Source organism: Thalassospira profundimaris, from assembly GCF_003326795.1.
In the GTDB taxonomy this organism is placed as follows: domain Bacteria; phylum Pseudomonadota; class Alphaproteobacteria; order Rhodospirillales; family Thalassospiraceae; genus Thalassospira; species Thalassospira profundimaris_C.
In genome coordinates, this window is sequence record NZ_JPWI01000005.1 from 173015 (window position 1) to 229363 (window position 56349).

The following is a 56349-nucleotide window of genomic DNA, read 5'->3' on the forward strand; positions in this document are numbered from 1 at the left end:
TCCCGGTGAACCTGCCTTATTCCGAGGTTTACACGTCCCTTGATAAAGGTGTGATTGATGCCGCCGATTCCACGGTGTTCTCAACCAACCACCAGCAGGGCCTGCACAAGGTCGCAGTTCACCCCGTCTATCCGGGTTTCCATTCCATGCCGCTGGTCGAAGTGGCCATGAACCTCGAAAAATGGAACTCGATGCCCGAAGACCTGCAAGAAATCATGACCGTTTCGGTACGTGACTTTGCCCAGGATGCGGTGGCCAGACTGTCAATGAATGACCTGAAAGCGGTGGCAGAAGCCAACGCAGATCCTTCGATCACCGTGCATAACTGGCCGGCAGAAGAACGCGCAAAATTCCGCGCTATTGCCATGGGCCAGTGGTCAAAAGTCGCTGCAAGCTCCGAGAATGCGCAAAAGGTCTATGACTTGCTGACCGAATATCTGAAATCCCAAGGTCTCTTGAACTGACAGGATGCTTCCGGGCGCAGGTGATGCGCCCGGACCTCTCCCCGATCATCACTCCGCTTGAAACGATTGGTCCGCCATGTCAGTGCTTCCCGATCATACCCCTGCCACGCCCGATTTCCCCCAATCGGATAAACCCCAATTGGAATATCTGCCACAGGCCGGTTGGCTTGGACGCGCCATCACCGTTGCCGCACGTGCTTTTGCGATTTGTATCATCGCAGCCATGGCGATCCTCGTCATGGAGGTTTTCCTGCGCTACGTGTTCAACCGACCGACCGTGTGGGCACATGAGACAACCATATTTCTAAGTGCCGTCACCTTTATCTTTGGCGGACTTTACTGTGTTGCACGGAACACGCATATCCGCGTTGTCCTGATCTATGATGTCGTCAGGTCGTCTGCGCGCCGTGCGCTTGACGTCGTTATTTCAATCGCCTGCCTGGGTGTCAGTCTGTTTTTCGCATGGGCATCTTGGCTGATGGCGAAAAAGGCGATGTTCCGTCCGGATGGCAGTTTCTCTCTGGAAACCACCGGCAGCGCCTGGAACTCACCTGCGCCCGCAGTTTTGAAAATATTCCTGCTCTGTGTGCTCGTTGTCATGAGCGTCCAGTTTCTCATCCTCACTTTCAATTACGCACGTGGCCCCAAAGCGCCACAAGGGTATGACGATGTTTGACCTTCTTGATCTTGGACTGAACCTCAAGGCGCTGGGAATCGGCTGGGGAACATTGCTGATGTTCGCCCTTCTGGTCGGATTTCTCCTGACCGGTGCGCCGTTGGCAATGGTGACGCTGTTTGTCGCGCTGATCTTTGCGGTGGGCTGGTTTGGGCCAGGCTCGGTGCCTTTGATCACCAGTCGCGTTTACAGTTTCGTCTCATCCTTTGTGTTTGTCTCGGTGCCGATGTTTGTGCTGATGGCAGCGATACTTGATCGTTCCGGGATTGCGCGTGACCTGTTTGACGCGATGAAACTCATTGGTGGCCGCCTTCGTGGCGGGGTCGCTGTTCAGACGATTTTCGTTGCCGTCATCCTTGCGGCAATGAGTGGCATCATTGGCGGTGAAATTGTGCTGCTTGGCCTCGTCGCCCTGCCACAGATGCTGCGCCTGGGCTATAACCGGCGTTTGGCAATCGGCGTTGTGTGTGCTGGCGGATCGCTGGGCACAATGGTGCCGCCCTCCATCGTTTTGATCATTTACGGTTTGACCGCGAATGTCTCGGTTGGAGATCTTTTTACAGCAGCCTTCCTGCCGGGTTTCATGCTGGCGGGGCTCTATATTGCCTACATTTTGCTGCGTTCCTATCTTGATCCGAACGCCGCCCCGCCCACACCGGTAGAACGTGTTTCGCTTCGCGATAACTTGCCGCTGCTGCGTGGTCTTGTTCTGCCGTTTCTGGTCGTTTTTTCCGTACTGGGATCAATTTATGGCGGCATCGCCTCGGTCACCGAGGCTTCTGCCATCGGCGTTGCCGGTGTCATCCTGTCCACGATTTTGCGCCGGGAATTCTCGTTTGGCATGTTGCTTGATGCGGCCCTGCATACGCTGGCAACAGTCGGCATGATCATGTGGATCGGCATTGGTGCAAGCGCACTGGTCGGTGTCTATAACCTGATGGGCGGCATCCGCTTCATATCACAGATGATCACCGGTATTTCGGACGAGCCGATGGTGATTATCCTGTTCATGATGCTGATCCTTTTCATTCTCGGCATGTTTCTGGACTGGGTTGGCATCGCACTTTTGACCATGCCCATTTTCGTGCCGATCATTCTTCATCTTGGTTATGACCCGGTCTGGTTTGGCGTGCTGTTTGCCATGAACATGCAGGTCTCTTTCCTGACACCGCCTTTCGGGCCCGCCGCGTTTTATCTGAAAAGCGTAACCCCGCCCGATATCACTCTTGGCGAGATATTCAGATCCCTTGCGCCGTTCATTTGCCTTCAGGTGCTGGCCGTTGGTCTTCTGGTCCTTTTCCCGGCAATCGCAATTTACTAGCACACTATTTCCAGGTACCGACATGACACGCAATTTAGACGGCGAGTACGATTACATCATCATTGGCGCCGGGACGGCCGGATGTGTGCTTGCAAATCGGCTCAGCGATAATCCTGCCAACCGTGTTCTTCTGATTGAGGCGGGCGGAAAAGATACCTATCCGTGGATACATATTCCGGTTGGCTATCTTTACTGTATGGGTAATCCGCGCACCGACTGGATGATGAAAACCACCAGCGAAGCGGGCCTGAACGGGCGCCAGCTGGCCTATCCGCGCGGCAAGGTTCTGGGCGGATGCAGCTCGATCAACGGCATGATCTATATGCGCGGTCAGGCTGCGGACTATGACGGCTGGGCGCAGATGGGCAATACCGGCTGGGGCTGGGATGATGTGCTTCCCTATTTCATCCGCTCGCAGGACCGCCCGGGTGGTGACGGTCAAATCCACGGGCAGGGCGGCGAATGGAAAGTTGCCCGCCAGCGCCTCAAATGGGATCTGCTCGATGACTTTCAGCGTGCTGCCCAGGAAATGGGGATACCGCCGACCGATGATTTCAACAGCGGCGACAATGAAGGGGCCGGTTATTTCGAGGTCAACCAGAATGGCGGCCGCCGCTGGAGTGCCGCGCGTGCCTTCCTTAAACCGGCTCTCAAACGCCCCAATCTGCGCCTGTTAACCCATGCCCATGTTCAAAAGATCACGTTTGAGGATGGCCGTGCGACGGCTGTGAAAATCTTGCGGGGCGGTGTGGTTCATACTGCCTCGGCCAAGGCAGAGATCCTTCTTGCCGCCGGGGCGATCCATTCGCCCTTGCTGCTTGAAGCGTCGGGCATCGGGCAGGGTGACCGTCTCAAAAATGCGGGCATTGATGTGTATCGCGATATGCAGGATGTCGGCGAAAATCTTCAGGATCATCTTCAGCTGCGGATGGTTTTCCGCGTTGAAAATGCCCGCACACTTAACCAGATCGCCAATTCCTGGTCGGGGAAGATCGGCATGGCGGCAAGCTATTTGTGGAACCGCTCCGGCCCCTTGTCCATGGCCCCGAGCCAGTTCGGGATTTTCACCAAAAGTCGTCCCGAAATGGCAACGCCGGACCTTGAATATCACATTCAACCACTATCAACCGACAAGCTGGGCGAACCGCTCCATCCCTATCCGGCTGTGACGGTATCGGTGTGCAACCTGCGCCCGGACAGTCGGGGTTCTACCCACATCTCGAACGCGGGCCCGTCTGCGCATCCCGACATTTCACCACGCTATCTAACTACAGACAGTGACGTCGATATTGCTGTGCGCGCACTGCGCCAGGCGCGGCACTTGATGACCATGCCAGCTTTGGAAAAATATGCGCCGACCGAAAATTTGCCCGGTGCGGACATAACAGATGATGCCAGTCTGGCCCGTGCCGCTGGTGACATTGGTACAACCATTTTCCATCCCGTCGGAACTTGCCGTATGGGCGTTGATGATGACGCGGTGGTTGACCCGCAATTGCGGGTGCGGGGTGTGGAAGGTTTGCGGGTCGTTGATGCGTCCATCATGCCGCGCATTGTATCGGGAAATACCGCGACACCGGTTGTGATGATTGCGGAAAAAGCCGCTGACATGATCTTGCGCTCTGCCTGACAGCGCATTTGAAAGACCATTTTTTCGAAAAGGATTGAATTATGAAGTTTCTCCGCTACGGACCGATTGGGGGCGAAAAGCCCGGATGCCTCGATCAGGAAGGAAACATCCGCGACCTTGGCGCTCTGATTGCCGACTTTACGCCTGAAACCGTGACCTGCGAACAACTGGCAGCCTTGGCTGACCATGATCTGTCAGATTTGCCGATTGTTGATCCCGGCACACGCATCGGACCGTGCGTGGGGGCAGCGCGTAACTTTTATGCAGTCGGCTTGAACTATGCACGTCATGCTCGCGAAACCAACAATCCCGAACCCAGAGAACCGGTGCTGTTTTCAAAATCCACATCATGCATTTGTGGGCCAAACGATCCCATTATCTTGCCGCGGGGCTCTGTCAAAACAGACTGGGAAGTCGAACTTGGCATCATTATCGGCCGCCCGTGCAGCTATGTCAGCAAGGACGAGGCACTCGATTATGTTGCAGGTTTTTGTACGATCAACGATGTCAGCGAACGCGCCTATCAGATCGAGCGCGGTGGACAATGGATCAAGGGAAAATCAGCGCCGAATTTCGGTCCGATCGGTCCGTGGCTGGTAACAACTGACGAGGCAGGCGACCCTCAAAACCTGACCTTGAAGCTTTCTGTCAACGGCGAGACTGTGCAAAACAGCTCGACCGCCGACATGATTTTCCCGGTGGCAGAAATCATATCCTATATGTCTGGCTTCATGCGCCTTATGCCGGGCGATATTATCGCAACCGGCACGCCGGAAGGTGTGGGAATGGGCCTGACGCCACAGCGTTTCCTGCGGGCTGGTGATGTCGTTGAACTCTCGGTCGAAGGACTCGGATCCCAGCGCCAGACCGTTATCAGCTAGGCTGTGCGCAGAAAGCCCAAGTCGGGCCTTCCAAGCATTGGCAATCTTGTTTCGCTGGACTGACTTGTTCAGTCCAGCGGGATTTCTTGAAGTGGTGCCAGCCGATCCCGTCTAAATCCGGCATCTCTGACAATCGCCTGTTCAGCCGAATGCTTGTAGGACACAGCATCATGGTGCAAAGTCGCGCAATATGTCAGCGCAGTATTGTAATTCGCGCTTTGGAGTTGTGTGGCGATGGCCGAACTGGACCAGATTGATCTGAAAATCCTGCGCCAGTTGCAGGAAAATGCAGATATCCCCAACACGGAACTGGCCGAAAAGATCGGCCTTTCCCCCTCGGCTGCTTTGCGCCGCGTCGCCAAGCTGCGCGAAAACGGGGTGATCCGTAAAACCGTGGCTGTGGTCGATCCGGCCCATATCGGGCGTCCCCTGACCGCGGTGATCAATCTTGAATTTCACCGGCACGGGAACCACTACCGCAAGGACTTCATCACCAAGGTCAAAAGCCTTGCCGCTGTCCAGCAATGCTATCTGGTCACCGGCGAAGTCACGGGCGTTCTGGTTTTGCATATGCGCGACATGGCCGAATATACAGCACTCTGTGAAACGCTTTTTGACTCTGATGACAATATCGTCTGGTATCGCACCTATATCGTCACCGAAACGCTCAAGGATGATGTTACCATCGCGCCTTGATCAAAATCATGGACGTGCGGCGATCAAGTGGCTACTGCTTGGGGATCATGAAAAACCTTTTGCGCATCATCATAACCTTATCCCTGCTGGTTTTCACCAGCAGTGCGGTTTTGCGCGTTGGGGATATGGCGGTGGCAATGACCGGGAATATGACCGGGGCTGCGGCTTCCTTTGATATCGCCTTTGTGGCCCCGGACACTCTTGATCCGCGACATGACACCCGGAATGAAAAAGGGATGCGCGCCGCAAATGAGTGCACCGATTGTAGCAACATGTCAGGGGCGATTGCATCCTGCCAGTTTCTGTGCGCGATTGTTGTGATGCCTCATACGGTCGGGGTGGACGCGATTGTGCTGCCTGCGAGCACACGGGTGATTTTGCCTGCCCTTGATAGCGCGACCGGCCTGTCGCATGTGCCCGACCCGTCGCCTCCCAGATATCTTTCCTGATTTTACCTGCCTGCCCTGACGGGCAGCAGGCGTAATTTGGTGCCGTATACTGCCCCGGAACATGGGCGGATCGGCAGTCAATAAATCTGATTTTGGAAAGATTGTCTGATGACTTTCAAATCTTCCTTCTCTGCCACCCGGCGGGATTTCCTGTTGGGCGGGGCGGCGACCCTTGGGGTTGTTGCGGCCGGTGGTCTGTCCATGGCATCCGTGATTGGCCGTGCGGGCGCATCTGAAAATGCGGGTGGGGCGGTCAATATGCTGCTGCGTCCCGGTGCCGCACAGGCAAGCCTTGTGCCCGACCCGGCCTACCAGACCGCTGTCTGGGCCTATAACGGCATCGTGCCCGGTCCGGAAATCCGTGTGCGTCAGGGGCAGCGCCTTCATGCCCGGCTGGAAAATGCCCTTGCGCAAGAAACCACCATTCACTGGCACGGGATCAGGGTTCCCAACGCCATGGATGGTGTGCCCGGCCTGACACAAGCCGCCGTCAAACCCGGCGACAGCTTTGACTATGTTTTCGATCTGCCTGATGCGGGCACCTATTGGTATCACCCGCATGCCAACACGACCGAACAGCTTGGCCGTGGTCTTTACGGTGCCCTGATCGTCGAGGAGGCCGACCCGCTGCCCGTGGATCGGGAACTTGTCTGGATGCTGGATGACTGGCGACTGACCGAAAGCGCTGCAATCGATGACGGTTTTAATGCCATGCATGATGTCGGTCATGCCGGGCGGATCGGCAATGTGGTGACCGTCAATGGTGTGGCGCCAATGGGCACGTTCGGAGATGTGCCGGTACGACCGGGAGAACGCATCCGTCTGCGTCTGTTGAATGCGGCAAATGGCCGTATCTTTGCGCTGGATTTTGATGAACTGGCCCCGATGGTGATTGCCATGGATGGCCATCCAGTGACCCCGCATCGCAACGAGACGCCGTTGCTGTTGCTGGGACCGGGCATGCGGTTTGATCTGGTGATCGATATTCCGGTTTCGGGCAAGCCATCCTTTGCGGTCACGGACCGTTTTTATGAAGGGATGGAAAACGCGATCGCCCGTCTTGTGCCTTCCGGTACGCCACTGCGCGATCACGCCCCGGACGGGGATCTGGCGCTTAAGCCCAATTCCTTGCCCGAATCCGATCTTGGTCAGGCCGTCAAACATGACCTGATCTATAGTGGCGGCATGATGGGCGATATGATCCTGAGCCAAATGATCAGATCCGGTCACATCACCCCGGAAAAACTCAGTGCGATGGGCATGGAGTCTGCTGCCGGGTCCGGCATGGGCGGCATGGCCAACATGATGCGTTCGATGTTCGGGGCGGGCAATATCTGGGCGGTGAACGGGCGCGATCCCGACCGCGATGGCAACGGACCGCTTGTGACGCTCACGCGCGGTCAGACCTGCCATCTTACCCTGATGAATGCAACTGCATGGCTTCATCCGATCCACTTGCATGGTCATGCCTTCCGGCTGCTTGCGCGCAATGACGCGCCGGTACGCCATCAGCCATGGCTTGATACCGTGCTGATCGAACCGGGCGACCGGGTCGAGATTGCCTTTGTCGCCGATAATCCCGGTGACTGGCTGATCCATTGTCACATTCTCGAACACAAGGTCGGTGGCATGTCCGGTGTCATCCGCGTTCTTTGATCATCTCCGAGGAGAGATAAAATGCAGAAATCTATGAAAAATCACATGGTCCGCACGCTTGGTGCATTCGCCGTAGCACTCGCAAGTGCGGTGGCCCTGCCATCCTTTTCCGCCCATGCAGAAGGCATCGAGGCCAGAATTATCAAGAACCCCAATTGCGGCTGTTGCACCATGCATGGCGAATATCTTCGCGAACATGGCTTTGATGTCACGATCACCAACGATGAAAATGTCTATGACATGGCGACCATGATCGGCATCCCCGAAGACATGCAGGGCTGTCATCTGACCATGATTGATGGCTATGCCGTAAGCGGCCATGTTCCGGTGGAATCCATTTTGCGGATGCTCGAAGAACGCCCGGCGATTACCGCACTTACCCTGCCGGGCATGCCGATGGGATCGCCTGGCATGGGCGGTGCCAAAGAAGCCCCGTTTGAAATTTACAGTCTGAAGAACGGCAAGGCCGAAATCTATGAGCTAAGATAACGTCCTGAACGATGCAGGGCCGGGAAAGCATAGCGAACCCGGCCTTGCCAAATTGTGACAAATACCCGCCACCCCCTTGCGAATTTCGGGTATTAGGCACACACTCTTAATCACAGGTTATGCAAAGGGCATGGGCTATGTCATCTTTGGGTGGCGGTCGGTGATGACTGTCCGAAAGTGGTAAGCATCAAAGCTTGGAAAATTGTTGCAGTGCGATAGTATCCTTCCAAGGACCATGTCTGGGCACAGCAAAAAGATCGTTGCCCGGTCCGGGGAAACGTAATCAGGAATAATCGGAGGGTTTCATGACCGACGTCGTAATTGTGGGTGCAGCACGTACACCAATCGGCGCATTCAGTGGCACGCTGGCGGGGACGCCGGCGCATGATCTGGGTGCTGTTGCCATTAAGGCTGCACTGGAACGCGCAGGCGTTGAAGGGGACGCGGTTGACGAAGTCATCCTGGGTCAGGTTCTTACAGGTGGTCAGGGGCAGAACCCCGCCCGTCAGGCAGCCATCGGTGCCGGAATTTCCGACCGCGCCACGGCTTTCCTGATCAATCAGGTTTGCGGATCGGGCCTGCGCACGGTCGCACTTGCCGCCCAGCAGATCATGACAGGGGATGCCAATATCGTTGTCGCCGGTGGTCAGGAAAACATGTCGCTTTCGACCCATGTCGCGCATCTGCGTGCCGGTCACAAAATGGGCGATGTCAAATTCATCGACAGCATGATCAAGGACGGTCTGTGGTGTGCCTTTAACGGCTATCACATGGGCAACACGGCCGAAAATATTGCTGCCAAGTGGGGTATCTCCCGCGAGGAACAGGATGAATTCGCCACTGCTTCCCAGAACAAGGCCGAAGCCGCCCAGAAATCCGGTCGCTTCAACGACGAAATCGCGGCTGTCACCATTGCCAGCCGCAAGGGCGATATCGTCTTTGATGCTGATGAATATCTGCGTCACGGTGCCTCGCTCGAAGGCATGGCAAAACTCCGCCCGGCCTTTGACAAGGAAGGCACGGTAACTGCTGGCAACGCATCGGGCATCAATGACGGGGCTGCTGCCCTTGTCGTCATGTCGGCAGCCGAAGCCGCCAAGCGTGGCCTGACCCCGCTTGCGACGATCAAAAGCTGGGCAACGGTCGGTGTCGATCCGGCAATCATGGGCTCGGGTCCGATTCCGGCGTCGAAAAAGGCGCTTGAGAAAGCTGGCTGGTCGGCAGCCGATCTTGATCTGATCGAAGCCAACGAAGCCTTTGCCGCCCAGGCAATTGCCGTCAACCGCGACATGGGCTGGGATACCAGCAAGGTCAACGTTAATGGCGGCGCGATTGCGCTGGGCCATCCGATCGGTGCATCGGGCGCACGCGTCTTCACCACGCTGCTTTATGAAATGCAGAAACGCGATGCGAAAAAAGGTCTCGCGACGCTCTGCATCGGTGGCGGTATGGGGGTTGCATTGTGCGTCGAGCGCTAATGCAAGCTTCTGACTGAATTTTCTACTGCGCGGGGCATCCACTTGAATGGGGAAGGCCCCGTTTGCATATGCGCAGGTCATTTTGCACTGCGACGAAAGACTAAAACAACTGGCTGATTTAGATCATGGAGAAGTAATAAAATTACATATATAAGGTCATTTATGGATTAAAGTTACGTGCGTCGTAGAAGGGCAAACTACGGACCTCGTTATGAAGACAGGCTTGATGAACGAAGTTTAGGGAGGCGACCATGACAAAAACAGCACTGGTAACCGGTGGAACACGCGGAATTGGCAAGGCAATCAGCCTGTCGCTCAAGGATGCGGGTTATACCGTTGTTGCGAACTATGCTGGCAACGAGGAGGCCGCAAAGGTCTTTACCGAAGAAACCGGTATTGCGGCTTATAAATGGAGTGTCGCGGACCCCGATGGCTGTGCGGCTGGCATCGCCAGGGTCGAAGCCGAAGTCGGCCCGATTGATATCCTGATCAATAATGCCGGCATCACCCGCGACGGTTTCATGCATAAAATGGAAACCGAACAATGGGCGGCGGTGATCGACACCAATCTCAGCTCGCTGTTCTACATGACCAAGCCGGTTCTGGAAGGCATGCGGGCGCGTGGCTTTGGCCGGGTGATCAATATTTCCTCGATCAACGGTCAGGCCGGTCAACTGGGTCAGACCAACTATTCGGCGGCCAAGGCCGGTGTGCACGGCTTTACCAAGGCGCTCGCCCAGGAAGTCGCGCGCAAGGGCATCACGGTCAATACCATCGCGCCGGGCTATATCAATACCGACATGGTCGCAGCGGTGCCCGAAAAGGTTCTTGAAAGCATCATCGCCAAAATCCCGGTCGGACGACTGGGCGAGGCCGATGAAATCGCACAAGCCATTCTGTATCTGTGCGGCCCCAATTCCGGCTTCATTACCGGCTCCTGCCTGTCGATCAATGGCGGACAGCATATGTTCTGAACGGTTTTCCGATCACCGGTCAAAAACGCCCCGCAGCATCTGCGGGGCGTTTTCTTTTAGGCATCAAGGCCGGAAAATTCCGCGACGGGTTTATGCGCCCAGCACATCCTTGGTCGAGACGATCTTGGCAAAGGTATCGGCAAGCATTGTCAGTTCATGACGATGAAGGTCTGCTGCCAGAACGGTCTTGCCGCTGATCGCATCGGGAAGGTCGCGGGTGGCGGTGGCGTCTGATACCACCGTAACCGCATATCCCTTTTCGTCGGCCACCCGGGCCGTGGTCGAGACACAGACATGGGTCATGAAGCCCGTGATCACCACCTGCTTGAAACCGCCATCCTGAAGCAACGCATCAAGTTCGGTGCCGCCAAACGAGCTTGGCACCGATTTGGTCAGGATGGTTTCGCCGTCTTGCGGGGCAACTTCGGGCATGATCGCGGCATAAGGCCCGCTTGGATCAAACAGACCGGTGGCATGATGCTGAACGTGAATGACGGTGCCACCCCGAGCACGCCAATGGGCCAAAATTTCCTGAATATTGGCAAGGGCCCCGGCAAGTCCCGAAAGCTTCAATTTGCCATCGCGATATTCTTCCTGGGCATCAATCACGATCAGGGCGGGATCCTTCGGTGATCCGGTCGGAAGCTGCGCACCGGCAATGTCAAAAATTGATTGGGCTGTCATCGGTCAGATCCTTTGTCAAAAACTGTGATGCCCCATCATGGTCCTGCGAATTTGCATTATCCATCGGCATTAATTCGATTATAATCTGCAAAAATGCAGGTAATGAGTATTGGCGGGGCCATGTGATGTCACTTGACTGGGAAGGATTGCGGACCTTTGCCCATGTCTGTCAGACCGGGAATATGAGTGCCGCTGCCCGCGAACTTGGTGTGAACCAGACAACGGTGGCGCGCCGGATCGCCCGGCTTGAAGAATGGGTGGGTTATGCGGTTCTGCACCGCGATGGCCGTGTGCTTACGCCGACCGCGCGGGCGCAAGGCCTGTTGCAAACCGCCCGGCAGATGCAAGACACCGTCTCGGATTTGCTGAAACGCGAACCCGCCACCGAAAACGACCCGCAATTGATTGCCGGGATTGTTCGGGTGACCGGGGTTGATGCGATCTTGCAAGATTGCGTCGCCCCGCATATCGCCGATTTGCATCACCGTTTTCCGGGTATCGCGCTGGAGCTGATTGGTGCAAACCGTAATCTCAGCCTGCCGCAACGTGAAACCGATATTGCGATCCGTCTGGCGCGCCCCGATAGCGGAGCCTTTCATATCCGCAGGCTCGGCCATCTTGAATATGGCATCTATTGCAATCCGGACGGGTTGCCGTCTGATGGTCTCGATCCGGGTGCATTGCCATGGATTGACCTTGACGAGTTTTTCTCTGACAAGCCCGAACAGAAATGGCTTGCCGATCATTTCCCGAACCGCATCACACTGGGCTTTGCCAATCGCGGATCGATCATGGTGTCAATGATGACCGGTCATGCCTGTTGTGCGTTGCTGCCGAGATGTGTGGGGGACCGGATTGACGGGCTGATCCGTCTTGATGGCTATCACCCGACCGGTCGCGAGGTCTGGCTTCTTACCCATCAGGACAAACGCCATCTGCCTCATGTGCGCACGGTGGCCGACTGGCTGGGTGGTGTCCTGCTTGACGGGCAGTTTATTACCCGTTTGTAAGGGTGATATCGGCTGCTTTGCTTGAGGTGATCACTGTCCGTGCATTGGGAAGATCATTGGTTTCGGCCTTGGTGATGGCCGCATCCATGTCAAAGCCAAATCCCTGCCAGCGCCCAATCAGGCGTTCGCGCAAGGTGCTTTCCGCCACATCAAGATAGATCGACAGATCAAAAAGCGGGCCCAGCTGATCCCATGGTGCCTGATCAAGCAAAAGATAATTGCCCTCAACCAGAATGATGCGGTGGTGTTGTGAAATGACCCGTGCCGACCCGCGCGAGAGTTCCAGTTCCCGATCAAAGACCGGAACATAGATATCTTCATCTTCCTGGTCGCGAAGGGCCAGAAGGACGCGTTTCAATCCCCCGACATCAAAGGTATCGGGGGCACCTTTACGCGCCAGAAGTCCCCGATCTTTCAGGATCGCATCGTCGAAATGAAATCCGTCCATCGGCACGACAACAGCACCGGCTTTATCACCCCCCAGATGGTGATAAAGCCGGTCGGACAAGTGTGACTTGCCCGATGCTGGTGCCCCGATGATGGCAACGAGAATGCGCCGGTCACCGGTTTGCTGAGCGCGGATTTGTGCCGCGAGTGCGTCGATATCGGGTGTCATCCGGGGTTTTGATCTCGGTCTGGTAAACACGTTTGCAGGGAAAAGGCCGCGATATTACGCCGCTGCCTCGGTGTCGACCCCGGGTGGTTCCTTGGCCCCGGTCATGAAGGCCACGGCATCGGACATGCTGTAATCATCAGGTTTGATGGTGCAAAGCCGCTTGCCCAGACGATGAACATGAATGCGGTCCGCCACTTCAAACACATGGGGCATGTTGTGCGAAATCAGGACAATCGGCATGCCGCGTGCCTTCACATCGGCAATCAGATCAAGCACACGGCGGCTTTCCTTGACCCCAAGGGCCGCGGTCGGTTCATCCATGATCACCACACGCGATCCGAACGCCGCCGCACGGGCAACCGCAACCCCCTGACGCTGCCCACCCGAAAGGGTCTCGACCGCCTGATTGATATTCTGAATGGTCATAAGTCCCAGTTCGGAAAGCTTTTCACGTGCCAGTCGCTGCATTTCCTTGTGGTCAAGCGCACCGAAATACTTGCCCATAAAACCCTTTTTGCGAAGCTCGCGGCCCATGAACATATTGTCGGCAATCGACAGGGCAGGGGACAGGGCAAGGTTCTGATACACCGTCTCGATACCAGCCTCGCGGGCCTCCATCGGCGATGTAAAACCAATCGGTTCGCCATCAAGCTCGATGCTGCCCTCGTCAATCGTGATTGCCCCGGACAGTGCCTTGATCAGCGATGATTTCCCGGCCCCGTTATCCCCGATGACCGCAAGGATCTCGCCGGGATAAAGATCGAAATCGGCGTGATCAAGGGCGGTGACCCGGCCATAACGTTTGACGATTCCGCGCGCCTTAAGAACCGGTTTTTGCATGTTGCTCATGACGACACCTTTCTGATCCACTGATCAATTGCCACAGCAATGATCGTAAGCCAGCCAATGGCAAAGACCTGCCACAGAACATCCACACCTGCCAGACGCAGGCCGGAGTTAAAGACACCAACAATCAGCGCCCCGATCAGCGGGCCGATGATCGATCCGCGTCCGCCAAACAGCGAAATGCCGCCGATCACCACGGCGGTAATCGATTGAAGATTGGCTTCCTGGAAACTTTGCGGCGAGACAGAACCAACACGGCCGATCGATGCCCATGCCCCGATCCCGCAAACAAGCCCGGCCAGACCATAAACCATGATCAGGGTACGGTTGGTGCGAATACCCGAAAGCTCGGCGGCTTCCTTGTCATCGCCAATCGCATAGACATGACGTCCCCAGCTGGTGTGATTAAGGATGTACCAAAGCACCCCGAAAATCACCAGCATCAGGATCGATCCATAGGTAATTCGCGCCCCGCCAAGTGCGATGCTTTCACCAAAGAATTTCAACAGTGGTGCGACTTCATCAAGCGTCTGGCTGCGGATTGATTGCGCGCCCGAAAGCCAAAGGTTAAGCGCAAAGAAAATGTTCCAGGTGCCAAGGGTCACGATAAAGGGCGGAAGCTTGATCCGGGTCACAAGGAAACCGTTAAGGCCCCCTGCCAGAATTCCGCCGATGCAGCCCAGAATGATGGCGATTGGTGCAGGGACCCCAAGCGTAATGGCAAGCTGTCCCATAATCACCGACATCAGCACCATGATCGCCCCGACCGAAAGATCGATGCCCGCTGTCAGGATGACAAGGCTCTGGGCGGCGGCAAGAATGCCGATGATCGAGACCTGCTGCATGATCAGCGACAGGTTAAAGGGCGAAAAGAACTTGCTGCCTGCGACAAAGCCGAAAATCACGATCGACGCAATCAGGACGATCACCGGGATCATGGTCGGATTGCCGTGCAGGAAATGCTGCACATTGTCAAACAGGCTGCGGGGTTTATGTTCGAAGTTGGCTACAGAACTGTCACTGGAATCAAGCGTATGCTCGAAATCCTGTTTACTGCGTGACGTTTGAGCTGTGTCGCTCATTGCTTCCTCCCGACTTGGTATGAACAGGTCCGGTGTTCAAATTGAACCTGACGATCTTCAAAGCTCACCCGCCCGGTTCTGGTGACCGGTTGGTCGTGGATGCATACCAAGTGTAATCTAAAGTGGGACAAGGAGGGCGGGTTTCTTGCCGCCCTCCTTCGACATCAAAGGGCCTAGCCCCAGCAGCGATCGGTACCTTCGGCAACACTGATCGACGGAACGCCGTTCGCAGGCTGATCGGTTACAAGGTTCACGCCGGTGTCATAGAAGTTCAGGCCTTCGGTGTTTTTCGGTTTTTCACCGCTGTCAGCCCAGGCCTTGATGGCCTCGATGCCTTTGGACGCCATCAAAAGCGGATATTGCTGCGAAGTCGCGCCAATGACGCCATCCTTGACATTGGCCACACCCGGGCAACCGCCATCGACCGACACGATCAGAACACCTTCTTCCATGCCAAATGCCTTGAGCGCCTCATAGGCACCAGCGGCCGCCGGTTCGTTGATGGTATAGACAACATTGATCTCGGAATCGCGCTGCATCAGGTTTTCCATCGCCTTGCGACCACCTTCCTCGTTGCCGTTGGTGACGTCATGCCCGACAATCCGGTCGTCATCCTCGTCCCCAATCTTGTTGGGGTCCTTGATGTCGATCCCGAAGCCTTTCATGAAGCCCTGATCGCGCAAAACGTCAACCGACGGTGCACTCGGCGTAAGATCAAGAAGGGCGATCTTGGCGTCAGCCGCCTTGTCGCCGAGCTTGGCAGCAGCCCACTGACCAATCAGTTCGCCCGCCTTGAAGTTGTCGGTGGCAAAGGTCGCGTCAGCGGCATCAATCGGCTCAAGCGGGGTATCCAGTGCGATCACGATAAGCCCCGCATCGCGGGCCTTTTTGACAACCGGAACAATTGCCTTGGTATCGGATGCCGTCAGAAGAATGCCCTTGGCGCCCGATGCAATGCAGGACTCGATGGCCTGCACCTGGGTTTCATGGTCGCCGTCAATTTTCCCGGCATAGGTCGAAAGATTGATACCAAGTTCCTTGGCCTTGGCCGATGCCCCTTCTTTCATCTTCACAAAGAACGGGTTGATATCGGTTTTGGTGATCAGGCAGGCGCCGATTTCATCTGCTTTTGCCTCATTCGGTGCTGCCGCAAGGCCAAGTGCAAGCGCACCAAGGGTTGCGCCAAGAAGTGCTTTTTTCATGTGTTTCCTCCCAGGGATTAACCTGACTAATCGGTCATTTTGACCAGCAATATTTGTTTTCCAACAGATCGTGGCGCGCATTCTGGGTCGGGGCCTTCAACCTGTCTGGGGCTAAGCACACACCAAACGCGATGGGCTGTCAATTAATAAATCCGATTGATTTATTAATTATTCCTGTCACTCTTGATTGCAATCGGGCATTAAATGGTCCGAGTGGGAGGAATAAATGACGGACACCATATCGACCAGCCCCGACCAAACAGGGGCGGAAGATCAGGCGGCCCGACCGTTGCATCCGGGCGGCGGGGCCAATCAGTTGCGTGTGCGCGCCTATAACGAACGCCTTGTGCTGTCGCTGGTGCGCCGGAATGCCGGTCTGTCAAAGGCCGATATCGCAAGGCTTTCGGGGCTTTCGGCGCAAACGGTTTCCGTGATCATGCGCGCCCTTGAAAAGGACGGGTTGCTCAAACGCGGCGTCCCGGTGCGTGGAAAGGTCGGTAAACCCAAAGTGCCGATGGCCCTTAATCCCGATGGCGTCTTTTCCTATGGTTTGAAAATCGGGCGACGCAGTGCGGAACTGATCCTGCTTGATTTTGTTGGCACGGTGCGCGCATCGCTCAACGAAGCCTATAAATACCCGACACCCGACGGTATTCGCCAGTTCGTCCGGGACTCGGTCAATCAGATTGCCGCCGGTCTCAGCGCCGATCAGCACAACCGTATTGCCGGAATCGGCATTGCCGCACCCTTTGAGCTGTGGAACTGGGTGGATGAAGTCGGTGCCCCGGTCGAGGACATGAATGCCTGGCGCGAGGTCGATCTGATCGAAACCATCGGTGCCATCCTGCCATTTCCGGTCTTTCAGCAAAATGATGCAACTGCGGCCTGCGGTGCGGAACTGGTCTTTGGCCTTGGCCCGAACTATTCCGATTTCGCCTATTTCTTCATCGGGTCATTCATCGGCGGTGGTGTGGTGCTAAATCAGGCGCTCTATGCCGGGCGGACCGGGAATGCGGGGGCTTTTGGCTCGATGCCGGTCTCATCACGCAGCGGCCATCCAAGCCAGCTGATCGATCAGGCATCGATCTTTGTACTTGAAGAAATGCTGACCCGTGATGGTCGTGACCCGGCCATGCTGTGGCGTGATCCCGACTACTGGAACACGCTTGGCGACACGCTTGATATCTGGATCAATCATACTGCGCGCAGTCTGGCGATTGCCATTACCTCGGTCTGTTCGGTAATTGATTTCGAAGCCGTCATTGTCGATGGCGGTTTCCCCGCCGACGTGTGCGCGCGCATTGTGGCTGCGACGCGGGCTGCAACCAATGACCTTGATCTTCAGGGGATCGAACGCCCCCATATCGAACAGGGCCAGGTCGGCAGTGCCGCCCGCGCCATCGGGGCGGCAAGCCTGCCTTTATTCTCGCGCTATCTGCTTGATCAGAATGTTCTGTTCAAACAGATGCAATAAGGCCTGATCCCTAGAAATTATCCTTGCGCTTGCGAATCTCGGCAAAGATTTCCACCGGGCTCTGGCCGCTCATGCCAAGATTTTCGGCAAGGGTCGGCTCGTCAGCGCGCAGGAACGGGTTGGTCGCAAGTTCGACATCCAGTCGCGACGGAATGGTCGGCAAATTGCGCGCGCGAAGCCCATCAATATCCTGACAGCGTGCAATCAGGATCGGGTTGTCGGGCTCAATCGTTTTGGCAAAGCGCGCATTGGACTGGGTATATTCATGCCCGCAATAGATCTGCGTGCTGGCTGGAAGATTGCGGAACTTGCAAAGCGATTCCCACATCTGCGCAGGCGTTCCTTCAAACAACCGTCCGCATCCAAGTGCAAAAAGACTGTCACCGGAAAAAAGCGCGGTGACCGCCGGGAAATAGAACGCGATATGTCCGCTGGTATGACCCGGTACATCAAAGACCCGACCTTCAAGATCGCCAATCAGGACCTGATCACCTTCGGCACAGGTTTCATCCATATTGGGGATGCGCGCGGTTTCTGCCGCCGGTCCCAAAAGCTTGGCACCATATTTTTCAATCAGTTCGGCATTGCCGCCAATATGGTCGTGGTGGTGATGGGTGTTGATCACCAGATCAAGGTGCCATCCCTTTTCCTCAAGGGCAGCAATCACCGGCGCTGCTTCGCCCGGATCAATCACGGCGGTCACTTCGCTGTAATGACAGCGCACAAGATAGGTGTAATTGTCTGAAAGACACGGAATGACGATCACTTCGCCCGCGGCCATGGCGTACCTCGAAACTGGAATTGCTGTGTTGGATCAAGACTAGCAGCAACCACTGTCCTGAAACAATCATCGAACGATTAGAATCGCGCAATTGCTTACGCTGCGGGGCAAAACATGAACGGCATTGCGATGACGATACTCAATGCGCCAAAGAAGCCGACATCAGAAAGGCAATGGGGAGGTTGGCCGAAGTGACCTCAAATTAACCTGCTCGGCGAGTATATCGCACACGGCACGCACAGACGGTAGTTGGCCCCGACGATGAGGGATCAGTAAGGTTGTAAGTACTTTTCCTGCGTTCCACTCGGGGAGTATCCGTATCAGTTCGCCTCGGTCCAGCTCTTTCTGGCAAACTTTTTGCGGCAAACAGGTGATGCCCAATCCGGCACTGGCGGTTCGCAACAGCACGGTTGATTCATCAGCAGCAAAGTTTCTTATTGGTTGGACTTCGACGACGTCCCCCTTTTCGTTTGCCAGCGTCCATTTTTCGGCCGTACGCGATATCAGCAAACCCTTGTGATCAGAGATGTCTTCTGGATTTGCAGGAACACCATACTCTTCCAGGTAGCTTGGTGCCGCGACCAGATAAACGGGGTCGGACCCAATCGTTCTCTGTACCAAATCAGAGTCTGGTAGCGGTCGGAAGTGATCACGCACCGCGATATCAAACCCTTCCTGTATGATATCGACGAATCGGTCAGTAGTGTGTAATTCCAGTTCAACCTTCGGATAGGTTTGAGCCACCGTCGGAAGAAGGTTCGCCAGCGAAATTTGTGCTGTGGGCACTGAACAAGTAATGCGTACCAAGCCGCTGGGTTCGGCAAGGCGACCCTTGACCAAATTCTCGGCTGCTTCAGCTTCGATAAGCATAGCGGCGGCATGCCGGTAAAAATCTCGCCCGATTTCGGTAGGCACAAAGCTTCTCGAAGTACGGTGAATTAAACGTACACCCAAGGTCTTTTCAAGTTCCGCCACCCGCTTGCTGAGCGTCGACTTGGGTAAGTCAATCTGACGCGCGGCAGCGGCAAACCCTCCATGGTCCACAACATGTACAAAAACATACAGATCATTGAGGTTCAGCATTTCATAGTCTTCATTTGTGGACGATATGTCTACATATCTCAGTCTACCGATCTATCGTCCACAAAAATATACTTCATTTCTCGCAATCGACGTGAATTTTGATAAACACAACCGAGGAATGGATTATGGAACTCGTGCTTTTTTACGGCGTGCCCGCGGGTTGCTCATTTGGATCAATCGTGGCGCTAGAGTGGTTGGGGAAACCCTATCGCCTGTCTCGCGTGGAAATGATGGAGCATCCTTGGAACCCGCTCTATGCCAAAATAAACCCACAATTTCAGACACCTGCGCTGTTGCTCGAATCAGGAGAGACCCTGACCGAGAGTATGGCTATTTTGAAACATCTCGCGGCCCGTAACGCGTCAGCTAACTTGGGGGCAGCGGGCGGCAGTATGCAGGATGATCGCCTGACCGAAATGTTGGCCTATTTGAATACCGACTTTTTCTCGGCATTCAGCCCGTTATGGGTGGCCTACGAAATGGAAGATCTGGATGATGCGCAAAAAGCATTGCTGAGAACCATCGGGCAAAAGGGTGTCGTCAAGGGCTGTACTTATTTGAATGGACTGCTTGCCGACCGGGAATGGTTGTTGGGTGGGGGACAACGCAGTATCGCGGATGCCTATCTCTCTGGTATTGGGCGTTGGATTCAATACCATCAATTGTTTGATCTGGAGCAGGAATATCCGCATCTTGCCTGTTATCTGCAAAAACTGGCCAATGATCCGGCGGTTATTTTCGCAACGGCAATAGAGAAAGGCGAAGAACCGGCGGGCAGTGGTGCCTTCAAGGGGCATATCACCTTGGACGCACTTCGTTCCCGTTTAGCCTGAGGGTGCAAAACGTCCCCTTCGGCGCGCGCCCGGCGATGATAACAAAAAGGTCAATTGACGTCGTACCAATTTCACCTATTTTCGACATCACGCAACGCGCAAACTTTCTGACAGTCTAAGAAGATCTGCGTTTCAAAGCTGTTTCCGTCGGGGGCGATAGGGTGCTAAAGTCCAGTCATGCCTCAGGATGTCGTTGATCTTCACCGCTTTTATGCCAGCAGTACCGGGCAAGCCGCCCGGCGACTGATCCGCAGGCGTTTGCGCGTGATGTGGTCGGATGTGCGCGGCATGCGCGTCCTTGGTTTTGGCTATGCAACACCCTATCTGCGCCCCTTCATTGGCGAGGCCGAACGCGTCATGGCCTTCATGCCCGGCCGTCAGGGCTGCGTGCATTGGCCGGTCGACGAAGAAAACCGGGTCGCACTGACCGAAGAAACCATGTTGCCGCTGCCCGACAGTTCGGTTGATCGCATCCTTCTGGTTCATCTGGTCGAACATTCCGATTCCATGCGCCGCCTGATGCGCGAATGCTGGCGCGTATTGACCCCCAATGGCCGGATTATTGTGGTGACCCCGAACCGAAGCTCGCTCTGGTCCTGGTCGGAAAAGACGCCCTTTGGCTATGGTCATCCCTATAGCGTGTCACAATTACAAAACCTGATGCGCGAGAACATGTTCCTGCCGATCCAGCACAGCCGCGCGCTGTTCCTGCCGCCGACCCAGCGCCGTCTGTTCCTGCGCTGGTCGCAGCTGTTTGAAAATATCGGATCACGCCTGTTCAAGGCCTTTGCCGGGGTCTCGATTGTCGAGGCCGGCAAACAGCTTTACGCCAGCAGCGGCACACCATCGCGCAAACGCCGTCTGGTGCATATCCCCGTGACCGTGCCGCCGCTCCGCCCGGCCGAGGGCAATCATCAGCATCGCACCGATGAAACCGCCAGGCTAAGCTGTGATCCGTCGGGTGCTGCCACCGATGACCGCAGCGATGTCAGGGGCCATGACAGGGGGCATGACAGACGTGATGGCTGGCGTGATGGCAGTGCCGCCGAAAAGGACCGCGCCTAGTCCCGCCGCCTGCGATGTGACTTTCATGGACGCATCGCACAAAAAAACGCGCAAAAAGTGACGGTGAACACAGTAGTTTCATTTGTTCTAATTTATTCCCCCGGAAGGATTTCCAAAAAACGCTGAGAATACCGGAATGGATTTAGGTCGCTTTTGTCATCTTTTGCACATCCGCAAACCGCATCAACGGTTTATCGGCGGGGTCTCATATGCATTGATCCTGTCGTTGACAGTTTTGTCTGTTTCGATTGTTCATGCCCAGGACAAATTGCAGATCACGCTTTATAGCGAAGACAACAATATCCCCTATGCCTTTCTGGACGGTGCCAGACCCGCTGGCATCTATACCCGTATTCTGAGCGAGGCCGTCGCGCGTCTTCCGCAATATGAACTTGAAATCGTCAATGTGCCGTTTCGCCGGGGGATGGACCTGCTTGAAAACGGGGAAATCATGGCGTTCTTCCCGCCCTATCAGCGTCAGGAACGCGACTGGATCGAACGCTATTCGATCCCGATCCTGTCAGAAACCGTGGTGGCACTTTGCAGCAATGATTATGCGCGCAGCCACGAACTGGGCATCTTCCCCGATGATTTCAAAGGCGCAAGCTTTGCCAATAATGCCGGTTATCGACTGGCGGGTGACGACTTCTTTGCCATGGTTGATGCTGGCGACATCACGCTTGAAGAAGCCAACACCACAGCCAGCAATCTGCGCTTTCTGATGGCCGGGCGGGTCGATTGTTATGTCAATGAACGCATGGCCATTCTGGCGGGGATGCGCGAGCTTGATGTGGATCGCGACCTGGCCCGTCTGTTTAACGAAACCGCGATCATCGGTCAGGAATTCGGCTTTGTCGCCTATGGACCGGACCCGCAAAATCGCTGGCCATATCGCGATGCCTTTGCCGATGCCCTTGATACGGTTCTGGCTGAAATGCGCGACAGCGGCGAAATCGACCGGCTGGTCGTCGACTATTTCGCCTATTAGGCCAAAGGCAAGGGGCTGACCAGTGCGAAGCGTGCCCGACCCAATATGTTCGACCCGGTATGTCCGACCTAGCGTGCCGAGGCCGCAAGCCCGATCCCGAAGCTGACAAAGATGCTGCCCGAAATGCGCTGGAACCATTTCTTGCCATTTCCGGTCAGGAATTTGCGCGACCGCGCGGCAAACATCGAATATCCGACAATCGATGAAAACGACATGACGACAAAGGTCGTGTCCATGATCGCAAACTGCGATGCCAATGGTGCATCATGATCGATGAAAAGGGGGAACAGGGCGGTAAAGAACGCAATGGCCTTCGGGTTGCTGGCCGAAACAATGAAGCCCTGTACATAAAGGCGAAGTGCCCCTGGTGTCCGTTTCGGGCTATTGGTGATGGCATTCTCTACGGCGGGCAGGCGGCTTTCACGCCAGAACTTGATGCCAAGCCAGATCAGATAGGCCGCCCCGACATAGTGAATGATCATGAACAGCGTGCCCGACGTCATGATCAGGGCGCCAAGACCAAGGGCCGATAAAAGCCCCATCAGTCCCGTACCTGTCACACAGCCAAATGCCCCGATGACAGATGCGCGCACGCCATGGCGGATGCTGTTGGTGATCCCCAGCATGATCGCAGGGCCAGGCGTCAGGGTGGCAATAAAAACGGCAAGGAAATAAAGGGCAAACTGATCAATGGTCATGGCGGTGCGGGTTCCTGATCAAGCCGGTAACGGGAATGAATATTGCAGCTATTCAATGCGAAGCGTGTGAATGGGTCAATCCTGATGAACGCGTATCAGATGCGCAAAAACAAACAGGCCACCTGAAATCAGGTGGCCTGTTTTTAAGCGTCGCAGTGATGATCGAACTTAATGTTCGATATCGCGCCAGATTTTGCGTTTCAGCGCATAAAGCATCGCCGTCAGAACGATCAGGAACAGGATGACCTGCAGACCAAGTTCCTTGCGTGCTTCAAGTTCCGGCTGTGCCGTCCAGTTCAGGAAGGCAACAACGTCGCGCGAATGCTGTTCCAGGGTCGCCGGTGTTCCATCGCTATATTCGACCGCTTCGTCATAAAGCGGCGGCGCCATGGAAATCTGGTGGCCCGGGAAATAATGGTTGTAAGACTTCCCGTCTGACAGGTCGAAGCCTTCAGGGGCTTCTTCCTCATAGCCGGTCAGCAGGGCGAACACATAATCCGGGCCTGCCACACGGGCTTTGGTCATCAGGGAAAGATCGGGCGGAATTGCCCCGCCGTTCGAAGCAGCAGCAGCCTTTTCGTTCGGGAACGGGGACGGGAAATAGTCGGACGGCTTGCCCGGACGGGTGAACATGTCACCATCATCATTCGGACCGTCTTCAATGTCATATTCCGCTGCGATCGCCTTGATCTGGTCTTCGTTAAATCCAATGCCTTCAAGGTTACGGAAGGCAATGAACCGCAGGCTGTGACAGCCCGCACAAACGTTTTTATAGACCTGGAAACCGCGTTGCAGCTGGGCACGGTCATAGGTGCCAAACAGACCCTGCCAGCTCCAGTCCTGTGCCGCAGGTACCGGGGTATCCCCGGCAGCCCTGGCTGCAGTTCCGGTGAATGCGGTTACCGCGAAGGCGGCAGCAATTGCGGTCAGTGCGAACTTACGCATTTGCACCCTCCTTCAAAACAGACTCACTGATGCTTGCCGGAAGCGGTTTGGTTCGTTCAAGCTTCCCGACCAATGGCATCACCACAAGGAAATGCACGAAGTAGTACAGCGTCGAAAGCTGGCCCATCACGATCACCTTAAGACCCGGAATTCCCATGAAATAGTCATCCGGTGCCTTCGCCCCGCAATAGCCGAGGATGAAGGTATCAATCACAAACAGCCAGAAGAACCATTTGTAAACCGGACGGAATTTCGAGCTGCGAACCTTCGAGGTATCAAGCCACGGAATAACGAACAGGATGACGATTGACGCAAACATCGCAAGAACGCCAAGCAGTTTTGCCGGGATGCCAAGGATGGTGAAGTCAATCGAGCGCAGGATCGCATAGAACGGCAGGAAGTACCATTCCGGCACGATGTGCGGCGGGGTTACCAGCGGGTTGGCCGGGATGTAGTTATCCGGGTGGCCAAGGTAATCCGGTGCAAAGAACACAAACGCACAGAAGAAGATCAGGAACACGCCCAGTCCGAACAGATCCTTGATCGTGTAGTACGGATGGAACGGAATGCTGTCCTGCGGGGTTTTGATTTCAACGCCGGTCGGGTTGTTCGAACGCACGCTATGCAGTGCCCAGACATGCAGGACAACAAGGCCCAGAATGACGAACGGCATCAGATAGTGCAGCGAGAAGAACCGGTTCAGTGTCGGGTTATCAACCGAGAAACCGCCCCAGAGCCAGGTCACCAGCGGATCGCCAATGATCGGGAAGGCAGAGAACAGGTTGGTAATAACCGTCGCACCCCAGAACGACATCTGGCCCCACGGCAGGACATAGCCCATGAAGGCAGTCGCCATCATTGCCAGAAGGATCAGGATGCCGATCCACCACAGCATTTCACGCGGTGCTTTGTATGACCCGTAATACAGGCCACGGAAAATATGGATAAAGACGCAGATGAAGAACATCGATGCGCCATTCATGTGAATATAGCGGATCAGCCAGCCATGGTTCACATCGCGCATGATACGTTCGACAGACTCAAACGCCATGCTGGTATGGGGGGTATAGTTCATCACCAGGAAAATCCCGGTAAGGATCATGGTCACCAGAACAAAGCCTGCCAGTGAACCAAAGTTCCACATATAGGACAGGTTTTTCGGGGTCGGATATTCATAGGCGGAATGGTGCAACATGGAGATTACCGGAAGACGGTCATCAACCCATTTCACCACTTTGTTATTCCATTGAGGTGCGCTCATCATACAGCTCCTTAGCCGATACGGACGGATGTGTCGGTGAGGAAGGTGTAGGTCGGCACCTCGAGATTCTTCGGCGCAGGACCACGGCGGATACGGCCCGACGTATCATAGTGCGAGCCATGGCACGGACAGTACCAACCATCATAATCGCCTCGGGCTTCCCCGGTGGCGGTGCCCATCGGGATGCAGCCCAGATGGGTGCATACGCCGACAACAATCAGCCATTCCTTCTTTTCGACACGTGCATCGTCGGCTTGTGGATCGACGAGCTCGTTCAATGCAACCTCGTTGGCTTCATTGATTTCGCGTTCGGTACGATGGCGGATAAAGACCGGTTTGCCTCGCCACATAACCTTGACTGCCTGACCAACCGCGATGTTGGCCAAATTAACCTCGACCGAGGCAAGTGCGAGAACATCTTTGGACGGGTTCATGCTGTCCACGAACGGCCACAACGCGACGCCGGTGCCAACGACACCGACAGCTGTGGTCGCCAAGGTCAGGAAATCCCTGCGGTTCTCGTCCGGCTGGTGATCGCCGGAAGAATGCACCGTTTGCGACATAATTTATCCCTCTTTCTGCCCCCAAAACAGGCATGTGGATTGCCAAAAGCAAGACTTAGGACATCCCTGCCTGATTTCCCTTGATGAAAATCAAACAATGAAGTCGCTAAAAGCCTCTAGCCCTGTTTCTGGTCCGTCATACTAACAAAAATCGGGTTTGTTAAGGAGAACTTGGAGTTGCAATTTGTTTGCATTCAATAAGATCATATGGTTTTGCAGTGCACAAATCTGTAAAACCTAGCGTAAATGCGGGTATCCTGCCTTTTACGAACCAATGGTTTACTGCTTTGGTTTTTCTTATTCCAAAAAAGTCTAATAGGGCGGTTAAAGGGTAATTATCTGTCCTTCCCGATCTGATTCGTCATCCTGCGACCGCTCGAATCCTCCCGGAACTTTCCGGTCATGCGAATGCGATGTTTTTGTTTCCGGAAATTCAAGGCGACGTGTCGGTCGATGTTGACTGTCAGGATGCTTCACAGGCCTTGATTCCGGCGGATGTCACAATGGTGTAAGTTTTCTTACATATAGCGCAAGCCTGGCCCACCTATGCGCCCTTCCTGTCGCCTCGTAATGTTTCCGCAACAAGCAGGAGCAAAGTGCTCCCTCGAGGAAACTGTCAGGCAAAGGGTAAGAACTTCATGCAAAGCAAGGTCGTAGCAAGCGCGGTGCAACACCAGCCCGTCGAACTGGGTGGTATAGCCGAGAATCTTGCTTTCATTCTCAACCAGATGCAGGTCGAGGCATCAAACGGTAGCGATCTTGTCGTGTTTCCCGAAGCCAACCTGACCAGCTTTTTCAAACATGAAGAAGGCGGTCTGAAACGGCTCTGGAACGAGGGTTCCGTTGATGTTGATGGTCCGGAGCTCAAGGCAGTTGCCGAGGCCGCAAAGACTCTTGGCATCTATACGGTCGTTGGCTTCAATGAACGTTCTTCGATCGTCGGCACCATTTATAACAGTGCCGCCCTGATCGGACCGGAAGGCATCGTCGGTGTCACCCGCAAATGTTTCTTCCCCGGCATTGAAAAGCTGTATTACACCCCGGATTACAACCGCACGACCTTTGACTGTGCGCTGGGCAAGATCGGGATCGTGATCTGCTATGAAACCCTGTTCCCCGAAGTTGCACTGGAACATTTCAGACAGGGTGTAGAAATTCTTGCAGTCACCTCTTCCTTCTGGTCGGGCGGCACCAAAGGCGGCGCAGGGGACCCGGTCACCAAAAAGAAATTCTGGGAAACGGTTCCGACCGTTACCGCCATTCAGAACCAGGCATTTGTTGTTTCGTGCAATGCCTGCGGCTTCCTCGATCTCGGCAAGAAAGTCGGGACCTGGGAACGCCTTGGCCTGAGCCAGATCGTCTCCCCCAACAGTGGCATTCTCGCACAGGCCGGACAGTTCGCCGCCGAAACCATTCGGGCCGAACTGCTTGAGAGCGATCTCATCGAGGCACGCGCCAATTATCCCCTGATGGCAGATCGTCTTCGGGGTCGAAAACTTGTCGAACAACCTGTACCAACCAGATAATTATCAGAACGGAGGCACCAATGAACAGCAAGTTCAAATTTGCGGCATTTGCTGCAATCGCAATGGCCGGTTTCGGTAGCCAGGCCATGGCTCAGGAATTCACCTTTACCTTCGGTCATGTTCTTATGGAAGATACCCCGAACGGTAAGGCAGCACGCGCATTCGAAAATGAAGTCGAAGAAAAATCCAATGGCCGCATCGAGATCAATGTGATCCCGGCTGGTGGCCTCGGTGGCGATGTCGACATCATCGAACAGCTGCAAAATGATCTGGTCCAGATCGCAATTCCGCCGACCGCGACCCTGGGCAACTTCGAACCGAAACTTCAGGTTCTTGACCTGCCTTTCATCCTTCCGAGCGAAGAAATGATGGTCAAGGTTCTTGATGGCGAAGTCGGTCGTTCGATCCTTGATACCCTTGATCAGCACGGCATGCATGGCGTGAACTTCTGGGGTGCCGGTTTCCGTAACATCACCAACAATGTTCGCGAAATCACCGCGGTCGAAGACCTTGCCGGCATCAAGATGCGCACCATGCAGGCACCGGTCATCCTGACCCAGTACAACGAATGGGGTGCAAACCCGACGGCAATGGCCTTTGCCGAAGTTTACGGCGGTCTTCAGGCCGGCGTTGTTGATGGTCAGGAAAACCCGATCGCCAATATCGTTGCGATGAAATTCTATGAAGTTCAGAAATACATGACCCTGTCGTCACATGCCTATCACGGCTATGCCGCAGTCATGAGCGAGAACGCATGGAACTCGCTTCCTGATGATCTGCGTGCCGTCGTTGTGACCGCCTTCGACAATGCCCGCGACCTTGCTCGTCAGCTCACCAACGAGTATGAGGCAGAACAGCTTTCCAAAATCAGCTCGGACATCGCAGTCCATCGCCTGACGGATGCTGAAAAGGATGCCTTCATCAAAGGCAGTTTCGCTGTCCATAAGGCCTTTGCCGATGTAGTTACACCGGAACTGATCAATTCCATTTATGCAGTTACCGGCGCAGGTCCCAAGTAATCTGCACATTTCGAAATGATGGGCCGACTTGCAAGACTGCAATCTTGCAAGTCGGTTTTTGACAATGGGACGGCAAAATGTTCGAAAAATTTGACAAGGCCCTTGCCCGCCTCGAAGACGGATCCATGATCTTTCTGATGGCTGTCGCAATTTGCCTGACATTTCTTCAGGTGGTCATGCGCTATGTCTTCAGTGCCCCGCTTTACTGGGCCGAGGAAGTTGTGCTCTATGCGATCATCGTCATGAGCTTTGTCGGCATCAGCATCGGCATCCGTCTTGGCAGCCATATCTCGGTTGATCTTCTCGATGCCATCGTTCCGGCGCGATATATCCCTGTCCTTCGGATCATCGCCATTGCCTTGGGGATTTTGTTTGCACTCGCTCTGGTCTATTTCGGCGGCAAACTTTTCCTGAACACGCTTGAACGTGGTCAGTTGTCCCCCGCACTGCGCATCCCCGTTTCAGCCGTTTACGCAATCATTCCCGTTTCCGGTTTCCTGTCGCTGTTTCGCTATGGCTATGCGCTTGCACAATTACTGCAAGGCAAACAGATCGCGGCATCCGAAGAAAACCTGCGCGCCATGTAGGTCGCACCCGCAAACAGCTGAATTCCGGTTTCTATCAGGGCAAAAGAATAATGTTATCAGGACTCTTGCTTTCATTCGGGGGCCTTCTGCTATTTGGCCTTCCGATCTTCGCGGCACTGGCCTTTGCCGTTGTTGTCGCCGTCGGTTTCTGGGGGCCATTTGATCCGGTGATTGTTCCGATGCGCATGTTCGCAGGCATGAACAATTTCTCGCTGATGGCCATCCCGTTCTTCATTCTCGCATCCGAACTGATGCGTATTGGTGGCTTGTCCCAGCGTCTGGTCGACCTGGCAACCGTACTGGTTGGCTGGATCCCGGGCGGGATTGCTGCGGCAACTGTCCTGTCATGCCTGTTCTTCGGGGCGATTTCGGGATCAAGCCCGGCAACCGTGATTGCGATTGGCAGCATCATGTTCCCGGCACTGGTTGCCGCGGGCTATGATCGCTTCTTTGCCATCGGTCTGATCACTGTGGCAGGGACGCTGGGCCCGATTGTTCCGCCCAGCATCGGTCTGATCATTTATGGGTCCGTCACCGGCGCGTCGGTCGGCAAGCTGTTTGCCGGTGGTGTCGGCCCGGCTCTGTTGATTGGGGCTCTTCTGATTGCGGCTTGCGTGATTTTTGCCATCCGGCGCGGCTATCCCCGTCAGGATTTCCCGACCCGTGCGGCCTTCCTTCTTGCAGTCAAACGTTCGGCATGGGGCCTTGGCTTGCCCTTCCTGCTTCTGGGCGGCATTTATTCCGGTGTCTTTACCCCGACTGAATCCGCGGCTGTTGCCTGCATGTATGGCTGGTTCGTCGGTGCGGTAATCTATAAGCAGATCGGTCTTGCCGAACTTAAAAGCATCCTGAAATCATCAGGTGCGATTGCCGCCACCCTGCTTCTGATTACGGCGGGTGCATCGGCATTCTCTTGGCTTCTGACGATTACCGGCGCACCGGGCAGCCTGTCCTCACAGGTTCTGAGCAACACAAGTGATCCCTTCACCGTTGCTGCGCTGTTCAATATTGTCATGCTGGTGACCGGCTTCTTCCTTGATAGTGCATCCGCCATCATCGTTCTCGCGCCGCTGCTTCAGCCGATTGCAGCCCAGGTTGGCATTGACCCGGTGCATTTCGGCCTGATCACGGTTGTGAACTTCTCGGTGGGCATGCTCACCCCGCCGGTCGGGTTGAACCTGTTTGTGGCGATGGGTGTTTCAAAGATGTCGTTGCGCGATGTCTTGCGGGGCTGCCTGCCCTTCATCGCAATCATGATCGTTGCCCTGATCCTGATCACCTATGTGCCATGGATCACCTTGTGGCTACCCGATCTGATCTACGCGCAATAGGACTGCCAAGACGTGTTGATGTGAAAAACAGGCGGGGCCGGAGCAATCCGGCCCCGCTAGTTTTCTTCGTAAAACAGCCGCCGGTCTTTCTGGCAGGTCTCAAGCAAAAATTTCCAGACCGACATCAGACCCGGGAAACGGTGCAAGTCGCTTGACGACGAAATCCAGTATTTGCGTGCAAACGCTATTTCCGGGCAGACCCGGATCAGATTGAATTCCGAAATCAGGTAAATCGGGAAAATCCCCAGTCCGAGCCCGGCCGAAGTCGCAAACAGCTGCGACACCATGCTTGTGCCGCGAAACGCATATTTCAGGTTTGGTGAAAGTTCTTCATGGTAATTCAGGGTCTGGGAAAAAATATGGTCGCGGACATAGCCGACCCACATGTGATCAAGCACATCTTGCGATCCCTTAAGTGGCCCGTGTTCGGCGATATAACCTTCACTGGCATAGATCCCCAATGTGTAGGGGGTCAGAACCTTCTTGATCGTATTTTCGCCTTCGGGTTCTTCAAGGGTTACACAGATATCGGCTTCACGGTTGGTGATCCGGGCCTGTTTGGGCAATGAAACCAGTTCGAAATCAATATTCTGGCCACGCAGCCACCAGGAAAGTTTTTCCGCCAGATAGCCGTTCCCAATACCCTCAACCACACCGACACGGATTTTAAGACGCGGCGCAGATGGACTGTTTTGCTTGGCAAAGGCAAGACGCAACTGGCGTTCGCATTCCTCGGCATAGCTGGCCAGATCACGCCCGTCGCGGGTCAGTTTATAGCCCGACTTGTCCTGGGAAAACAGTCGAACACCCATGCTGTTTTCAAGATTTGAAATCCGGGCCTTGACCGTCACACGCGATGTATCAAGAACCCGGGCTGCCGCCGACAAGGTTCCTTCACGCGACAGCACCAGAAGATGCTTCAAATCATCCCAGTTAAGGTCAAAGTGGGGTTCCTGCACAGATATGACATCCTGAATACGGCAAGGCGGGATACTTGAAAAAAAACGGTTCGACCCGTCTTTGAAATTCATCCCCGAAGATACCGAAAATACATCGGGTTTGAAACACCATTGAACCGGATTATAAAGTTTTACCGGCGCGGGGCTGCCCATTCACCCCAATGCTTTCAGCTGCTGCTGGACCAAAGGCTTCCGGAAAGTCGGGCTGCGGGCATGGTTGCGATTAATTGCCGTCAATTTCTGGCGACTTCCTGTCTAATTGGGGTAAAAGGTCGTGATCATTCATACGATAATGGTCCGAACCGGCCGGACCACTTTCCGATAACGACAGGCACCATGAGAATCTGTTTATTTGAACCCGACATACCGCAAAATACTGGCACCATTCTGCGGATGGCAGCCTGTTTCGGGTTGCCCGTCGATATCATTGAGCCTTGCGGGTTCTTGCTGACCTCGGCGGCACTCAAACGCGCCGGGATGGATTATCTCGACAAGGCCGATTATATACGCCATGCCGACTGGCGCAGCTTCGCTGAAGCACGCGACAACGGCACGGTTCCCGGTCGCCTGGTTTTGCTGACCACCAAGGGGGCGGAACCCTATTGCGATTTTGAATTTCGCGCTGACGATATTCTGATGCTGGGTTCCGAAAGCAAGGGGGTGCCTGATCCGGTGCATGATTATGTCGATGCCCGCGTGGTGATCCCGATGAAGCCCGAAATGCGGTCGCTCAATGTGGCGATGGCAACCGCGATGACGCTGGGCGAGGCGCTCCGTCAGACCAACAGTTTTCCAAAGAGGACGCAATGAGCAGCACAGACGCAACCCTGATTGAAACGCGCAAGAAAACCGCACAGGCATGGTTCCGTCAGTTGCGCGATGACATCTGTGCGAGTTTCGAGGCGTTGGAAGACAGCTATACCGGGCCGCTCTCTGATCGACCGGCTGGTCGGTTTGAACGCACGGTCTGGGAACGAGGCACCAATGAGGGCGGCGGCGAAATGTCGGTCATGAAGGGCCGGGTGTTTGAAAAGGTCGGGGTCAATATTTCGACCGTGCATGGTGAGTTTTCCGAAAAATTCCGGGCCGAAATTCCCGGTGCGGCGGAAAACCCCAATTTCTGGGCAGCGGGCATATCACTGGTCGCCCATCCCTGTTCGCCCCATGTCCCGGCGGTTCATATGAATACCCGCCATATCGTCACCACCAAGGCATGGTTTGGCGGTGGGGCTGACCTGACACCGGTCTTCCCGCAAGAAACCGATACCGCCGATTTCCACGGGGCGCTCAAAGCTGCCTGTGATGCCCATGGCGATGACTATTACGATCGTTTCAAAAAGTGGTGCGATGAATATTTCTGGCTGCCGCACCGCAATGAACCGCGCGGTGTGGGCGGGATTTTCTATGATTATCTTGATGCCGACTGGGACGCGGACTTTGCCTTTACCCGGGATGTCGGCAAGGCGTTTCGCGATATCTATCCGAAACTGGTCGCACGCCATTACAACAAATCCTGGACCGACGAGGAACGTCAGGCCCAGCTGGTCAAACGCGGTCGCTATGTCGAGTTCAATCTGCTCCATGATCGCGGCACACGCTTCGGCCTGATGACCGGTGGCAACACCGAAGCCATTCTGATGTCGCTTCCGCCCGAAGCAAAGTGGCCGTAACCGGTTCACCGCTTTCACGCGATAGGATCGGATATGGTGAAGGGGCTTACTGCGTCGAAACGGTCGGGGCCTGTTTTGTGATCGTTTCTGATGCTGTTGCGTTCAGCGTCTGCCAGTAAGCAACTGCCGGATTTATCACGCCGCTATTGACCAGACAGCGCTGGATAAAACCGCTTTCGCGCAGTCTCTTGATGCCCCGGTTCAATGCGTCGACAACCATGCCTGAATCCCTCAGGCTGGCCGAGACCATGAAATGCTGTGTCGCGGGCAGCGATATTTTGACGCCTTGGATCGGGTAAAGCCAGATGCTGTCAACCTGCCGTCCCATGTCTTCCTGTGACGAGAACTCAAGTAACGTAAAATCGGCACGTCCCGCATCAATAAGCGCAAACATCTGTTTGGTGGTTGCCGCAGTGCTCAGGCTTGCCAGCGACAGGCTTTCAAGAACCTGCCAGTCCAGTCGCCAGCTGCGAATGCCCACAGCACGCAAGTTTCGGATGTCCTGAATGTTCAACTGGCGATCCGGGGTAATCAAATTGCGGCGGGCATAAAGGCCCTTTTCAATTTCACCGGACAGAAAAACCGGTTCGGTTTGAAGGGCGCCTTCATCGACCGAGATGTTGAATATCCAGTCGGTCTTGATATCCGCCTGACCCGACAGGATCATTTTGCGGCTGCGCTCTGAATTCGGGGAGTGCACCGGTTGGACCTCTGCCTCGAAGCCGCCTTCTGACAGCGCTTCGCGAAGCAGCGTATAGTTCATAAGTGACAGGTTCGACTGGTTTGGTTGCCGGCATTTGCGGCAATCGTCGGAACGACTGAGGATACAGTCATTCAGTCCATCCAGATCTGCCTGCTGGACTGGAATCCTGATGGTGCGTTTTTGCTCCGATGATCGGGCATCTGCACCGAAACCATCGACGAAAAACAATGCGGCAATGATCCCGAAGAACAGCCTGAACCGCATGGCTCCCTCATATACATTTCTTATTATGTAGTTCAGGGTTTTATCTCAAATAAAGGATGATTACTACAAAAGAGCATCAATCCTTGTAATGAGGACGCGGGCCGGATTTGCTGCGCTTGCGTCATTTCAGGGCAGTTCAAATGCGGATCTTGCGGTTTTTGATCATACGATCCTGTCGCCATTGTGGCCCGCATCTTTATGATCTGGTCTGATCACTTCGATAGCGGGCTATATTGTATGAGGATTTAAAAGGTTTTATTTTGCAGATATTTATCAGCGAAATGCCCTAGTCATGGGTCTGGCCGCTATAGCGGGTTTGAACCATCGAGGGACGGGTGCCGAATTCCTCATACCATTGCGAAAGCTTCGGGCGGCCGGTTTTGAAATCGGCCAACGCGCGAAATTCGATCCATTCCAGCCCGGTGGCCAGCGCAATATGGCCAATCGTGATCGGGTGCTTGGGATCAAGACTGGCTTCAAGATAATTGAATGTTTCGATCAGTTTGGTCTTCTGGCCCTCTGCCAGCGGGGGATAGCGCAAAGGTTCCGGGCGGCGCGCCGTTTCCCAGCGATAGAGCACACCTGCATCGCACATGCCTTGCGCCAAAGCATGCAAACGCAAGGCATGCAGCCGTTTTGGTGCCTTGTGCGGGATCAGTTTTCGGCCCTCATGCAGGCGATCGAGATAGTCGCAAATCACCAGTGAATCATAAAGTGTCATGCCATCGGGCAGCACCAGAACCGGCACCTTGCCCAGCGGATTGGCGGCAAAGATCGCATCATTGCGGTTGGTCGGGCTGGTTTCGTGATGGATGACCTCGATGCGCTGTTGCAGGCCCGCCTCGATGGCAAAGACCAGCACTTTGCGGGCAAAGGGCGAGTGGGTCTGATAGAGCAATTGATGGTCGGGTTTTAAATCATCAGACTTTTGGGGCATGGATTTCGACCTTGGACGGTGCGCAGGGCGGTTGAAAGTGACTTAGCCATGCGGTTTGCACGCAGGCAATAAAAAACCCGGTCCAGTGGACCGGGTTGATTATTTGGCAAAATCTAATAATCGATGTGATTATTAAAAATAAATCACTCAGCAGCAACCGCAGCCTTGTCGCCACGGACCAGCGCCATATAGTCTTCCATCAGGGTCTTGCAGACCGTTGCCGGGGTGAATTTGTACTGGCCGATTTCAGCCACCGGAGTGACTTCGGCAGCCGTGCCGGTCAGGAAGCATTCTTCGAAATCTGCCATTTCTTCAGGCATGATGGCGCGTTCGATGACTTCATATCCGCGTGCTTTCGCAAGGCCGATGACGGTGCGGCGGGTAATGCCATCCAGGAAGCAATCGGGCTTTGGCGTATGGATCTTGCCATCCTTGATAAAGAACACGTTGGCACCGGTCGCTTCTGCCACCTGACCACGATAATCAAGCATCAGGGCATCGGCATAGCCTTTGCGCTCGGCTTCGTGTTTGGACAGGGTGCAGATCATGTAAAGACCGGCTGCCTTGGCGTTGGTCGGTGCGGTGTTCGGTGCCGGACGTGCCCATTTCGACAGATCAAGACGAATACCTTTCAGGCGTTCTTCCGGCTTGAAATAGCTTGGCCATTCCCAGCAGGCAATCGCGACATTGATGCGCGTGGTCTGGGCGGAAACACCCATCATCTCACTGCCGCGCCATGCAATACGACGGATATAGCCTTCGGTAATGTTGTTGGCGGCAAGGGTTTCGATAACCGCGTCATCAAGTTCCTTGGCGCCATAGGGGATTTTCATATCCAGAATTTCGCCGGACTTGATCAGACGTTCGCCATGTTCGGCCAGCTTGAAAACCTTGCCGTTATAGCAACGTTCGCCTTCGAAAACCGCACTACCATAATGGACAGCGTGGCTCAGCACATGCAAAGTGCTTTCACGCCAGGGTTTAAGTTCACCATTATACCAGATAAAACCATCACGGTTATCAAAGGTCGGAGTCGTCATTTGCCAAATTCCAATTCAAAATCGTTCCTGGACGTAACTTTATGTCCTTATTTGTCTGGTCGAAGTAACATTCATAGATTAATATGTCAATATAACTGACATAACGGATAAGCATGGCAGATATCTCTACACGTAAAGTCAATCCGCTTTTTCTGCGGGAAGAAGAGCTTAGGCAGGGCATTGAATTGCTTTTTTATGCCTATCGCGATTTCACCGCGGTCGCGGACCAGATGCTTGAGCAATATAATTTCGGGCGGGCACATCATCGGGTCATCTATTTCGTCAGCCGGAACCCCGGAATTACGGTCAGCGACCTGTTGTCGATTTTGAAAATCACCAAGCAGTCGCTGTCACGTGTGCTCAGCCAGCTGGTGCGCGAAGGGTTCATTGAACAGCGAACCGGTTTGCAGGATCGCCGCCAGCGGCTTTTGACCCTGACCGAAAAGGGTGAGGCGCTTGAACGCGAACTCACCGAAAAGCAGCGCGCCCTGATTGCTGCGGCCTATCGCGAAGCCGGTGCCGAAGCCGTCGAGGGATTCCGCAAGGTAATGCTTGGCATGCTGGGCGAAGAGGATCGCAAGCGCTTCGCTGATGAAGGTCCCACGGGGCTGCGCCAGCGCGCCGGTTAGTTCGCAGCCTGTCTGTGCCTGCTGTCGCCGACGGGGGGCAGGCAATCGCGATATAAGTGATTAAGTGACCAGATCAGATAAAGTGCCTTGCGGTCGAAATGCCGGGCACTTTATTTTTGTCTGCAAGGTACCGATGTCTTGATCCTTACGCTTTTGAAACACTTTATCGCCAAGTTATTCGTCATTTAATCAGAATGGTTTCGGTCTTTGGGGACGTGCAATGACTGGTGTTGATCAGCCGCATATTCTGGTGGTCGATGATGATGATCGCCTGCGGGATCTGTTAAGCCGCTATCTTGGTGAAAACGGGTTCTCGGTGTCGGCTGCGCGCGATGCGGCTCAGGCACGTGCCAGTCTGGCCGGATTGCAATTTGATCTGATTGTTCTTGATGTTCTGATGCCCGGTGAAAAGGGTGTCGATCTGGCGCGCAGCCTGCGTGAGTCCGGGTCCAGGGTTCCCATTCTTTTGCTGACGGCTCTTTCGGAAACCGAAGACCGGATCGCCGGACTTGAAGCCGGGGTGGATGATTACCTTGCCAAACCGTTCGAGCCGCGCGAGCTTGTTCTGCGCATCGAGGCCATCCTGCGTCGGTACGGCGAAATGCCCGAACCAACCGAAGAAGTCACAGAGATTGCGGGCTCAGAGATTGTGTGTTTTGGTCGCTTCAGTTTCGACCCGGCCAAGATGAACCTGCAACGCGACGGGGAGCATGTCTATCTGACATCGGCCGAGCAGGCCTTGCTTGCCGCCCTGATCAAGCGCCGCGGGCAAACGACGTCACGTGAACAGCTTCATGAAATGATCAGCGGCAATGCGATTGATCCTGCTGCCTCGCGCAGTATTGATGTACAAGTCACGCGCTTGCGCCGTAAATTCGAAGAAGACCCGAAACAACCAAGATACTTGCAGACCGTACGCGGTCGGGGCTATGTCCTTTATGCCGATTGATCAGGGCATCTGTCTTGTCAGTAGCGATGAATTGAACAGGGAATTGCACGTTGGGTAGTGAACAAAATAGCCGGATCAAGTCATTGATGCCGACGGGCCTTCTTGGACGGTCGTTGCTGATCCTGATGACGCCGATGCTGCTGCTGCAAATCGTCACTGTTCTGATTTTCTTCGAGCGTCACTGGGACACGGTCGCCCGTCAACTGAGCCGTGGTCTTGCCGGTGACGTTGCCTATGTGATCGATTATCTCGGCGAATATCCCGACAAGGAACATTATGTCTGGCTGCAGCATTCTGCGCGCGCGCATATGCAACTTGATATCGCCTTCGAACCAGATGAAATCCTTGAGGAACAAACAACCGAACCGCCACTTGGTCTGGTGTCAGAAGAATTGTTTGTTGCCCTGACCGAGCGTGTGCAGCGTCCGTTCTATTTCAATCTTGATCTTGATAACCGCAGGCTGGAAATTCGCGTGCAGTTCAAGGAGGGCGTGATTTCAATCGTCGCCCCGCGCAAGCGTCTTTACAGTTCGACGACCTATATCTTCTTTATGTGGATCGCGGGGTCGGCATTGATCCTGTATGGGGTTGCGGTGATCTTCATGCGCAATCAGGTCCGCCCGATCCGGCGTCTGGCAAAGGCAGCCGATCAGTTCGGTCGCGGTGTCAATGTCGGTGACTTCAAGCCCGAAGGTGCTGCTGAAGTCCGCATGGCAGCAAGTTCGTTCATGTCGATGCGTGACCGTATCGTCCGTCACCTGTCGCAAAGAACAGCACTTCTGGCCGGTGTTTCACACGATCTGCGCACACCGCTGACGCGGATGAAACTTGAACTTGCCATGCAGCAATCATCGCCGGGTATCGACGCACTTAAACAGGACGTGATCGATATGGAGCGCATGGTCGATGCCTATTTGGCATTCGCGCGCGGTGAAGAAGGCGAGAAGGCGGAACTGACCGATATCGGTAAACTTCTGACCGATCAGGTCGGCGAGGCATTGCGTGACGGACAACAGATTGATCTTCACATCGAAGACAGTCTGGAAATGGACCTGCGCCCGCAATCATTGCGTCGCTGTGTTTCCAACATCATGTCCAATGCCGGTCGGTATGCGAACAATCTGTCGGTGCGGGCCGGTCGTCGCGGACAGGATTATGAAATCGTGTTTGACGATGATGGCCCCGGTATTCCGGCAGATAAGCGCGAAGAAGTGTTCAAACCGTTTTTCCGTCTTGAGGAATCCCGAAACCAGGCGACCGGCGGTGTTGGTCTTGGCATGACAATCGCACGTGATTCCGCACGCGGTCATGGCGGCGAAGTTCATCTTGAAGATGCGCCGGGTGGCGGTTTGCGGGTGCGGCTGGTCCTGCCAATCGGTCACTAGTCAAACTGGAACTTACAGACAAAAAGCCCCGCAATTTCTGCGGGGCTTTTTGTCTGTAGGGTGGTGCGACGAGGGGTGAAGTCGGGCCGGATTATGATCAGAAGAATGTCGCGATTTCCGAAAGGTCCTTTTTCTCGGTCGCATGGGCCGGGATGGTGGCGTCCGGTGCCGGGTAGCCGGTGACAAGCAGGATATAGGGCTTGTTGTGATCGGGGCGGCCGCAAATCTCGGTCAGGAAGCTCATCGGGTTTGGCGTGTGGGTCAGGGTTGCTAGGCCTGCACGATGCAGGGCTGCGATCAGAAAGCCGGTTGCGATGGAAACCGATTCCGGCACGTAATAGTTCTTGCGCAACTTGCCATCGGCCGAGGTACTTTTGCGTTCACCAAAGATGCAGATCAGCCAAGGGGCGGTTTCCAGAAACGGCTTGCTGTCATCGGTGCCAAGCGGCTTGAGGGCTTCGAGCCATTCTTCACCGGCGCGGCCTTCGTAAAAGGCGCGTTCTTCTTCTTCGGCGGCAGCGCGGATTTTCTTTTTCATTGCCGGATCGCCGATTACCGAGAAGTGCCATGGCTGATGGTTGGCCCCGTTGGGGGCAGTACCCGCCGCACGAATACAGGTTTCGATGATATCGCGCGGCACGGCACGGTCTGAAAATTCGCGCACGGTATGGCGGGTTTTGATCTCATCATAAAAGGCCTGCGCGCGGGCACGCATTTCGGCAAGGTCGTATTCCTGATAATCAGGCAGCGGGATGGGCTGAAATTCGGTGGTGAGGTGTTTGGTGGCAGACATGACGCTTCCTGAAATATTGTTAGTTTAAATTGTCAGACAATATTAAAGATGAAGAAGGCCCGGAGCAAGGTGCAAAATATCATCCGGCGGTCAAACTTGGTGTGTTGCGAGCAGCCCGCGTTAGCCATGAAGCCTGTTACTGATCACGCCAGTGCCGACTTCTGTTCGTGCAAGTCAGATCGCGGGAAGCTGCACCTGCGTGTTGTGCCGGGATGACGGTATTTGACACCGACTATTGGCGATCAGTCGGCTTGCGGGTTGGCAAAGTGATCGTCAGACAGCGCCTGAACCAGTTGCCGTGACTGGTCGACATGGGCAATCATGATGGCTTCGGCGTGTTTGGGATCATTGGCGCGCACCGCTTCAAGCAGGTCGCGATGGGTGGCGTTGGTGGCAAGAACCTTTTCGTCGGCCACCAGAACCCGGAATTGCAGCCAATAGACGTTATTGGCAATCCGGCGCAGCTGTTCGCGCAGCAGTTCATTCTTGCTGACATCGGCAAACAGCATATGGAAGGCAAGGTTATGCTGGGACATGGCATTCAGGTCACGGCTGGCCTCGGCGGCGTCAAGCGCGGTCTGGATGTCTTCAAGCGGGGATATCGCCCCGGCAAGTGCGGGGGTTGCCAGGCGAACAGCCAAACCTTCGAGTGCGCCACGAACTGTGAAAAGATCATCGACTTCGCGCCGTGTCATGTGCCGGACACTGACCCCGCGATAGGGTTGGGAATGCAGTAATCCGTCAGAGGTCAGTTGACGAAAGGCCTCGCGAACCGACGGGCGACTGACATCAAGTTTTTTGGCAAAGTCAATTTCCGTCAGTCTCTGTCCGGGGGCCAGACGTCCTTCGCGGATGGCGTTGGTGATTGCATCTGCAATCTGCTGAACGGTCAGAGCATCAGACATTTCGCCGGTTGATCGAGTCATCTGTCACCGCATTGAGATGTGTCATTGTATCGAGGCAAGCCAGGGTATATCTAACCTGACCAAAAGCTTGTCAATCGGGTCTGTTCTGCCTAATGTGCCTGATTGTCAGACAATATTCTACACTTAATTTTTATTGTTTTATGTAAATTACACAAAATGACAAGAAATATGGATTGTTTTGTTGCGATATACGGTTAGTTGATGTTAAATCGCGCCAACTTGGCATGGAATGCGTGCCGGGATAAAACTCCGTGTTTCCCGCCACGGTTCCACACACAGACAGACGAAACGGATTGATGTAGCGTTATGGCCAGCAATTTTAACGAAGAAACAGTCACTTACGTCCATCACTGGACTGACACTCTGTTCACGTTCAAAACCACCCGCGATCCGGGATTCCGATTCATCAATGGTCAGTTCGCGATGATCGGACTCGAAGTAGAAGGCAAGCCGCTTCTGCGCGCCTATTCGATGGTCAGCGCGAATTATGATGAAGAGCTTGAATTCTTCTCGATCAAGGTGCCGAACGGTCCGCTGACCTCGCGCTTGCAGCATATCAAGGTTGGGGACAAGATCCTTGTCGGGCGGAAGCCGACCGGAACCCTGATCCATGACAACCTACTGCCGGGCAAGAATTTGTGGTTGCTGTCGACCGGTACCGGTCTGGCCCCGTTCATGAGTGTCATCCGCGATTACGAAACCTATGAGCGCTATGAGAAGGTAATTCTTGTGCATGGTTGCCGCGAAGTTCGCGAACTGGCCTATCAGGAATTCATCCATAGCGAACTCCCGAACAACGAGTTCTTCGGCGAAGATGTGCAGAACAAGCTTCTGTATTATCCGACCGTCACGCGTGAAGAGTTCAAGAACCAGGGCCGTATTACCGAACTCATGAAGTCGGGCAAACTTTATGATGATCTTGGTCTGCCCAAGCCGACCCTTGAAAATGATCGCTTCATGCTGTGCGGCAACCCGGAAATGATTGCTGATACCCGCCAGATGCTGGTCGAGTGGGGCGGCAAGGAAGGCAATATGAACGAACCCGGTCACTTCGTGATCGAGAAAGCTTTCGTCGAGAAATAAACTGCCTTTCCCGGGGCAGTTGATGGCGGCATGTCATTTGATATGCCGCCATTTTTTTGTGGTTGGCTCTGTTTTCGCCAATAGGTTGCAATGATCCTCCTCAAATGAGGATAGATGCGTCTAATTCGTTTGTATAGGTTCCGCGTCAACGCATCGGCTTGGCAATCGCTAAGTCGTTTTCCTGATACCAGGCGAGAGGACATCACATGGGATCTTTTGGTTTTTTCCGGCGTGGCGACACTGCGACCGCTGCAAGTACGCTTGATGCACTGGAACAGTCGCTGGCCGTTATCGAATTCGACTTGCAGGGCAAGGTGCTGCGTGCAAACAAGAATTTTTTGACAATTATGGAATATGAGTTGTCAGAGATCGTCGGCAAGCCGCATGCAATCTTTGTCCCCGACGACATCCGCCGAAGCCCGGATTACGAGACCTTTTGGTCCGATCTGCGGGCGGGCTCATTCAAAAGTGCAGCATTCCCGAGGATCACAAAGACAGGTCGCCAAGTATGGATCGAGGCAACCTACAATCCGGTGCGCGACCGCAAGGGCAACGTCGTCAAGATTGTCAAATTTGCTTCCGACATTACCAAGCGTCAGGAGATGCTGGCCAATTTCGAAGGCAAGGTAACCGCCATTAACCGCAGTCAGGCAGTGATTGAGTTTGACCTTGATGGCAAAATCCTTGATGCAAACGACAATTTCTTGTCGGTGATGGGGTACCAGCTTTCGGAGATTGTCGGAAAACATCACAGCATGTTTGTGGATCCAGATTATGCGAAAAGTCTGGATTACACTGAATTTTGGCGCGAACTGCGCAGGGGGAATTTCTCCTCGCAGCAGTTCAAGCGTTTTGCCAAGGGCGGCAAGGAGATCTGGATTGAAGGATCCTATAACCCGATCTTTGATGCCAATGGCGTGCCCTATAAGGTTGTTAAATATGCTGTGGATATTACCGAACAGGTCAAGCTTCTGACGGATCTTAAGAAGATGATCGACAGCAACTTTGGTGAAATTGATCTGAGCTTGAAAGAACTGGATCAGCGTTCCTCGATTGCCTATTCGAGCTGTGAAGAAACGTCGGCGAACGTTCAGGCTGTTGCCGCCGGTGCCGAACAGCTTGCGGCATCAATTGCCGAAATTTCGCGCAGCATGGCCGGGGCAAGAGCATCAACCGATCAGGTGTTTGAAAAGTCGATTGCTGCGGGCACATCGACAGAGAAAATGAATGAAGTCGTGACAGCTATGAGCAGTATCATTGATGTCATTCAGGGAATTGCAGGGCAGATCAATTTGCTGGCGTTGAATGCGACGATTGAATCGGCCCGTGCAGGCGAAGCAGGCAAAGGCTTTGCTGTTGTTGCGACAGAGGTCAAGAACCTTGCCAATCAGGTTGCCAGGGCGACTGAACAGATTACGGGTGAGATCGAAGGTGTTCAGAGCATTGCCGGTGAGGTCAGCGGTGTGCTGGGCTCGATCCGGACGGAAGTAGAAGATGTGCTAAATAACGTGACGACGATTTCTTCTGCGGTGGAGGAACAAAGTTCCGTAACCCAGCAGGTGTCGAGCAACATGCAAAGTATGGCAAGTTCTGTTGAACAGTTCGCAAGTAGCGTGGACTTTATCCGGGATGCTTCTTCGACAGTTCTGGTAAATGTCAGTCGAACCCGTGAGGCTGCATTGGTCCTTGCGCGTTAAGCGAATTCGACGGCGTGGCCGAAAAGAAGATTGTTCCCAGAACGATCGATTAAAAGAGGCATGGCATATAATCGCCATGCCTCTTTGTTTTAGGGCTCCAGGGTTTTGCATCCTATACGAGTGTATTATGTCCTCCCCATATGAGGATAGTGGGGACGCGATCCCGGTGATATATTCACGATAACGAATATGTTTAGCGTTGCGCCAGGCAACAATCCGGGAGAGCCGTCATGAATTCCGTTGCTTCGTCTATCGGGCAAGATCGCAATGATCTGTCATATGACCTGCATGCTGCTGTTGATGTGTCATTCGCCGTGGCTGAATTTGACCTGAATGGCAGGATCATCAGGGTCAATGAGCGATTTCTGGCGATGACCGGATATGACGAAAGCGAAGTTGTCGGGCAACATCATTCCATGTTCCTGCCTGCCGAGGTGGTCAACGGACCGGACTATGATCTGTGCTGGATCGAGTTGCGCGCCGGAAAGAGCAAGCGGGTTGTTCTGCCCTGTGTGACCAAACAGGGTGATCTTATCTGGGTCGAGGAGACCTATGGCCCGATACGTGATTGCAAGGGAGCGGTAAGCGCAATCATGCGGCTTGGTGTTGATGTCACCGAACGTCATGAAAAGCTTATTGACCTGCAGGGCAAGGTCGATGCGATTGAGCATAGCCATGCGGTGGTCGAGTTCGATGTGAAAGGCAATATTCTGACGGCCAATCACCATTTCCTTTCGATCATGGGATATGAACTTGCAGAAATTGTCGGCCTGCATCACAGCATGTTTGTCGAACCCGATTATGCTCAAAGTGCCGACTACCGCGCATTCTGGCGATCTCTTGCCAACGGAAAATACAGCGCCCGGCAATTCAGACGGGTCGGAAAGGACGGTGACGAGGTCTGGTTTGAGGCAACCTATAACCCGGTCTTTGCCCCGGATGGCACGGTTCGTAAAATTGTCAAATTTGCTGTCGATATCACGGGCGAAGTCCATTCGCTGGGTGATTTGAAAACGACCCTTGATTCAAGCTTCATTGATATTGACCGCAGTTTGTGCAAGTTCGATCAGAATTACGAAAGGGTCGCCAAGGCATGTCGTCTGGCACAGGTTCATCTTGAAGCCAGCAGCATGATCGCCGGACGGTTGGTGTCATGCGTTGAGGAAAGCGCCCAACGGATGACGGAATTGCAATCTGTGGCCGATCATGTTTTCGATACGGTGATCGAAGGCGATGTTGCCGCCGTCGCGATGGAAAATGCACTGGATGCGGTGCGTGACGGCGCAAGGGGCACGCCCGAACTCAAGGCACGGATCGACAATCTTGATGAATGCGTCAGCGAGAATGTGCGCATATTGACCGCCCTGCGTCTGGACATGAAAGCGATGCTGGACCGTGTGGCCGTTGTCTCGGTGGCCGTCGAGAAGCAAGGCGATGTCATATCGCAGGTCACCAGCGAGATGCATGGTGTTCAGACGTCGCTTGCGACATCGCAAGGGTTGCTTTCGGGATTGCAGATGGTGTCGGAAGAAATGGTGGTGGCGGTCGGTCGCACGCGCGAGGCATCGGTAGTTTTGGCGCGCTAATCTGTAAAAAGATAGCGCGGCACGAGCGGGGACAGGCATCTTTGGTGCCTGTCCCTCTGTTTTTTGGGGGGAACAGGTTCCGCGATCAGAACAGGCGTGCGCCATTGGGCACATCCTCGTCCGGGCGGATCAGGACGATGCCCTTGTCATCTGCACCATCGGGGAAGCCAAGACACAGGAATTCGGACATGAAGGGACCGACCTGTTTTTTGGGGAAATTGATGACACCGGCAACCTGACGGCCGATCAGTTTTTCAGGGCTGTAATATTTGGTGATCTGGGCGGATGTTTTTCTGGTGCCGATCTCGGGGCCGAAATCCACCCACAGCTTAAGGGCGGGACGGCGGGCTTCGGGGAATTCCTGTGCGTCGATCACTGTGCCGACACGGATATCGACTTTCAGAAAATCATCAAAACTGATTTCGTTCATTGGGCAAGGGCCTCCTTGTTATGAAGACAGCTTACTGTTCGGAAATCAGGCTGATAAGTCCAAAGCATCGCGGGTGGGCAAATTCCGGAGTTTGAGCAAAATCCGCGGGGCAGACAAAAGAAAATGGCAGGACCTTGCAGTCCTGCCATCAAGTAGATTACGGGAAGTTATCAGCGGAAAGCTGTTACTTCGCAGCAGCGGTCTTTTCGATCGCTGCCTTGAATTCATCAAGGGATTCGGTAAAGCGAGCCTGCAGAAGAGCAAGAGCTTCTTCCTGGGACTTGGTTACCAGACCAGACAGTTCCTTGGCGGTCGAAAGTGCGTCTTCGTATGCAGCTTTCGCGGCTTCGGTCTGCTTGGCAGCCGTAGCCATCGGGTCGTCAGCGGTAGTAGCAGCGAAATCTTTGCCCTGGGTTTGAACTTTATCCAGCAGCGCTTTGAAAATTTCGCTCTGACGCTGAGCAACAGCCTGGAAACCGTCGAAGGCTACCTTGTTGGCTTTGGTGAGGGCTTCCACGTTTTTACGCTGGAAAGCCATCATTTCATTCACGTCAACACCCGGAAGTTTGAAGTCCGCAGTGTATTTGGTGAAGTCGAGGTCAAAGAACGGGTTGGTTGCCTTTTTTGCGGCGGTCATGGTTTTGCACTCCATCAACATTTGCAACAGGTGTGGAATGAGGCGCTATTGTGCGCCGCACAAATTCAACTGCAATATGCCGGAATGAGCCGGATGCGTCAAGGATTATTTTGCACTGCACAATAACTTTAGGGTTAATGTTTTGTGTCTGCAAAATCCCTTGGGTTGGGTTTTGGGAATTGCTGCGTCAGATCAGGGGGTTAGATATCAGGCGCGACCTGATTGTCTTTACTGACGCAGATCTGGGGCCGTTGTGTCGGTCGTGCCCGATGATTTTTTCGACGAGAATCGGCGGCAATTTTCAGAAAGCTTGCGACACAGTTTTGCGGCCTTGCCCAAACCTTTTTCAACCTGCCCGTCCCAATCGGCGGCACGCGACAGTTCGCGATCAAGATAGGCCATCGTCGGACCAAAGTCGGTGCTGTCATCATCAAGCCACTGGCGGAAGGTGCGGGCATAGATTGCCGTCAGTCCGGTAACGCGCAGCGATCCGTGAAGGCCGGATGTCCGAAAACCCGAAGCATCCAGCATCCAGCGCATCGAACCAAAATGACTTTTGATTGCCCGGATCGAGTCCGCCGGGCCGAGATCACCGCGTGCTGCAATGATCGAACGCAGGGCAGGGCGATAATCAGCCAGCGCATCAAAGCGCGCCATGATCACGGCAATCAGGCGATCATGGCCGGGTTCGTTGAAATCATCGGCATCAAGATCGGCCAGAACTTCGTGATCAATCTTGCGGATGAAGCGACGAAGGATATCGCCCTTGCCGTTGCAGTGCGCATGGCAGTCGGCCAGACTGAGGCCAGCAGACCGGGCGATATCGATCATGGTGACGTCATGCCAGCTTTTCTCGGCAGCCAGTTTAAGGGCGGCATCGATCAGGATATTTGGGATATCCTTTTTGGCGGGCATGAGCGTCTCCTGTCAGGTCAGATTACGAAATGTCGATCAGCTTGCCAGCTCGACCGAACGTTTGCGGGCGGCTTCGATAGCACGGGTCATCAGTTCCGGCAGACCGTTTTCCTGATCCATCAGAACATTCAATGCCGCGGCCGTGGTGCCGCCGGGGCTTGTGACATTCTGACGCAGGGTGGCTGCGGTTTCTTCGCTGGCATCAAGAAGGAAGCCGGCACCAATCACGGTCTGGCGGGCAAGCAGCATGGCCTGATCGGCTGGAAGGCCCGCAGTTTCGCCAGCCTGTGCCATGGCTTCGACCAGATGGAAGATATAGGCAGGGCCGCTGCCCGAAAGGGCGGTAACCGCATCCATCAGGCTTTCATCCTCGACCCAGGAAACCAGTCCGACCGTGGCCAGCAGGGTTTCACACATGTCGCGCTGGGCGATGCTGACATTTTCGGTCGGGCACATGACGGTCATGCCGCGCGATACAGCCGCCGGGGTGTTGGGCATGGCGCGTACGATGCGGGCCAGTTTGCCGAGATGGCTTGCAAAGAATTCAATGGTCTTGCCCGCCGCAACCGACAGGAAGACGGTTTCTGCACGGACAAGCGGTTTGTAAGCGTCAATCACATCTGGCAGGACCTGCGGCTTGACGGCGAACAGGATGACCTGCGGGATAAAGTCCTGCGGAATGCCGGCAACGTCGGTAACCCCATGAATGCCATAACTTGCTTCAAGCTTTTCGGCGGCTTCGGCCTGTTCAACGATATAGACATTGTCAGCCTTGAGGCCCTGGGCCAGCCAGCCTTCAAGCATGGCACTGCCCATCTTGCCACAGCCGACCAGCAAAAGACGCGTATTCATAAAATCTGCTCCGCTTTATCCATCGGGTTCTGTTGATGATGACGCTATCAACAGTCTTGATGCAATGCCGTAGCGATCTTCTCAAGGTGGGTCAAGTCAGTGCAAAGGACAAGGGCCCATGGCAGGAGAGCTTTGAAAAAGCGTGTTTATCCACATTGAAGGTGGCTTTGCCTGACAAGGCCGGGCTTTGCGGGATTTTGTTTTGTCAGGCCATGCCCAAGATGCGGCTTTGCGCGATTTGTTTTGTTTGGCAAAAAAAGCGGCTGCTTGCAAAAAAAAACTGCATTGCAACGAAAAAGGACGGCATTCATGCCGTCCTGATACGTCAGATCAGTCAAAACACCGGGCACATTGCCGGGATGGTTTGTGATGGTCTGGTGTGGTCCTAGGCCTGACCTGCCGGTTCGAGCATTGCATGGGTCAGGGCATCGTCCGGGGATTGACCCTGGCCGAGAACAAAGTTGAAGGCCGGGAAGAAGCGTTCGCATTCCGAAATCGCGATATCGATCAGTTCCTCGAACTGTTCGACCATCGGGGGAACGTCTCCTCCAAACAACAGCGTGTGGCGGAACAGTGGCATGTTTTCTTCAAGCCACAGCCCGAAATGCCCGATCCAGAGCTGTTCGTTGCATTTGGCAACCAGCTCGTACATGCGCGGACGCAGGGGTTCGGGCACAAACAGGTCAAAGCAACATGCGATATGCAGCGCCTCGGCATCGTCGCGCCAGGTGAAATAGACCAGATAAGTACACCAGTGGGCCGGAATCTCGACCACCACCTCGTCGGTGCTGCGTCGTTCCAGATGCCATTGGTTCGTGCGAGCGATATCTTCGACAAGGAGCAACGGATTTTCGTCGCCCAGATCGCCAATATCGTCGAGTTGGTCGTTCATATATACCCAGCCTGTATAAGCATGTGCGAAAGGGCGCGCACTATATGCCGGTGCCCGCCGTCTTTCAACCGTCCTGCGACGCAGGAGCGCAATGAATTTTGGAACTCGGCTTAAGCCCGGTCCGTTTTATCCGTCCTGATCGACCTTTCAGCGATCCTGATAGACGGCCCACATCCATTTATGTGGGGATTTAAACGGCGATCAGGCGTCTTTTTTTGCAGCCGGTTTCGAGGCCGCACGTTTTGCCGCCGGTTTGGCAGGGGCTTCAGCTGCTTCGAGACGCTTTTCAAGTTCGACGATGCGGGCTTCAAGTGCGTCAATGCGTTCGGCGGCCTTGATCGCGACATCATGGACGACGTCGAATTCTTCGCGGGTGACCATATCCATGCCCATCAGGATTTTTTCGAATTGCTGACGGACAAGGGCATCAACTTCGCCTTTGACGCCCGTCATGGTGCCCAGTGCAGAATTGGTCACGCGGGTAATGTCGTCGAGAATGCGGTTGTTGATCTGCATGATGGTCTCCGGCTTTTGGGATCAATGTGTTGCGCATAATATGGGTGTTCGCTGTCATAGAGCAAGCTGATCGTCAGCAAAGGGCAATCTGGCGAACTTGCTGTGACGATATCGTGATTTTGACTGGCTTTTCTTGCTCCAGATCAGGGGCGGTCCTATAAAGTGACCAGAAAGTTCGATCAATGGGTTTTGCCCGCCAGGAGAATGCAATGCTTATCGTCACCGGTGGTGCCGGCTTTATCGGTTCCAATATTGTTGCTGCCCTTGAAGAACGCGGGGAAACCGACATTGTTGTCGTTGATCGCCTGCGCGACGGCATCAAGTGGAAAAACATTGCCAAGCGCAATCTGCGCGACATTGTCCATCCCGACGAACTGCCTGCTTTTCTTGAACAGCATTCGGGCAATGTCGATGCGATTTTCCATATGGGTGCGATTTCCGCGACCACGGAAACCGATGCCGACAAGATCCTGAACAACAACCTGAAACTGACGACCTGGCTTTGGGACTGGTGTGCGCGCCATTCGGCACGGCTGATCTATGCATCCTCGGCCGCGACCTATGGCGATGGCAAGCAGGGCTTTGATGACAGCTTTGACGAGGCTGATCTTGCCAAGCTTGCACCGCTCAATGCCTATGGCTGGTCCAAGCATGCGACCGACCGTCGTTTTCGCCGCATTCTCGATCAGAACGGCTTCCGCCCGAAACAGTGGGCCGGCCTGAAATTCTTTAACGTCTATGGCCCGAATGAATATCACAAGGGCGGTATGCGTTCGGTGGTTTCGCAGATGTTTGACAAGCTGTCGGCTGGTGAAACCGCAACACTTTTCAAATCCCATCATCCCGATTACGAGGATGGCGGACAGCTGCGTGACTTTGTCTGGGTCGGTGATGTGGTCAGTATCATCATGTGGCTTTATGACAATCCACAGGTCAGCGATCTGTTCAATATCGGGACCGGCAAGGCGCGCAGTTTCAAGGACCTTGCCCTTGCCGTCTTTGATGCCATGGGCAAGGAGCCGGTCATCAATTATGTGCCGACCCCGGAATCCATCCGTGACAAGTACCAGTATTTCACCGAAGCCAATATGAACAAGCTGCGTGCGGCGGGCTATGATCGTGACATGACATCCCTTGAAGAAGGGGTGCGTCTTTATATTCAGGATTATCTCGCGACCGAAGATCCGTTCCGTTAACAGGATGTGGATCCGCAGCATCGGTCTGTTTGCCATGATGCTGCCCATATCCTTTGAGACATCAGGATCATCACCCGAACATGATCGTTCGATTTAACTGCTTCTGCCAACCGGAGTTTCCCCGATGCTGAGCCTTGCCTTTCCGGCGATAGACCCGATTGCGATTTCCATCGGCCCGATTGCCATTCGCTGGTATGCGCTGGCCTATATCGCGGGGCTGCTTCTGGGGTGGAAGTACGTGGTTTATTACTGCACCAAGTCGCCCAACATCATGAGCAAACGCGACGTTGATGATTTGCTGTTCTGGGCCACACTTGGTGTGATCCTTGGCGGGCGGCTGGGATATATCCTGTTTTACAATCTGGAATATTATCTCGAAAATCCGGCCAATATCCTTAAGGTCTGGCAGGGGGGCATGGCATTCCATGGCGGGTTCATGGGGGTCATCGTCGCGATCATCCTGTTTGCGCGCAAACGCGGGATTTCGATCCTTGCCGTACTTGATGCCGCGGCTGTCGCAACCCCGATTGGTCTGTTTTTCGGGCGCATTGCCAACTTCATCAATGGCGAGCTGTTCGGGCGCACCACCGACGTGGCCTGGGGCATTGTGTTTCCCAATGGCGGACCGGAACCGCGCCATCCGAGCCAGCTTTATGAAGCAGCCCTTGAAGGTCTGATCCTGTTTATCGTGTTGTTTGCCTTGTCGCGCAGTGCCTTTGTGCGTCATCGTCCGGGCATTCTTGGCGGAACATTCGTTGCCGGATATGGCATTTCGCGGATCATTGTCGAATTCTTCCGCCAGCCCGATGCACAGCTTGGCTTCCTTGCCGGTGGGGCGACGATGGGGCAGCTTCTGTCGATCCCGATGGTGCTGTTCGGGGTCGGTTGCATTGTCTATGCAATGAAATCCAAGCCGATTGAAACCCGTGCCCATCCCAAAGAGGCAGAAGCCGCGTGAGCCAGCTGCCTGAAACCGATAGCCCGCTTCTGGATCATATCAAGCGCCGGATTGCGCTTTCCGGGCCGATCAGCATTGCCGATTTCATGAATGAGGCGCTGGCCCATCCGGAATATGGCTATTACCGCAAACAGGATCCGTTCGGGCGTGCCGGAGATTTTATTACCGCACCCGAAGTCAGCCAGATGTTCGGGGAACTGATCGGTCTTTGGGCCGCCGTGACCTGGCAGCAACTGGGCTGTCCGCCCAAGATCGATCTGATTGAACTGGGACCGGGACGCGGGACGCTGATGTCCGATGCCTTGCGGGCTGTGCGCAATGTGCCGGGTATTGGTGACGCCTTGACGGTGCGGTTTGTCGAAACCAGTCCGGTTCTGCGCACCCATCAGCAAACTGCCATCATGGCCTATGGCATTCCGGCAACCTGGCACGAAGCGTTTGACGATATCCCGACACGTGCGGGCGTGCCCGCAATTGTGATTGGCAATGAATTCTTTGACGCCCTTCCGATCCGTCAGTTCGAACGGGGCGATCATGGCTGGGCCGAGCGGCTGGTTGGTGTTGATGCCAATAGTGGCGAACTTGGATTTGTCCGTGGACGCGAAACCCCGGTGACCGACGCACTGATCCCGGCCACATTGCGCGGGACAGCCAAAAAGGGTGACATCTTTGAAAGTTGTGCCCCGGCAATCGCCATTGCTGATCAGATTGCGCGGCGCCTCAATGAAACAGAGGGCGCGGCACTGTTTATTGATTACGGGCATCCGAGCAGTGCCTTTGGCGATACGTTGCAGGCACTAAAGGGCCATGAATATCATCCGGTCCTGAGCGATCCGGGCGATGCCGATCTGACCGCACATGTGGATTTTGCAGCCATTGCACGGACGATGAATGAAGCAGGCGGACGCACAGGTGCGGTTTTGACGCAGGGTACGTTCCTTAAAATGCTGGGCATTGAACAGCGTGCCGAGCTTTTGAAAACCAGTGCCGATGAACAACAGGCCGTTGCCATTGATCAGGCATTGGCACGGCTGATTGATGCCGACCAGATGGGAACGCTTTTTAAAGTTCTGATCGGATATGGTCGCAATACAACCCCGCCACCTTGTGTAAGTGGCGTTGCGGGCTAAATACCGATCAACCAGAACGACGGAGCCACCGATCCATGACCCATCCGATTACTGACGGTATCGAACGTTCGTCAAACGGACTGACATGGTTTGAAGCCGAACGCCTGTCGGGCAAGCACGGGCTGCGCCACGGGTTCCTTAGTCGCAAGGGCGGGGTCAGTGACGGTATTCATGGCGGGCTCAATGTCGGTTTCGGGTCCGATGATGACAAGGACCGGGTTGCCGAGAACCGGGCGCGTGCCGCATCGGCCTTTGCGACAATTTCCGAAAATCTGACCACGGTCTATCAGGTGCATGGCACCGATGTTGCCGTTCTTAACAAGCCGCTTTCACGTGACGAGGCACCCAGGGCCGACGCGATGGTTACTGACCGTCCGGGCATCATGCTGGGCATTCTGACGGCCGATTGTACGCCGGTGCTGTTTCATGATCCGGTTGCCGGTGTGATCGGGGCCTGCCATTCCGGCTGGCGCGGATCATATGGAGGCATTTCGGCCAGCACGGTTGCGGCGATGGAAAAGCTTGGTGCGAAGCGCGAAAACATTACTGCCGCAGTCGGGCCATGCATTGCGCGCAAATCCTACGAGGTGGATGGCGCGTTTCGCGACACCATTCTGGGCGGACCCGAAGGCAATGATGATTTGTTTGACCCATCGGTGCGGGACGGGCATTTCATGTTTGATCTGCCGGAATATGTGCGGCGCCGGACCATTGCGACCGGGATTGCATCGGTCGAGCTGGTGGCGCGCGATACCCTGGCCGAAGAACATCTTTTTTACAGTTACCGCCGCACGACGCTTCGCAAGGAGCCCGATTACGGGCGGCAACTTTCCGCAATCATGTTGACAGAGGCGTAGGGCCAAACACGGCTCAGGGGGAGACGTCATGCCGCATATGATTATGCTGTTTTTCTTTATGATCATCGCAACCATGGTTGGTTGCGTTTTGATGTGAATATGTAAGTGGCCTTATGACATCAATCCTCCGTTCCCTTGTTCTGTTTGTTCTGACAATTGCCCCGCTTGCGGCCTGTGGTGATTTGCCGCGCCCGTTCGAGGGGGCCGGACGTGAGGGCGATCCGTCACTTCTGGAATTGCGTGATACCGGAACGGTGCGGGTCGAAGGCGGTGATGACTTGCCCGAAGGTGCGTCGGCACATCTGGCGCGCGCCATGGCACGTGCCTTGCGCAACCATGATATCCCGGCCTATAGCGACAGTTCCGAAGGCGGCAGTTACATCCTGCGCCCGAATGTGGAAACAAGTCTTGTCGAAGACGGTGCCAAGCTTGATCTGACCTGGGTTCTGATGCGTCCGGATGGTCTGGCGATTGATACGGTACGATCGAGTGGTGAACTTTCTGCCGAACAATGGTTTGCCGACAGGCCGGGCGGTCCCGAAGAAAACAGCCTGCTGGTCCCGCAGGATCTGGCTGAAAAGGTCCGGGAACTTGACGGCATCAAGGAAGACCCGATGATCAGGACCTATGACGGTCTGGTGGCGACCCCGGCAGACGAGATTGCCTTTATGATCACCGGTGACCGGTCGGCATTCAAGGCAGCGCCGTTTATGAAGATTGCGCTGATCGATTTTTCCGGCGCACCTGGCGATGGCAATACGGCACTTTCGCGCTCGGCCGGGGCGTTGCTGCAATCCAAGGGCATTCTTGTTGATAACAGGGAAATTGATGAAAACAGCGTGATCCTGTCCGCGACCATTGCCGTGACACCGGTTGAAAACAGCAAGAATCCGCCGGTCGACAGGGTATCCATTGAATGGATCATCATGGAAACCAACGGCAGCGAGCTTGGCCAGATGAACCAGAACAATGTCGTGCCCCATGGCAGTCTTGATAAATACTGGGGGCCGGTGGCATCGCTTGCGGCACAGGCGGCGGTCGAAACACTTGAAGGTGTTTTGGGCCAGATTGCCACGCGCAAAAAGCTTCAGTTGCGGGCAGATAAAAAGACGCTTTCTGCCCGATAGGGTTCCGTTAAGGTGGCGAATGGCCGCCTGATGCATGACAGCCTTGTCGTTATTCGTCATTGGCCCCATTTACAGACTGTTAACGGCTGGTTATAAAGCCGCCGCGAACTGCCATGGTGCAGATTTGCCCATGAATGGTCTTTGAGTGTCGTGAACATGTCGTCAGTTCGGGCGGGGTTTCCCCGGTTTCCGGGCATTTGGGCGACAGGGGCAAGCGGGACCGCTCCTGGCTGATCTGTGTTGGTGGAGTCGCAAAAAGATTTTTCGCTTTCCCGGCACCCATTAACCGAGGCCCCGCTATGAAGATCCTCGCTGGTAACAGTAACCGCCCGTTGGCTGAGGCAATTGCTGACCATCTGAATCTGCCGCTTACCCGCGCAGATGTTAAGCGTTTCTCCGATGAGGAAATCTGGTGTGAAATTCAGGAAAACGTCCGCGGTGAGGACGTTTTTGTCATTCAGAGCACCTCTTTCCCCGCAAACGACAACCTGATGGAACTTCTGGTGATACTCGACGCGCTGCGTCGTGGGTCTGCACGTCGCATCACGGCTGTCATTCCGTATTTCGGCTATGCCCGTCAGGATCGTAAATCCGGTCCCCGTACCCCGATTTCGGCAAAGCTGGTTGCCAACCTGATTACGGTTGCCGGTGCTGACCGCGTTCTGACCATGGATCTCCATGCCGGTCAGATTCAGGGCTTCTTCGACATTCCGCTTGATAACCTGTTTGCATCGCCGGTTCTGACCAGCGACATCCGCAACAAGTTCGAAGGCCAGAAACTGGTCATCGTCAGCCCGGATGTCGGCGGTGTCGCCCGTGCGCGTTCCGTTGCAAAACGTCTGGATGCCGAACTTGCGATCATCGACAAACGTCGTCCGCAGGCCGGTGTTTCCGAAGTCATGCATGTTATCGGTGATGTCAAAGACGCAGCCTGCATTCTGGTCGACGATATCGTTGATTCGGCAGGCACCCTTTGCAATGCAGCCGGTGCGCTTAAAGAACGCGGCGCATCGTCGGTTGCGGCATATGTTTCCCACGGTGTCCTGTCGGGCCCGGCGGTTGAGCGTATCGCCAATTCCCCGATGACCGAAGTTGTCACTACCGATTCCATCCGTGCATCGGATGCGGTTCGTGACTGCACTAAAATCCGACAGCTTCCGATTGCGCCGCTGATGGCTGAAGCCATCCGCCGTATCTCGGAAGAAAAATCTGTTTCCGTTCTTTTCGATTGAGGGTATAAGGCCCTCGTCGCGGTGGCACCCCTGGAGGCCACCGCGCTTGTTTTCGTGGGCTTTCAGCGGTGATTTTCACCAACCTGCGAGAACAATATTTTTATAGTTCAAGGAGATTTTCCGATGGCAAACACTGTTATCACTGCGGAAATCCGTGAACGGGCCGGAAAGGGGGCCGCCCGTGCCGTGCGTCGTGCCGGTATGGTCCCTGGTGTCATTTATGGTGCAAAACAGGAAGCTGTTCTGTTCCAGATCGACCCGCGTCCGCTTTGGAAACTTCTGCATAAGCCGGGCTTCTATTCTCATGTTCTGACCGTTGAAGTCGGAAAAGAGAAATATGAAGTTCTGCCGCGCGACGTTCAGTTCGACAAAGTTACCGATCAGATTCTTCACATCGATCTTCTGCGCTTTGCAAAAGGCCAGACCATCCATGTTGAAGTTCCGGTTCGCTTCGAAAACGAAGAGAAATCGCCGGGCCTGAAAAAAGGCGGCGTTCTTAACGTTGTCCGTCACGATGTCGAAGTTATCTGCGCTCCGAATGCAATTCCGGAAGAGCTGGTCTTTGACCTTTCGGGTGTTGAAGTTGGTGACTCGATCCACATCTCGGCAATCAAACTGCCGAAAGGTGTTGAGCTTGCGATTACCGACCGTGACTTCACCGTTGCGACCGTTGCTGCT

Annotated in this window: 59 protein-coding genes (2 of these 59 only partly in view); 36 read left to right on the plus strand and 23 right to left on the minus strand. The window is 54.7% G+C overall.

What is annotated here, in order from left to right:
- The 11 genes from TH30_RS09995 to phbB form a co-directional block, all read left to right on the plus strand.
- On the plus strand, window positions 1-464 hold the 3' end of the coding sequence (locus tag TH30_RS09995) for a TRAP transporter substrate-binding protein (RefSeq protein ID WP_114097943.1). 553 nt of this gene lie to the left of the window's left edge; 464 of the gene's 1017 nt are visible here — the last part of the coding sequence; its start codon lies off the left edge, out of view; its stop codon occupies window positions 462-464.
- Window positions 465-603: 139 nt separating this feature from the next.
- On the plus strand, window positions 604-1140 hold the full coding sequence (locus tag TH30_RS10000) for a TRAP transporter small permease subunit (protein WP_258548681.1): 537 nt from the start codon (window positions 604-606) through the stop codon (window positions 1138-1140).
- On the plus strand, window positions 1133-2461 hold the full coding sequence (locus TH30_RS10005; protein ID WP_114098053.1) for a TRAP transporter large permease: 1329 nt from the start codon (window positions 1133-1135) through the stop codon (window positions 2459-2461). Before TH30_RS10000 ends, TH30_RS10005 begins: the two co-directional genes overlap by 8 nt.
- A 22-nt stretch (window positions 2462-2483) precedes the next feature.
- Window positions 2484-4091 carry a GMC family oxidoreductase gene (locus TH30_RS10010; RefSeq protein WP_114097945.1) on the plus strand — a complete coding sequence of 536 codons (1608 nt, stop codon included), beginning with the start codon at window positions 2484-2486 and terminating at the stop codon, window positions 4089-4091.
- A gap of 41 nt (window positions 4092-4132) precedes the next feature.
- Complete coding sequence (locus tag TH30_RS10015; RefSeq protein ID WP_181850214.1) at window positions 4133-4972, plus strand: fumarylacetoacetate hydrolase family protein; 840 nt, start codon at window positions 4133-4135, stop codon at window positions 4970-4972.
- Between the two features lie 234 nt (window positions 4973-5206).
- Complete coding sequence (locus tag TH30_RS10020) at window positions 5207-5668, plus strand: Lrp/AsnC family transcriptional regulator (RefSeq protein WP_114097946.1); 462 nt, start codon at window positions 5207-5209, stop codon at window positions 5666-5668.
- Window positions 5669-5715: 47 nt separating this feature from the next.
- Window positions 5716-6117, plus strand: a complete 402-nt coding sequence (locus TH30_RS10025) for a hypothetical protein (RefSeq protein ID WP_114097947.1) — start codon at window positions 5716-5718, stop codon at window positions 6115-6117.
- A 108-nt stretch (window positions 6118-6225) separates the two neighbouring features.
- Window positions 6226-7773: a multicopper oxidase family protein gene (locus tag TH30_RS10030; protein WP_114097948.1), complete on the plus strand. Its 1548-nt coding sequence runs from the start codon at window positions 6226-6228 to the stop codon at window positions 7771-7773.
- 21 nt (window positions 7774-7794) lie between these two features.
- A complete protein-coding gene (locus tag TH30_RS10035) occupies window positions 7795-8262 on the plus strand; it encodes a DUF411 domain-containing protein (RefSeq protein ID WP_114097949.1) in 468 nt (155 codons plus the stop codon).
- A 305-nt stretch (window positions 8263-8567) separates the two neighbouring features.
- Complete coding sequence (locus tag TH30_RS10040; RefSeq protein ID WP_114097950.1) at window positions 8568-9740, plus strand: acetyl-CoA C-acetyltransferase; 1173 nt, start codon at window positions 8568-8570, stop codon at window positions 9738-9740.
- Between the two features lie 251 nt (window positions 9741-9991).
- Window positions 9992-10714 (plus strand): acetoacetyl-CoA reductase, encoded by a 723-nt coding sequence (gene phbB, locus TH30_RS10045; protein WP_114097951.1) that lies wholly within the window; start codon window positions 9992-9994, stop codon window positions 10712-10714.
- A gap of 90 nt (window positions 10715-10804) precedes the next feature.
- On the opposite strand, the gene TH30_RS10050 is transcribed toward phbB, so the two are convergent.
- A complete protein-coding gene (locus tag TH30_RS10050) occupies window positions 10805-11398 on the minus strand; it encodes a cysteine hydrolase family protein (protein ID WP_114097952.1) in 594 nt (197 codons plus the stop codon).
- A gap of 125 nt (window positions 11399-11523) precedes the next feature.
- Between TH30_RS10050 and TH30_RS10055 the strand changes: the two genes are divergently transcribed.
- The gene (locus tag TH30_RS10055) at window positions 11524-12408 is read left to right on the plus strand and encodes a LysR family transcriptional regulator (RefSeq protein WP_114097953.1); all 885 of its coding nucleotides are present in this window, start codon (window positions 11524-11526) and stop codon (window positions 12406-12408) included.
- On the opposite strand, the gene TH30_RS10060 is transcribed toward TH30_RS10055, so the two are convergent.
- The 4 genes from TH30_RS10060 to TH30_RS10075 all read right to left on the minus strand — a co-directional run bounded on the left by TH30_RS10060 (window position 12395) and on the right by TH30_RS10075 (window position 16154).
- Entirely contained in the window at window positions 12395-13024 is a 630-nt protein-coding gene (locus TH30_RS10060) for a nucleoside triphosphate hydrolase (protein ID WP_114097954.1), read from the minus strand. The two genes, TH30_RS10055 and TH30_RS10060, sit on opposite strands and share 14 nt — an antisense overlap.
- A gap of 54 nt (window positions 13025-13078) precedes the next feature.
- Window positions 13079-13873 carry an ATP-binding cassette domain-containing protein gene (locus tag TH30_RS10065; protein WP_181850215.1) on the minus strand — a complete coding sequence of 265 codons (795 nt, stop codon included), beginning with the start codon at window positions 13871-13873 and terminating at the stop codon, window positions 13079-13081.
- Entirely contained in the window at window positions 13870-14952 is a 1083-nt protein-coding gene (locus TH30_RS10070) for an ABC transporter permease (protein ID WP_114097955.1), read from the minus strand. The genes TH30_RS10065 and TH30_RS10070 overlap by 4 nt, the downstream gene beginning before the upstream one ends.
- 173 nt (window positions 14953-15125) lie before the next feature.
- Window positions 15126-16154 carry a sugar ABC transporter substrate-binding protein gene (locus TH30_RS10075; RefSeq protein ID WP_114097956.1) on the minus strand — a complete coding sequence of 343 codons (1029 nt, stop codon included), beginning with the start codon at window positions 16152-16154 and terminating at the stop codon, window positions 15126-15128.
- Window positions 16155-16380: 226 nt separating this feature from the next.
- On the opposite strand from TH30_RS10075, the gene TH30_RS10080 reads away from it, so the two are divergent.
- Window positions 16381-17628: an ROK family transcriptional regulator gene (locus TH30_RS10080; RefSeq protein WP_114097957.1), complete on the plus strand. Its 1248-nt coding sequence runs from the start codon at window positions 16381-16383 to the stop codon at window positions 17626-17628.
- A 10-nt stretch (window positions 17629-17638) separates the two neighbouring features.
- Here the strand turns inward: TH30_RS10080 and gloB are convergent, their stop codons facing one another.
- Both gloB and TH30_RS10090 read right to left on the minus strand, forming a co-directional pair.
- Window positions 17639-18409: a hydroxyacylglutathione hydrolase gene (gene gloB / locus TH30_RS10085; RefSeq protein WP_114097958.1), complete on the minus strand. Its 771-nt coding sequence runs from the start codon at window positions 18407-18409 to the stop codon at window positions 17639-17641.
- Between the two features lie 162 nt (window positions 18410-18571).
- Window positions 18572-19492: a LysR substrate-binding domain-containing protein gene (locus TH30_RS10090; protein WP_114097959.1), complete on the minus strand. Its 921-nt coding sequence runs from the start codon at window positions 19490-19492 to the stop codon at window positions 18572-18574.
- A gap of 125 nt (window positions 19493-19617) precedes the next feature.
- Here TH30_RS10090 and TH30_RS10095 point away from each other — a divergent pair, with 125 nt between their 5' ends.
- The 3 genes from TH30_RS10095 (at window position 19618) to TH30_RS10105 (ending at window position 22378) form a co-directional block, all read left to right on the plus strand.
- Entirely contained in the window at window positions 19618-20325 is a 708-nt protein-coding gene (locus TH30_RS10095) for a glutathione S-transferase N-terminal domain-containing protein (RefSeq protein ID WP_114097960.1), read from the plus strand.
- Window positions 20326-20502: 177 nt separating this feature from the next.
- A complete protein-coding gene (locus TH30_RS10100; protein ID WP_258548682.1) occupies window positions 20503-21390 on the plus strand; it encodes a methyltransferase domain-containing protein in 888 nt (295 codons plus the stop codon).
- 226 nt (window positions 21391-21616) lie between these two features.
- Window positions 21617-22378 (plus strand): substrate-binding periplasmic protein, encoded by a 762-nt coding sequence (locus tag TH30_RS10105; RefSeq protein WP_181850218.1) that lies wholly within the window; start codon window positions 21617-21619, stop codon window positions 22376-22378.
- 68 nt (window positions 22379-22446) lie between these two features.
- Here TH30_RS10105 and TH30_RS10110 read toward each other — a convergent pair whose 3' ends face one another.
- The 4 genes from TH30_RS10110 to petA form a co-directional block, all read right to left on the minus strand.
- Complete coding sequence (locus TH30_RS10110) at window positions 22447-23076, minus strand: LysE family translocator (protein ID WP_114097962.1); 630 nt, start codon at window positions 23074-23076, stop codon at window positions 22447-22449.
- Window positions 23077-23244: 168 nt separating this feature from the next.
- Window positions 23245-24021: a cytochrome c1 gene (locus TH30_RS10115; RefSeq protein ID WP_114097963.1), complete on the minus strand. Its 777-nt coding sequence runs from the start codon at window positions 24019-24021 to the stop codon at window positions 23245-23247.
- On the minus strand, window positions 24014-25285 hold the full coding sequence (locus tag TH30_RS10120) for a cytochrome b (protein ID WP_181850219.1): 1272 nt from the start codon (window positions 25283-25285) through the stop codon (window positions 24014-24016). The genes TH30_RS10115 and TH30_RS10120 overlap by 8 nt, the downstream gene beginning before the upstream one ends.
- Window positions 25286-25293: 8 nt before the next feature.
- Window positions 25294-25845, minus strand: coding sequence for a ubiquinol-cytochrome c reductase iron-sulfur subunit (gene petA, locus TH30_RS10125; protein ID WP_114097965.1), 552 nt, complete (start codon window positions 25843-25845; stop codon window positions 25294-25296).
- A 638-nt stretch (window positions 25846-26483) separates the two neighbouring features.
- Between petA and TH30_RS10130 the strand changes: the two genes are divergently transcribed.
- The 4 genes from TH30_RS10130 to TH30_RS10145 all read left to right on the plus strand — a co-directional run bounded on the left by TH30_RS10130 (window position 26484) and on the right by TH30_RS10145 (window position 30308).
- Window positions 26484-27371: a carbon-nitrogen hydrolase family protein gene (locus TH30_RS10130; protein ID WP_114097966.1), complete on the plus strand. Its 888-nt coding sequence runs from the start codon at window positions 26484-26486 to the stop codon at window positions 27369-27371.
- A 20-nt stretch (window positions 27372-27391) separates the two neighbouring features.
- Entirely contained in the window at window positions 27392-28390 is a 999-nt protein-coding gene (locus TH30_RS10135) for a TRAP transporter substrate-binding protein (RefSeq protein WP_114097967.1), read from the plus strand.
- Between the two features lie 77 nt (window positions 28391-28467).
- The gene (locus TH30_RS10140) at window positions 28468-28977 is read left to right on the plus strand and encodes a TRAP transporter small permease (RefSeq protein ID WP_114097968.1); all 510 of its coding nucleotides are present in this window, start codon (window positions 28468-28470) and stop codon (window positions 28975-28977) included.
- Window positions 28978-29027: 50 nt separating this feature from the next.
- Window positions 29028-30308: a TRAP transporter large permease gene (locus TH30_RS10145; protein ID WP_114097969.1), complete on the plus strand. Its 1281-nt coding sequence runs from the start codon at window positions 29028-29030 to the stop codon at window positions 30306-30308.
- 56 nt (window positions 30309-30364) lie between these two features.
- On the opposite strand, the gene TH30_RS10150 is transcribed toward TH30_RS10145, so the two are convergent.
- On the minus strand, window positions 30365-31267 hold the full coding sequence (locus TH30_RS10150) for a LysR family transcriptional regulator (RefSeq protein ID WP_181850220.1): 903 nt from the start codon (window positions 31265-31267) through the stop codon (window positions 30365-30367).
- 336 nt (window positions 31268-31603) lie between these two features.
- Between TH30_RS10150 and TH30_RS10155 the strand changes: the two genes are divergently transcribed.
- A complete protein-coding gene (locus TH30_RS10155) occupies window positions 31604-32077 on the plus strand; it encodes a tRNA (cytidine(34)-2'-O)-methyltransferase (RefSeq protein ID WP_114097971.1) in 474 nt (157 codons plus the stop codon).
- Window positions 32074-32937: an oxygen-dependent coproporphyrinogen oxidase gene (gene hemF, locus TH30_RS10160; protein WP_114097972.1), complete on the plus strand. Its 864-nt coding sequence runs from the start codon at window positions 32074-32076 to the stop codon at window positions 32935-32937. The genes TH30_RS10155 and hemF overlap by 4 nt, the downstream gene beginning before the upstream one ends.
- A gap of 46 nt (window positions 32938-32983) precedes the next feature.
- Here hemF and TH30_RS10165 read toward each other — a convergent pair whose 3' ends face one another.
- From TH30_RS10165 to TH30_RS10175, 3 genes are all read right to left on the minus strand, one after another.
- Window positions 32984-33904 (minus strand): hypothetical protein, encoded by a 921-nt coding sequence (locus TH30_RS10165; protein ID WP_114097973.1) that lies wholly within the window; start codon window positions 33902-33904, stop codon window positions 32984-32986.
- Between the two features lie 286 nt (window positions 33905-34190).
- Window positions 34191-34841, minus strand: coding sequence for a glutathione S-transferase family protein (locus TH30_RS10170; protein WP_114097974.1), 651 nt, complete (start codon window positions 34839-34841; stop codon window positions 34191-34193).
- A gap of 143 nt (window positions 34842-34984) precedes the next feature.
- Window positions 34985-35881, minus strand: coding sequence for a branched-chain amino acid aminotransferase (locus tag TH30_RS10175; RefSeq protein ID WP_114097975.1), 897 nt, complete (start codon window positions 35879-35881; stop codon window positions 34985-34987).
- A 113-nt stretch (window positions 35882-35994) separates the two neighbouring features.
- Here TH30_RS10175 and TH30_RS10180 point away from each other — a divergent pair, with 113 nt between their 5' ends.
- The 3 genes from TH30_RS10180 (at window position 35995) to TH30_RS10190 (ending at window position 38844) form a co-directional block, all read left to right on the plus strand.
- The gene (locus TH30_RS10180) at window positions 35995-36510 is read left to right on the plus strand and encodes a MarR family winged helix-turn-helix transcriptional regulator (protein ID WP_114097976.1); all 516 of its coding nucleotides are present in this window, start codon (window positions 35995-35997) and stop codon (window positions 36508-36510) included.
- Between the two features lie 220 nt (window positions 36511-36730).
- Window positions 36731-37459 (plus strand): response regulator, encoded by a 729-nt coding sequence (locus tag TH30_RS10185; protein WP_114097977.1) that lies wholly within the window; start codon window positions 36731-36733, stop codon window positions 37457-37459.
- Window positions 37460-37509: 50 nt separating this feature from the next.
- Window positions 37510-38844, plus strand: a complete 1335-nt coding sequence (locus TH30_RS10190; protein WP_258548683.1) for an ATP-binding protein — start codon at window positions 37510-37512, stop codon at window positions 38842-38844.
- Between the two features lie 97 nt (window positions 38845-38941).
- Here the strand turns inward: TH30_RS10190 and TH30_RS10195 are convergent, their stop codons facing one another.
- Window positions 38942-39637 (minus strand): nitroreductase family protein, encoded by a 696-nt coding sequence (locus TH30_RS10195; RefSeq protein WP_114097979.1) that lies wholly within the window; start codon window positions 39635-39637, stop codon window positions 38942-38944.
- A 242-nt stretch (window positions 39638-39879) separates the two neighbouring features.
- On the minus strand, window positions 39880-40563 hold the full coding sequence (locus tag TH30_RS10200; RefSeq protein ID WP_114097980.1) for a GntR family transcriptional regulator: 684 nt from the start codon (window positions 40561-40563) through the stop codon (window positions 39880-39882).
- A 306-nt stretch (window positions 40564-40869) separates the two neighbouring features.
- Between TH30_RS10200 and TH30_RS10205 the strand changes: the two genes are divergently transcribed.
- The 3 genes from TH30_RS10205 to TH30_RS10215 all read left to right on the plus strand — a co-directional run bounded on the left by TH30_RS10205 (window position 40870) and on the right by TH30_RS10215 (window position 44929).
- Window positions 40870-41646 (plus strand): ferredoxin--NADP reductase, encoded by a 777-nt coding sequence (locus TH30_RS10205; RefSeq protein WP_114097981.1) that lies wholly within the window; start codon window positions 40870-40872, stop codon window positions 41644-41646.
- Between the two features lie 206 nt (window positions 41647-41852).
- Window positions 41853-43343, plus strand: a complete 1491-nt coding sequence (locus TH30_RS10210; RefSeq protein WP_114097982.1) for a methyl-accepting chemotaxis protein — start codon at window positions 41853-41855, stop codon at window positions 43341-43343.
- Between the two features lie 230 nt (window positions 43344-43573).
- Window positions 43574-44929: a PAS domain-containing protein gene (locus tag TH30_RS10215; RefSeq protein ID WP_114097983.1), complete on the plus strand. Its 1356-nt coding sequence runs from the start codon at window positions 43574-43576 to the stop codon at window positions 44927-44929.
- Window positions 44930-45014: 85 nt separating this feature from the next.
- Here the strand turns inward: TH30_RS10215 and TH30_RS10220 are convergent, their stop codons facing one another.
- From TH30_RS10220 to proC, 4 genes are all read right to left on the minus strand, one after another.
- Complete coding sequence (locus TH30_RS10220) at window positions 45015-45359, minus strand: tRNA-binding protein (protein WP_114097984.1); 345 nt, start codon at window positions 45357-45359, stop codon at window positions 45015-45017.
- A 184-nt stretch (window positions 45360-45543) separates the two neighbouring features.
- Window positions 45544-45996: a phasin family protein gene (locus tag TH30_RS10225; RefSeq protein ID WP_114098056.1), complete on the minus strand. Its 453-nt coding sequence runs from the start codon at window positions 45994-45996 to the stop codon at window positions 45544-45546.
- Between the two features lie 228 nt (window positions 45997-46224).
- The gene (locus TH30_RS10230) at window positions 46225-46911 is read right to left on the minus strand and encodes a TetR/AcrR family transcriptional regulator (protein WP_114097985.1); all 687 of its coding nucleotides are present in this window, start codon (window positions 46909-46911) and stop codon (window positions 46225-46227) included.
- A gap of 36 nt (window positions 46912-46947) precedes the next feature.
- A complete protein-coding gene (gene proC, locus TH30_RS10235) occupies window positions 46948-47763 on the minus strand; it encodes a pyrroline-5-carboxylate reductase (protein WP_114097986.1) in 816 nt (271 codons plus the stop codon).
- A 35-nt stretch (window positions 47764-47798) separates the two neighbouring features.
- Between proC and TH30_RS10240 the strand changes: the two genes are divergently transcribed.
- Window positions 47799-48152: a hypothetical protein gene (locus tag TH30_RS10240; RefSeq protein ID WP_147251967.1), complete on the plus strand. Its 354-nt coding sequence runs from the start codon at window positions 47799-47801 to the stop codon at window positions 48150-48152.
- On the opposite strand, the gene TH30_RS10245 is transcribed toward TH30_RS10240, so the two are convergent.
- Complete coding sequence (locus TH30_RS10245; protein ID WP_114097988.1) at window positions 48149-48655, minus strand: type III secretion system chaperone family protein; 507 nt, start codon at window positions 48653-48655, stop codon at window positions 48149-48151. The two genes, TH30_RS10240 and TH30_RS10245, sit on opposite strands and share 4 nt — an antisense overlap.
- 201 nt (window positions 48656-48856) lie before the next feature.
- A complete protein-coding gene (locus tag TH30_RS10250) occupies window positions 48857-49171 on the minus strand; it encodes an accessory factor UbiK family protein (RefSeq protein ID WP_114097989.1) in 315 nt (104 codons plus the stop codon).
- Between the two features lie 209 nt (window positions 49172-49380).
- On the opposite strand from TH30_RS10250, the gene rfaD reads away from it, so the two are divergent.
- From rfaD to TH30_RS10285, 7 genes are all read left to right on the plus strand, one after another.
- Entirely contained in the window at window positions 49381-50367 is a 987-nt protein-coding gene (gene rfaD, locus TH30_RS10255) for an ADP-glyceromanno-heptose 6-epimerase (RefSeq protein WP_114098057.1), read from the plus strand.
- A 124-nt stretch (window positions 50368-50491) separates the two neighbouring features.
- Window positions 50492-51325: a prolipoprotein diacylglyceryl transferase gene (gene lgt, locus TH30_RS10260; RefSeq protein ID WP_114097990.1), complete on the plus strand. Its 834-nt coding sequence runs from the start codon at window positions 50492-50494 to the stop codon at window positions 51323-51325.
- The gene (locus TH30_RS10265; protein ID WP_309471217.1) at window positions 51322-52455 is read left to right on the plus strand and encodes a class I SAM-dependent methyltransferase; all 1134 of its coding nucleotides are present in this window, start codon (window positions 51322-51324) and stop codon (window positions 52453-52455) included. Before lgt ends, TH30_RS10265 begins: the two co-directional genes overlap by 4 nt.
- A 35-nt stretch (window positions 52456-52490) precedes the next feature.
- Complete coding sequence (gene pgeF, locus TH30_RS10270) at window positions 52491-53312, plus strand: peptidoglycan editing factor PgeF (RefSeq protein ID WP_114097991.1); 822 nt, start codon at window positions 52491-52493, stop codon at window positions 53310-53312.
- Window positions 53313-53425: 113 nt separating this feature from the next.
- Window positions 53426-54439 (plus strand): hypothetical protein, encoded by a 1014-nt coding sequence (locus tag TH30_RS10275; RefSeq protein WP_114097992.1) that lies wholly within the window; start codon window positions 53426-53428, stop codon window positions 54437-54439.
- Window positions 54440-54738: 299 nt separating this feature from the next.
- Complete coding sequence (locus TH30_RS10280; protein WP_114097993.1) at window positions 54739-55671, plus strand: ribose-phosphate pyrophosphokinase; 933 nt, start codon at window positions 54739-54741, stop codon at window positions 55669-55671.
- Window positions 55672-55794: 123 nt separating this feature from the next.
- On the plus strand, window positions 55795-56349 hold the 5' portion of the coding sequence (locus TH30_RS10285; protein WP_114097994.1) for a 50S ribosomal protein L25/general stress protein Ctc. 66 nt of this gene lie beyond the right edge of the window; the window shows 555 of its 621 coding nt (coding positions 1-555); it begins with the start codon at window positions 55795-55797; the stop codon falls past the right edge of the window.

Coding starts and splice junctions, on each gene's coding strand:
- gloB (WP_114097958.1), bottom strand. CDS start 18,409: ATGGCCGCGGGCGAAGTGATCGTCATTCCGTGTCTTTCAGACAATTAC.
- TH30_RS10280 (WP_114097993.1), top strand. CDS start 54,739: ATGAAGATCCTCGCTGGTAACAGTAACCGCCCGTTGGCTGAGGCAATT.
- TH30_RS10185 (WP_114097977.1), top strand. CDS start 36,731: ATGACTGGTGTTGATCAGCCGCATATTCTGGTGGTCGATGATGATGAT.
- TH30_RS10175 (WP_114097975.1), bottom strand. CDS start 35,881: ATGACGACTCCGACCTTTGATAACCGTGATGGTTTTATCTGGTATAAT.
- TH30_RS10120 (WP_181850219.1), bottom strand. CDS start 25,285: ATGATGAGCGCACCTCAATGGAATAACAAAGTGGTGAAATGGGTTGAT.
- TH30_RS10100 (WP_258548682.1), top strand. CDS start 20,503: ATGCCTCAGGATGTCGTTGATCTTCACCGCTTTTATGCCAGCAGTACC.
- TH30_RS10015 (WP_181850214.1), top strand. CDS start 4,133: ATGAAGTTTCTCCGCTACGGACCGATTGGGGGCGAAAAGCCCGGATGC.
- TH30_RS10060 (WP_114097954.1), bottom strand. CDS start 13,024: ATGACACCCGATATCGACGCACTCGCGGCACAAATCCGCGCTCAGCAA.
- TH30_RS10115 (WP_114097963.1), bottom strand. CDS start 24,021: ATGCGTAAGTTCGCACTGACCGCAATTGCTGCCGCCTTCGCGGTAACC.
- TH30_RS10110 (WP_114097962.1), bottom strand. CDS start 23,076: ATGACCATTGATCAGTTTGCCCTTTATTTCCTTGCCGTTTTTATTGCC.
- TH30_RS10080 (WP_114097957.1), top strand. CDS start 16,381: ATGACGGACACCATATCGACCAGCCCCGACCAAACAGGGGCGGAAGAT.
- TH30_RS10040 (WP_114097950.1), top strand. CDS start 8,568: ATGACCGACGTCGTAATTGTGGGTGCAGCACGTACACCAATCGGCGCA.
- TH30_RS10200 (WP_114097980.1), bottom strand. CDS start 40,563: ATGACTCGATCAACCGGCGAAATGTCTGATGCTCTGACCGTTCAGCAG.
- petA (WP_114097965.1), bottom strand. CDS start 25,845: ATGTCGCAAACGGTGCATTCTTCCGGCGATCACCAGCCGGACGAGAAC.
- TH30_RS10025 (WP_114097947.1), top strand. CDS start 5,716: ATGAAAAACCTTTTGCGCATCATCATAACCTTATCCCTGCTGGTTTTC.
- TH30_RS10005 (WP_114098053.1), top strand. CDS start 1,133: ATGTTTGACCTTCTTGATCTTGGACTGAACCTCAAGGCGCTGGGAATC.
- hemF (WP_114097972.1), top strand. CDS start 32,074: ATGAGCAGCACAGACGCAACCCTGATTGAAACGCGCAAGAAAACCGCA.
- TH30_RS10035 (WP_114097949.1), top strand. CDS start 7,795: ATGCAGAAATCTATGAAAAATCACATGGTCCGCACGCTTGGTGCATTC.
- TH30_RS10230 (WP_114097985.1), bottom strand. CDS start 46,911: ATGCCCGCCAAAAAGGATATCCCAAATATCCTGATCGATGCCGCCCTT.
- TH30_RS10170 (WP_114097974.1), bottom strand. CDS start 34,841: ATGCCCCAAAAGTCTGATGATTTAAAACCCGACCATCAATTGCTCTAT.
- TH30_RS10155 (WP_114097971.1), top strand. CDS start 31,604: ATGAGAATCTGTTTATTTGAACCCGACATACCGCAAAATACTGGCACC.
- TH30_RS10065 (WP_181850215.1), bottom strand. CDS start 13,873: ATGAGCAACATGCAAAAACCGGTTCTTAAGGCGCGCGGAATCGTCAAA.
- TH30_RS10135 (WP_114097967.1), top strand. CDS start 27,392: ATGAACAGCAAGTTCAAATTTGCGGCATTTGCTGCAATCGCAATGGCC.
- proC (WP_114097986.1), bottom strand. CDS start 47,763: ATGAATACGCGTCTTTTGCTGGTCGGCTGTGGCAAGATGGGCAGTGCC.
- rfaD (WP_114098057.1), top strand. CDS start 49,381: ATGCTTATCGTCACCGGTGGTGCCGGCTTTATCGGTTCCAATATTGTT.
- TH30_RS10205 (WP_114097981.1), top strand. CDS start 40,870: ATGGCCAGCAATTTTAACGAAGAAACAGTCACTTACGTCCATCACTGG.
- TH30_RS10055 (WP_114097953.1), top strand. CDS start 11,524: ATGTCACTTGACTGGGAAGGATTGCGGACCTTTGCCCATGTCTGTCAG.
- TH30_RS10140 (WP_114097968.1), top strand. CDS start 28,468: ATGTTCGAAAAATTTGACAAGGCCCTTGCCCGCCTCGAAGACGGATCC.
- TH30_RS10210 (WP_114097982.1), top strand. CDS start 41,853: ATGGGATCTTTTGGTTTTTTCCGGCGTGGCGACACTGCGACCGCTGCA.
- TH30_RS10245 (WP_114097988.1), bottom strand. CDS start 48,655: ATGAACGACCAACTCGACGATATTGGCGATCTGGGCGACGAAAATCCG.
- TH30_RS10070 (WP_114097955.1), bottom strand. CDS start 14,952: ATGAGCGACACAGCTCAAACGTCACGCAGTAAACAGGATTTCGAGCAT.
- pgeF (WP_114097991.1), top strand. CDS start 52,491: ATGACCCATCCGATTACTGACGGTATCGAACGTTCGTCAAACGGACTG.
- TH30_RS10095 (WP_114097960.1), top strand. CDS start 19,618: ATGGAACTCGTGCTTTTTTACGGCGTGCCCGCGGGTTGCTCATTTGGA.
- TH30_RS10145 (WP_114097969.1), top strand. CDS start 29,028: ATGTTATCAGGACTCTTGCTTTCATTCGGGGGCCTTCTGCTATTTGGC.
- TH30_RS10020 (WP_114097946.1), top strand. CDS start 5,207: ATGGCCGAACTGGACCAGATTGATCTGAAAATCCTGCGCCAGTTGCAG.
- TH30_RS10050 (WP_114097952.1), bottom strand. CDS start 11,398: ATGACAGCCCAATCAATTTTTGACATTGCCGGTGCGCAGCTTCCGACC.
- TH30_RS10165 (WP_114097973.1), bottom strand. CDS start 33,904: ATGCGGTTCAGGCTGTTCTTCGGGATCATTGCCGCATTGTTTTTCGTC.
- TH30_RS10240 (WP_147251967.1), top strand. CDS start 47,799: ATGATGACGCTATCAACAGTCTTGATGCAATGCCGTAGCGATCTTCTC.
- phbB (WP_114097951.1), top strand. CDS start 9,992: ATGACAAAAACAGCACTGGTAACCGGTGGAACACGCGGAATTGGCAAG.
- TH30_RS10225 (WP_114098056.1), bottom strand. CDS start 45,996: ATGACCGCCGCAAAAAAGGCAACCAACCCGTTCTTTGACCTCGACTTC.
- TH30_RS10090 (WP_114097959.1), bottom strand. CDS start 19,492: ATGCTGAACCTCAATGATCTGTATGTTTTTGTACATGTTGTGGACCAT.
- TH30_RS10220 (WP_114097984.1), bottom strand. CDS start 45,359: ATGAACGAAATCAGTTTTGATGATTTTCTGAAAGTCGATATCCGTGTC.
- TH30_RS10075 (WP_114097956.1), bottom strand. CDS start 16,154: ATGAAAAAAGCACTTCTTGGCGCAACCCTTGGTGCGCTTGCACTTGGC.
- TH30_RS10130 (WP_114097966.1), top strand. CDS start 26,484: ATGCAAAGCAAGGTCGTAGCAAGCGCGGTGCAACACCAGCCCGTCGAA.
- TH30_RS10275 (WP_114097992.1), top strand. CDS start 53,426: ATGACATCAATCCTCCGTTCCCTTGTTCTGTTTGTTCTGACAATTGCC.
- TH30_RS10030 (WP_114097948.1), top strand. CDS start 6,226: ATGACTTTCAAATCTTCCTTCTCTGCCACCCGGCGGGATTTCCTGTTG.
- TH30_RS10180 (WP_114097976.1), top strand. CDS start 35,995: ATGGCAGATATCTCTACACGTAAAGTCAATCCGCTTTTTCTGCGGGAA.
- TH30_RS10010 (WP_114097945.1), top strand. CDS start 2,484: ATGACACGCAATTTAGACGGCGAGTACGATTACATCATCATTGGCGCC.
- TH30_RS10215 (WP_114097983.1), top strand. CDS start 43,574: ATGAATTCCGTTGCTTCGTCTATCGGGCAAGATCGCAATGATCTGTCA.
- TH30_RS10195 (WP_114097979.1), bottom strand. CDS start 39,637: ATGTCTGCCACCAAACACCTCACCACCGAATTTCAGCCCATCCCGCTG.
- lgt (WP_114097990.1), top strand. CDS start 50,492: ATGCTGAGCCTTGCCTTTCCGGCGATAGACCCGATTGCGATTTCCATC.
- TH30_RS10250 (WP_114097989.1), bottom strand. CDS start 49,171: ATGCAGATCAACAACCGCATTCTCGACGACATTACCCGCGTGACCAAT.